This window comes from Limnohabitans sp. DM1 (genome assembly GCF_001269385.1).
GTDB lineage: Bacteria > Pseudomonadota > Gammaproteobacteria > Burkholderiales > Burkholderiaceae_C > Limnohabitans_A.
The window spans coordinates 56,195-103,034 of record NZ_CXOO01000042.1 but is presented as its reverse complement, the minus strand read 5'-3'; the positions used below and the strand labels follow the sequence as shown (position 1 = coordinate 103,034).

The 46,840-nt window shown below is 59.6% G+C and carries 39 protein-coding genes and 3 pseudogenes (1 of these 42 only partly in view); 27 read left to right on the top strand and 15 right to left on the bottom strand.

Going from position 1 to position 46,840, the window contains the following annotated elements; translation table 11 throughout:
* Together AMM33_RS16370 and AMM33_RS16365 are read right to left on the bottom strand one after the other, a co-directional pair.
* The coding region (locus AMM33_RS16370) for a transposase (protein WP_194945509.1) at positions 1-324 on the bottom strand (324 nt) is incomplete at its 3' end.
* 353 nt (positions 325-677) lie between these two features.
* Positions 678-983, bottom strand: a complete 306-nt coding sequence (locus tag AMM33_RS16365; protein WP_090142360.1) for an integrase core domain-containing protein — start codon at positions 981-983, stop codon at positions 678-680.
* 148 nt (positions 984-1,131) lie between these two features.
* Here AMM33_RS16365 and AMM33_RS16360 point away from each other — a divergent pair, with 148 nt between their 5' ends.
* Positions 1,132-1,962, top strand: coding sequence for an Rpn family recombination-promoting nuclease/putative transposase (locus AMM33_RS16360; RefSeq protein WP_090142359.1), 831 nt, complete (start codon positions 1,132-1,134; stop codon positions 1,960-1,962).
* A gap of 3 nt (positions 1,963-1,965) precedes the next feature.
* A complete protein-coding gene (locus tag AMM33_RS22745; RefSeq protein WP_090142370.1) occupies positions 1,966-2,106 on the top strand; it encodes a hemagglutinin repeat-containing protein in 141 nt (46 codons plus the stop codon).
* A gap of 191 nt (positions 2,107-2,297) precedes the next feature.
* Here AMM33_RS22745 and AMM33_RS16350 read toward each other — a convergent pair whose 3' ends face one another.
* The 4 genes from AMM33_RS16350 to AMM33_RS16335 form a co-directional block, all read right to left on the bottom strand.
* Positions 2,298-3,881: an ArnT family glycosyltransferase gene (locus AMM33_RS16350; RefSeq protein ID WP_090142358.1), complete on the bottom strand. Its 1,584-nt coding sequence runs from the start codon at positions 3,879-3,881 to the stop codon at positions 2,298-2,300.
* Entirely contained in the window at positions 3,878-4,708 is an 831-nt protein-coding gene (locus AMM33_RS16345; RefSeq protein WP_090142357.1) for a ChbG/HpnK family deacetylase, read from the bottom strand. The genes AMM33_RS16350 and AMM33_RS16345 overlap by 4 nt, the downstream gene beginning before the upstream one ends.
* Entirely contained in the window at positions 4,708-5,673 is a 966-nt protein-coding gene (locus AMM33_RS16340; protein ID WP_090142356.1) for a LysR family transcriptional regulator, read from the bottom strand. The genes AMM33_RS16345 and AMM33_RS16340 overlap by 1 nt, the downstream gene beginning before the upstream one ends.
* Before the next feature lie 129 nt (positions 5,674-5,802).
* Positions 5,803-6,729, bottom strand: a complete 927-nt coding sequence (locus tag AMM33_RS16335; protein WP_090142355.1) for a hydroxymethylglutaryl-CoA lyase — start codon at positions 6,727-6,729, stop codon at positions 5,803-5,805.
* A gap of 209 nt (positions 6,730-6,938) precedes the next feature.
* Between AMM33_RS16335 and AMM33_RS16330 the strand changes: the two genes are divergently transcribed.
* Positions 6,939-9,170 (top strand): malate synthase G, encoded by a 2,232-nt coding sequence (locus tag AMM33_RS16330; protein WP_090142354.1) that lies wholly within the window; start codon positions 6,939-6,941, stop codon positions 9,168-9,170.
* Between the two features lie 202 nt (positions 9,171-9,372).
* The gene (locus tag AMM33_RS16325; RefSeq protein WP_228768189.1) at positions 9,373-9,636 is read left to right on the top strand and encodes a hypothetical protein; all 264 of its coding nucleotides are present in this window, start codon (positions 9,373-9,375) and stop codon (positions 9,634-9,636) included.
* Between the two features lie 192 nt (positions 9,637-9,828).
* Here AMM33_RS16325 and AMM33_RS16320 read toward each other — a convergent pair whose 3' ends face one another.
* Genes AMM33_RS16320 through AMM33_RS16310 form a run of 3 tightly spaced genes read right to left on the bottom strand, consistent with a single transcriptional unit; the run spans position 9,829 to position 12,822 of the window.
* A complete protein-coding gene (locus AMM33_RS16320; protein WP_090142352.1) occupies positions 9,829-11,214 on the bottom strand; it encodes a DcaP family trimeric outer membrane transporter in 1,386 nt (461 codons plus the stop codon).
* Positions 11,215-11,259: 45 nt separating this feature from the next.
* Positions 11,260-12,039: an amino acid ABC transporter permease gene (locus AMM33_RS16315; RefSeq protein ID WP_090142351.1), complete on the bottom strand. Its 780-nt coding sequence runs from the start codon at positions 12,037-12,039 to the stop codon at positions 11,260-11,262.
* Between the two features lie 18 nt (positions 12,040-12,057).
* Complete coding sequence (locus AMM33_RS16310; protein WP_090142350.1) at positions 12,058-12,822, bottom strand: ABC transporter substrate-binding protein; 765 nt, start codon at positions 12,820-12,822, stop codon at positions 12,058-12,060.
* Positions 12,823-12,941: 119 nt separating this feature from the next.
* Here AMM33_RS16310 and AMM33_RS22740 point away from each other — a divergent pair, with 119 nt between their 5' ends.
* The 3 genes from AMM33_RS22740 to AMM33_RS16295 are packed head-to-tail and all read left to right on the top strand — an operon-like array spanning position 12,942 to position 15,547.
* Positions 12,942-13,235: a cysteine-rich CWC family protein gene (locus tag AMM33_RS22740; protein WP_090142349.1), complete on the top strand. Its 294-nt coding sequence runs from the start codon at positions 12,942-12,944 to the stop codon at positions 13,233-13,235.
* The gene (locus AMM33_RS16300; protein ID WP_090142348.1) at positions 13,232-14,779 is read left to right on the top strand and encodes an MFS transporter; all 1,548 of its coding nucleotides are present in this window, start codon (positions 13,232-13,234) and stop codon (positions 14,777-14,779) included. The genes AMM33_RS22740 and AMM33_RS16300 overlap by 4 nt, the downstream gene beginning before the upstream one ends.
* Positions 14,780-14,782: 3 nt before the next feature.
* Entirely contained in the window at positions 14,783-15,547 is a 765-nt protein-coding gene (locus AMM33_RS16295; RefSeq protein ID WP_090142347.1) for a class II glutamine amidotransferase, read from the top strand.
* A 27-nt stretch (positions 15,548-15,574) separates the two neighbouring features.
* Here AMM33_RS16295 and gshB read toward each other — a convergent pair whose 3' ends face one another.
* A complete protein-coding gene (gene gshB / locus AMM33_RS16290) occupies positions 15,575-16,516 on the bottom strand; it encodes a glutathione synthase (RefSeq protein WP_090142369.1) in 942 nt (313 codons plus the stop codon).
* Between the two features lie 123 nt (positions 16,517-16,639).
* Entirely contained in the window at positions 16,640-18,136 is a 1,497-nt protein-coding gene (locus tag AMM33_RS16285; RefSeq protein WP_090142346.1) for an AMP nucleosidase, read from the bottom strand.
* Positions 18,137-18,350: 214 nt separating this feature from the next.
* Here AMM33_RS16285 and AMM33_RS16280 point away from each other — a divergent pair, with 214 nt between their 5' ends.
* Positions 18,351-19,283 (top strand): 3,5-dioxohexanoate:acetyl-CoA acetone transferase, encoded by a 933-nt coding sequence (locus AMM33_RS16280; RefSeq protein ID WP_090142345.1) that lies wholly within the window; start codon positions 18,351-18,353, stop codon positions 19,281-19,283.
* 3 nt (positions 19,284-19,286) lie between these two features.
* Here AMM33_RS16280 and AMM33_RS16275 read toward each other — a convergent pair.
* Both AMM33_RS16275 and AMM33_RS16270 read right to left on the bottom strand, forming a co-directional pair.
* Positions 19,287-19,607, bottom strand: a pseudogene (locus AMM33_RS16275) (methylmalonyl-CoA mutase family protein); the annotation flags it as partial.
* Positions 19,608-19,628: 21 nt separating this feature from the next.
* The gene (locus AMM33_RS16270) at positions 19,629-20,057 is read right to left on the bottom strand and encodes a MarR family winged helix-turn-helix transcriptional regulator (protein WP_090142344.1); all 429 of its coding nucleotides are present in this window, start codon (positions 20,055-20,057) and stop codon (positions 19,629-19,631) included.
* 93 nt (positions 20,058-20,150) lie between these two features.
* Between AMM33_RS16270 and AMM33_RS16265 the strand changes: the two genes are divergently transcribed.
* The 9 genes and pseudogenes from AMM33_RS16265 to AMM33_RS16230 all read left to right on the top strand — a co-directional run bounded on the left by AMM33_RS16265 (position 20,151) and on the right by AMM33_RS16230 (position 31,145).
* On the top strand, positions 20,151-21,281 hold the full coding sequence (locus tag AMM33_RS16265) for a substrate-binding domain-containing protein (RefSeq protein WP_090142343.1): 1,131 nt from the start codon (positions 20,151-20,153) through the stop codon (positions 21,279-21,281).
* A gap of 131 nt (positions 21,282-21,412) precedes the next feature.
* Positions 21,413-23,023 carry a flotillin family protein gene (locus tag AMM33_RS16260; RefSeq protein ID WP_194945507.1) on the top strand — a complete coding sequence of 537 codons (1,611 nt, stop codon included), beginning with the start codon at positions 21,413-21,415 and terminating at the stop codon, positions 23,021-23,023.
* A 43-nt stretch (positions 23,024-23,066) separates the two neighbouring features.
* Positions 23,067-24,287 (top strand): urea ABC transporter substrate-binding protein, encoded by a 1,221-nt coding sequence (locus tag AMM33_RS16255; RefSeq protein WP_090142341.1) that lies wholly within the window; start codon positions 23,067-23,069, stop codon positions 24,285-24,287.
* Between the two features lie 18 nt (positions 24,288-24,305).
* Complete coding sequence (locus AMM33_RS16250; protein ID WP_090142340.1) at positions 24,306-25,172, top strand: branched-chain amino acid ABC transporter permease; 867 nt, start codon at positions 24,306-24,308, stop codon at positions 25,170-25,172.
* A complete protein-coding gene (locus AMM33_RS16245) occupies positions 25,172-26,245 on the top strand; it encodes a branched-chain amino acid ABC transporter permease (protein WP_090142339.1) in 1,074 nt (357 codons plus the stop codon). The genes AMM33_RS16250 and AMM33_RS16245 overlap by 1 nt, the downstream gene beginning before the upstream one ends.
* Positions 26,238-26,972, top strand: a complete 735-nt coding sequence (locus AMM33_RS16240) for an ABC transporter ATP-binding protein (protein WP_090142338.1) — start codon at positions 26,238-26,240, stop codon at positions 26,970-26,972. The genes AMM33_RS16245 and AMM33_RS16240 overlap by 8 nt, the downstream gene beginning before the upstream one ends.
* Positions 26,969-27,490 (top strand): annotated as a pseudogene (locus AMM33_RS22520) (ABC transporter ATP-binding protein); the annotation flags it as partial. The gene AMM33_RS16240 and the pseudogene AMM33_RS22520, both read left to right, overlap by 4 nt.
* Positions 27,491-27,862: 372 nt before the next feature.
* Positions 27,863-29,377: an amidase gene (locus AMM33_RS22515; RefSeq protein ID WP_228768193.1), complete on the top strand. Its 1,515-nt coding sequence runs from the start codon at positions 27,863-27,865 to the stop codon at positions 29,375-29,377.
* Positions 29,340-31,145: an AMP-binding protein gene (locus AMM33_RS16230; protein ID WP_228768187.1), complete on the top strand. Its 1,806-nt coding sequence runs from the start codon at positions 29,340-29,342 to the stop codon at positions 31,143-31,145. Before AMM33_RS22515 ends, AMM33_RS16230 begins: the two co-directional genes overlap by 38 nt.
* 63 nt (positions 31,146-31,208) lie before the next feature.
* Here AMM33_RS16230 and icmF read toward each other — a convergent pair whose 3' ends face one another.
* Entirely contained in the window at positions 31,209-34,499 is a 3,291-nt protein-coding gene (gene icmF / locus AMM33_RS16225) for a fused isobutyryl-CoA mutase/GTPase IcmF (protein WP_090142335.1), read from the bottom strand.
* Between the two features lie 464 nt (positions 34,500-34,963).
* On the opposite strand from icmF, the gene AMM33_RS16220 reads away from it, so the two are divergent.
* From AMM33_RS16220 to AMM33_RS16210, 4 genes and pseudogenes are all read left to right on the top strand, one after another.
* Positions 34,964-35,209 (top strand): metal-sensing transcriptional repressor, encoded by a 246-nt coding sequence (locus AMM33_RS16220; RefSeq protein WP_053168744.1) that lies wholly within the window; start codon positions 34,964-34,966, stop codon positions 35,207-35,209.
* A 12-nt stretch (positions 35,210-35,221) separates the two neighbouring features.
* A pseudogene (locus AMM33_RS22510) lies at positions 35,222-35,734 on the top strand (MBL fold metallo-hydrolase); the annotation flags it as partial.
* 138 nt (positions 35,735-35,872) lie between these two features.
* On the top strand, positions 35,873-36,346 hold the full coding sequence (locus AMM33_RS22505; RefSeq protein ID WP_369802464.1) for a rhodanese-like domain-containing protein: 474 nt from the start codon (positions 35,873-35,875) through the stop codon (positions 36,344-36,346).
* 256 nt (positions 36,347-36,602) lie between these two features.
* A complete protein-coding gene (locus AMM33_RS16210; RefSeq protein ID WP_090142333.1) occupies positions 36,603-37,925 on the top strand; it encodes an acetylornithine deacetylase/succinyl-diaminopimelate desuccinylase family protein in 1,323 nt (440 codons plus the stop codon).
* Between the two features lie 60 nt (positions 37,926-37,985).
* Here AMM33_RS16210 and AMM33_RS16205 read toward each other — a convergent pair whose 3' ends face one another.
* The gene (locus AMM33_RS16205) at positions 37,986-39,434 is read right to left on the bottom strand and encodes an amidase (protein WP_090142332.1); all 1,449 of its coding nucleotides are present in this window, start codon (positions 39,432-39,434) and stop codon (positions 37,986-37,988) included.
* A gap of 60 nt (positions 39,435-39,494) precedes the next feature.
* Between AMM33_RS16205 and AMM33_RS16200 the strand changes: the two genes are divergently transcribed.
* From AMM33_RS16200 to AMM33_RS16175, 6 genes are all read left to right on the top strand, one after another.
* A complete protein-coding gene (locus tag AMM33_RS16200; RefSeq protein WP_090142331.1) occupies positions 39,495-41,069 on the top strand; it encodes an ABC transporter substrate-binding protein in 1,575 nt (524 codons plus the stop codon).
* A gap of 123 nt (positions 41,070-41,192) precedes the next feature.
* A complete protein-coding gene (locus tag AMM33_RS16195) occupies positions 41,193-42,146 on the top strand; it encodes an ABC transporter permease (RefSeq protein WP_053168734.1) in 954 nt (317 codons plus the stop codon).
* A 5-nt stretch (positions 42,147-42,151) separates the two neighbouring features.
* The gene (locus AMM33_RS16190) at positions 42,152-43,033 is read left to right on the top strand and encodes an ABC transporter permease (RefSeq protein ID WP_090142330.1); all 882 of its coding nucleotides are present in this window, start codon (positions 42,152-42,154) and stop codon (positions 43,031-43,033) included.
* Positions 43,030-44,640 (top strand): dipeptide ABC transporter ATP-binding protein, encoded by a 1,611-nt coding sequence (locus AMM33_RS16185; protein WP_090142329.1) that lies wholly within the window; start codon positions 43,030-43,032, stop codon positions 44,638-44,640. Before AMM33_RS16190 ends, AMM33_RS16185 begins: the two co-directional genes overlap by 4 nt.
* Positions 44,641-44,646: 6 nt before the next feature.
* Positions 44,647-46,146 carry a M81 family metallopeptidase gene (locus AMM33_RS16180; protein WP_090142328.1) on the top strand — a complete coding sequence of 500 codons (1,500 nt, stop codon included), beginning with the start codon at positions 44,647-44,649 and terminating at the stop codon, positions 46,144-46,146.
* Positions 46,147-46,190: 44 nt separating this feature from the next.
* Positions 46,191-46,840: the 5' end (the start) of an amidase gene (locus tag AMM33_RS16175; protein ID WP_090142327.1), read on the top strand. 763 nt of this gene lie beyond the right edge of the window; 650 of the gene's 1,413 nt are visible here — the first part of the coding sequence; its start codon is at positions 46,191-46,193; the stop codon falls past the right edge of the window.

Here is a 46,840-nt window from a genome sequence, read left to right as displayed (position 1 = left end):
GGCGGGCACATCTTGGGGGTCTGCCAGCGCGGTGGTGCAGTTCAAGCGCCACTTGACCAAATCAACCGGATACACACCGTGCTCGCGGCACCAGGCGCTCTTAGCGGCCTCGTTCATCGCAGCTGTAGTGATCACGGCCTCAAGCCGGGCACCCGCAGACCAGGGCCGAGCTCGGGCAGGTCTGGTTTGTGCTTCTTCGCGCCAACGCTCCAGGGTTGCCTCGCTCACGCCCATCTCGCGCGAGACCACCTGCAGCGGTGCGCTCTCCGGTGGCAGCAACTTGGCTACCGCTTTGTCTCTGAATGCTTGTCCATATCGAGCCATTTTGTTCTTTCATCGCCGCCCCCAGGTTCTAGGTTCTATCGAGGCGACAACTAGTCTGACACAAGGGGCGAGCAAAGCGCCATCCGCGCAGGCGACGGCGGCTTCCAAGTCAACGTGCAAGGCAAAACCACCCTCACGGTGTCATGTCCAAGTGTCCGCAACACGTTTGGCGTTGAGTTTCAACCCTTTTTTCAAATATCAGCCTCTCGGGTCTGGTTTTGATGGGGTTGCGGCACTTTTCTATTTTGCGCTGTGCCTGTTTTTTGTGCAAAAGCCGACACGCACGCAGGCATTGCCCCTGGCCGATTCGGACAGTGTTGTTAGAGCTGATTTGAAGTCTTGTTTGGGGCTATCTACTTCCTGATCCAGTAGCCGCGCCTCAAGCCTGCCAAGGCTTGCACTGGCGTCACTTCCTTGATCGGCATTGGCCGGATGTCCTTTGGCCTGAGCCCTGCAAAGTGTTCAATCGGTTTGAGCCTGTGTAGGTTCTGATGGGGCCTGACGTGGTTGTAGAAAACTCTGAATTCATCGAGTGCGTTTTGCAGTGCACCGCCACTTGGAATAACCAGTTGCCTGAGCAGCGGCTTGAGCGTGCCGAACAAGCGCTCGATCCTGCCGTTTTGCCAGGGGGCGTGTTTCTGGATGGTTTGGTGCTGCATGCCAACAGGGCGACCCCATGTTGTCGTCTCCACCACTCAATGACCCATAGATGTTTGCGGTAAAACTTGACCATTACGAACAACACAAAGACGCGCACGCCCTCTCCTTCCCGGATAATCCCGTTTCATCCTTCAAGGAGAAACCCTCATGGCCAGCCGCTACCTAGACCCCAAGATCGATTTGGCCTTCAAGCGCGTGTTTGGCCAGCATGCGGACTTGCTCAAAAGCTTCTTGAACGCCGTGCTGCCCCTGCCCGACGATGGTCTGATTGAAAGCCTGGAGTACCTCACTCCTGAGCAAGTGCCAGAGTTGCCTGGCCTGTTCAAGAACTCCATCGTCGATGTCAAATGCCAAGACACCCGGGGGCGCATTTTCATTGTGGAGATGCAGATGCTCTGGAGCACCAGCTTTGAGCAGCGCATCGTGTTTTCGGCCAGCAACGCCTATGTCAAGCAGCTGCGCAGCGGGCAGGACTACGCCAGCTTGAAGCCCGTTTACGCCCTGGCCCTGACCAACCAGGTGTTTGACTTTGAGACCGACAACTACCACCACCACTACAAAATTGTCAGCCTGCAAGACAGCCTGCGAGTGCTTAAGGGGCTGGAGTTTGTGTTCATCGAGCTGCCCAAATTCAAACCCAGAAGCCAGACCGACCGGCGCATGCAAGTGAAATGGCTGCGTTTTTTGAGTGAAGTGGGCCGCAATGACCAAGCCGTGCAAGACCTGGCCGAAGACCCGGAAATTCGCAGCGCCATGGATTTGGTGGAGGTCGGTGCTTTCACGCCGGAGGAGCTTGAGGCCTACCACATCCACATGGACAAACTGCGCTTAGAGGCCACCGTGATCAAAGACGCCAAGGCGGAGGGCAAGGCGGAGGGCATTCAAGAAGTGGCCCGCAACCTCAAATCACAAGGCCTGCCTTTGGCTGTCATTGCCCAGGCCACGGGCCTGGGGGTGGGCGACATCAAAGATCTTTGACCCATCGGCGGCCAAAATACGCGCTCAGCGCTTGGCTGCAACAGCACCACCTACACCAACAGCCAGGTGGTGGGCAACACGGTCAACATCCAAAGCGGCGGCGACACCAACCTCAAGGGCGCAGTGGTCAAGGGTGAGCACTGAAGTGGACCCCACAGTCAGGACAGACTTGGTGTCAGTCTATTGATTTGGCCCTATGAAGTTTTCAATACTCAAAGATGTTGTAGGTGGCGGTCGAAGACGCCGACATGGGCCTGTGCCGAAACCCATCATGTCGGACTCTGCGAGTACCGACCTACGAAATTCAAACGTTAGCGTGCCGGATCAATAGGCCTTCACTGCTGGCGCTGTTGCTGGCCATGGTGATCGCGGCAGGACAGACCTTTGTGTTCAGCCGCTTGTGGGCCTTCCGCCGCTGAAGGCTTGGCGCTTTGTTGCCAGAGGCTCCAGGCGCGGCCTTGGTAAACCTTTTGCCAGCGGCTCAGATCGCCCAGTTGGCTGGCGTCGTTGGGGGTGACGAGCCAGCGCGCATCGGCGCCTGGCTGCAGCAGGGCTTCTCGGCCTTGCAGCACTTGGGCGGCTTGGGCATCAAAGTCTGCGCCTTCAAACAGTTCACGCTGCCAGTTGTCGCCCGCGTTTTGCCGGGCGGCGGCCCAGTCGTCGACAACCACCAACGGTGTTTTCAGGTTGGCTTCAAACGGCAGGTCGTAGGGGTAGCCGCCCGCCACGGTCACGCGGTCGCGGGTGTCCATGCGGCAGGCCAGCTCGTGCGCCACGTCGCGGCTGCTGTGGCGCAGGCTGTACTGTCCTGCGAAGTGGGTGAACGCAGCCCCCAGCGCCAGGTTGACGGCGCACAGCAGGCCAAACACCTTGGTGGCATGGGTTTTTGGGGCGAAGTATTGTTCCCAGGCCAGCGCGGCCAACAAGCTGAGCGGAGGCATGACGGGCAGGATGTAACCCACCAGCTTGGACTTGGGCAGGCTGAAAAACAGCGTGATGGCGATCAGCCAGACCCACAGCAAGGCGGTCCCGGCCGATGCCGGTTTCAGCACCGCCAGCTTGTGGCGCAGCAGCCCGGATGCGCCTTGCCAGACCACCAAAAAGGCCCAGGGAAAGAGCAGGGCCAGCAAGATCACCGGGTAGAACCACAGGGGCCATTGGTTGTTGAAGGTGCTGCCGGTGTAGCGGCCAAAGTGCTGGCCGATGATCAGGTAATCAAACAGGCCCGGGAATTTTTGCTGGCCCAGCACAAACCACGGCAGGGCGATGAGGGAGAACAACAGCGCACCGCTCAGCCAGGGCATGCGCAGCGCACGCGGCCACTGGCGTGTGAGGGTGACCCAGACCACCATCACCAGACCGGGCAGGGCCAGGCCAATCAGGCCCTTGCTCAGCACGCCCAGGGCGCAAGCTGCAAAGCCCCCCAGTGCCCAGCCCCGGTGAGGGCGTTCGCCCGGGTGTTGCATGGCGGCGGCCAGGCACCAGATGGCGATGCTGATCCAGGCGCCCACCAGCATATCGTGGTTGATGTATTGACCGCCCACCAGAAAAGCCAGACTGGAGCCCAGCATCCACACGCTGCGCCGCGCCGTGCGTTCACCGGCGATGTGGCGCGCGCCCCAGTACAAGCCCAGCAGCATGAGCCCGGCGTGCAGGGCGGGCACCAGGCGGGCGCTCCAGGCATGCACCCCCGCAGCCCACAGGCTGATGGCCTGCAGCCAATGCAGCAAGGGTGGTTTGTGAAAAAACGGGATGCCGTCCAGCCGAGGGGCCAGCCAGTCGCCCGAGACCAGCATCCAGCGGCCCACGTCGCCATAGCGTCCTTCGTCAGGCAAGGCCAGTGGTCGCAGCGTGGCCAGGCCCAGCAAGATCAGCCACAGGCCCAGAAGGCTGAGCCAGGATTTTCGGGTGTCGCTCATGCGGTGGCGAGGGACCAGGCTTGCTGGCCGCGTGCCAGTTGCAGGCCGTGGCGCTGCATCAGCGTGGGCAAGAGGGGGCTTTCAAGTTCTTGCAGCTCTTGCGTGCGGGCGTGGGCAATCGGGTCGTCGGTGTCATCACTGCTCAGACCCGGGTGGCACATCATCACCACGCCCGGGTGGGCGGCGGCGTCTTGCAGCCAATCCGCCAGGCGCAGGCCATAGGCGCTGGCATCGCCATCAAAGCTGTAAATGCCGCTCAGCCACTGCGAATGCGGCAAACCGGCTTGGCGTGCCAGGCGCTGCAAGGCTTGCGCACCCATGGCGCCGATCACCCAGGCCTTGATATCGCTGCGCGGCGTCAGTGGCCGCGAAATCCTGATCCAGGGCCGAGGCCCTGAGAGGTAGCGCCGGGTCAGCACTTCCACCAGCGCCTCGCGGATGACAGGGAACTGCTGCACATGCTGGTGCCCATCCACATGGTCGGGCGGGGCTTGCCAATGCGACTCAAACAGGTCGAGCTGGCGTTCCATCACGTCGCGGGCTTGCTGGCGGTCCAGTTGTCGCAGCTGAGTTTGCAGCATCAGGCGCCCCAGTGGGCGGCCGTGGCCTGCGGCGATGGCAAAGGGGCTGGTCCAGTCCAGGTGCAGGCCCACATCCAGTTGATGGCGCAGAGGGCGCAGCAAGGCGACATCGGTGGGCCAGGCGGGGGCCAGCGTCATGGCGCTGGTGGCGCTCAGGCGTCGTTGCGCGGCCAGTTGCGCGATGCCTTGCGACACCGCTGGGTTCATGCCGAAATCGTCGGCGCAGATCACAAGGTGGGCGCTCATCAGGGGGCTGATTCTAAAGGGGGCGAAGTGGCCGCTGAGGTGGCCGTCGAACTCGGCCAAAAGCTGGGCAAGCCATAGTGGTGCTTGAGAAAGTCGATCCACAGCCGCACCCGCAGGGGCAGGTGTTTGCGCTGCGGAAAGACCACATAAATGCCATTGGGCGGGGCGGCAAACTGCTCCAGCACGGCTACCAGCCGTCCGGCCTGGATTTCGGACTCCACCTCCCAGGTGCTGCGCCAGGCAATGCCATAGCCCGCCAGGCACCAGTCGTGCAGTACCTGACCGTCCGAGCAGTCGAGCGGACCACCCGGGCGCAGGTGGATCACCTCGTGGCCCTGTTCACTGGGTACCTGAAAGGCCCAGCCCCGGGTTTGCGAGGCGTCACTCGACAAGGTCAGGCAGTCGTGGTGCAGCAGATCGGCCGGTTGCTGGGGCGTGCCGCGCTGGGCCAGATAGCCGGGGGTGGCCACGCACAAGCGCCTGTTGTCGGCCATGCGCACGCTGACCAGTGACGAATCGGGTAAATCGCCCACGCGCACGGCGCAGTCAAAGCCTTCGGCGGCCAGGTCCACCACACGGTCGCTCAGGTTGAGCGAAATTGTCACGTCCGGATGCTGCTGGCGAAAGCGCGGCACCAGCGGCGCCACATGGCGGCGTCCAAAGCCAGCCGGGGCGGTGATGCGCAAATGGCCGCTGGCCTTGACGCCCCCCGCCGACACGCTGGCCTCGGCGTTGGCCACGTCCGACAGCAGGCGCTGGCAGTCCTCCAGAAAGGCGCTGCCCTCGTGCGTGAGGGTGATGCGCCGCGTGGTGCGCACAAGCAACTTGACGCCCAGGTGCTCTTCGAGCGCATCGAGCCTGCGCCCAATGATGGCCGGCGCCACCCCTTCACCCCTAGCGGCGGCGGTCAGGCTGCCTTTGGTGGCGACCGAAACAAAGGTGTCAAAGGCTTTGAGCTTGTCCATGCCCGGTGATTATGCGGGTGCCGCAGGGCATGCCTGATTCGTCGGCGGCTTCAGCCCTGACATGGGGCCTGTGCCGAAGCGGGCAATGTCGCAGCTGAAGCTGCCGTCCTACAAAACACGCCCATCCCTTCAGCTTCGCCAGCCTTTGGGCAGCCCCGCCTCGGGCGTCATGCCATACAGCGGCTCTCCGGGCAGCCCGGCTTGGAGCGGCTCTCGGGCGGCCATCAGCCGGGGCAGATCGACCCCTGTGGACACGCCCATGGCTTCGAACATGAACACCAGGTCTTCGGTGACCACATTGCCCGAAGCACCCGGCGCATAAGGGCAGCCACCCAAACCGCCGAGCGAGCTGTCGAAGGTGCGCACGCCTGCCTCGTAAGCGGCCAGGCAGTTGGCCAGGCCCAGGCCCCGGGTGTTGTGCATGTGGGCCGCGCCCGTCAAGGCGCCCACTTCGCTGAACAGCGCCTTGAACAAGCGCGAGACCTGCGCCGGGTTGCCCATGCCGGTGGTGTCCGACAGGCCAATTTCGTCCACGCCCGCCTGCGCCAGTTGCACCGCCAGCCGCAGCACATCGCCCTCTGGCACAGGGCCCTGCAAAGTACAGCCAAAGGCTGTGGACATGCCCACCTCAATCGGCACGCCGGGCGCGATCTCGTCGCGCAGGCGCAAGACGGCCCGCACTTCTTCGACCATGGCCTCGGGCGTCTTGCGCACATTGGCCATGGAGTGCGCGGGGCTGGCCGACACGGGCAAGGTGAGCTTTTGCGCCCCGGCCTGCAGCGCCGCTTGGGCACCGCGCAAGTTGGGCACCAGCGCCATGATCCGCACGCCGCTGTGGCGCAGGGCATGTTGCACCACCTGCGCGGCATCGGCCATTTGCGGCAAGAGTTGGGCGGGGACAAACGAGGCGACTTCAATCTCGCGCAAGCCCGCCGCTGCCAGCGCGTCGATCCAGCGCAGCTTGTCGGCGGTGGGCATGGTGGTCTTGACCGACTGCAGGCCATCGCGCGGGCCAACTTCGCTGATCATGATTTCTGGGCTGGGGAGACGTGTCATGCCTGAATTAAACCGCAGTGGGCAGCGGAGTTGGGCATTGCAGGATGGGCATGCATTTGTGCATAAAAGTCATGGGTCTATGAAGATCTGGCGGGTTTATCAGCGTCTAAATTTAGAATAGAGTGTTTGATCTCATGGCCCACATCGCAACTGGGTTGCTTTGAGCAGAGGCCATCCCCCATTTTTTTGACTTGACCCCAGAGGTTTTCATGACTGCACGCACCGCGATTCACAACCTGCAAGTGGCCAACCCGCTGCTGAATTTCATCAACGACCAGATGCTGCCCGCCACGGGCGTGGACCCAGACAAGTTCTGGAAAGGCTTCAACGACATCGTGGCCGACTTGGCCCCGAAAAACATCGCCTTGCTGGCCGAGCGTGACCGCATCCAGACCGCCATGGACGAGTGGCACACCGCCAACCCCGGTCCTGTGGCCGAAGGCAAGGCCATGAAGGCTTACCGCAAATACCTCGCCCAAATCGGCTACTTGGTGCCCGAGCCCAAAAACGCCCAAGCCACCACCGCCAACGTAGACGCAGAGCTGGCCAAGCTCGCTGGCCCTCAGTTGGTCGTGCCAATCCTGAACGCCCGCTACGCCCTGAACGCGGCCAACGCCCGTTGGGGTTCTTTGTATGACGCGCTGTACGGCACCGATGCGATCAGCGAAGCTGACGGCTGCGAAAAAGGCTCGGGCTACAACCCCAAGCGCGGCGCCAAAGTCATCGACTACTGCCGCAACGTGCTCGACCGCACAGCACCCCTGAAGACCGGCTCGCATGTGGGCAGCAAGGGCTACGCCGTGAAAGCGGGCAAGCTGGTCGTGACCCTGGCCAACGGCAAGAACACGACCTTGGCAGACGCCAAGCAGTTCGTGGGCTACACAGGTGACGCCAAGGCCCCGGCCTCCGTGCTGTTCGTGCACAACGGCATCCACCTCGACCTGCAAATCAACAAGTCCACGCCGATTGGCAAGACCGACCCGGCTGGTGTGTCCGACCTGATCGCTGAAAGCGCTTTGTCCACCATCCTCGACCTCGAAGACTCGGTCGCCGCGGTGGACGCCGACGACAAAGTGCTGGCCTATGCCAACTGGCTGGGCATCTTGCAAGGCACCTTGAGCGAAGAAGTGCAAAAGGGCGGCAAGACCTTCACCCGCACCATGAACGGTGACCGCGAGTACACCAAGCCCACAGGCAAAGGCACCGTCAAACTGCACGGCCGCTCGCTCATGTTTGTGCGCAACGTCGGTCACCTGATGACCAACCCCGCCATCCTCTACAAAGCCGCCGACGGCACCATGAAAGAGATCCCTGAAGGCATCCTGGACGCGATGGTCACCGTGACCTGCGCCTTGGTGGACTTGCAGAAAAAGTCATCGCACCCCCTGCGCAACAGCCGCACCGGCAGCGTTTACATCGTCAAGCCCAAAATGCACGGTCCCGCCGAAGTCGCTTTTGCCGACGAGTTGTTTGGCCGCGTTGAAAAAGTCATCGGCATGAAGCCTTCCACCGTCAAGCTGGGCATCATGGACGAAGAGCGCCGCACCAGCGCCAACCTCAAAGCCTGTATCGCTGCCGCCAAGAGCCGCGTGGCCTTCATCAACACGGGCTTCCTGGACCGCACGGGCGACGAGATGCACACCTGCATGCTGGCTGGCCCCGTGATGCGCAAGGGCGACATCAAGAACAGCGTCTGGCTGGCTGCCTACGAGAAGAACAACGTCAACGTGGGCCTGGCCTGCGGCCTGCGTGGTCGCGCCCAGATCGGCAAAGGCATGTGGGCGATGCCCGACCTGATGGCCGACATGCTCAAGGCCAAGATCGGCCACCCCATGGCTGGTGCCAACACCGCTTGGGTGCCCAGCCCCACCGCTGCCACGCTGCACGCTATGCACTACCACCAGGTGGATGTGCCCGCCCTGCAAAAGCAGATGGAAAAGGCCGTCGCCAAGCAAGACCCTAAGCAACTGCGCGAAGATACGCTCAACGCTTTGTTGCAGTTCCCTGTGGTCGCCAAAGACGCCGCCAACTGGTCTGAAGAAGACAAGCAAAAGGAACTCGATAACAATGCCCAAGGCATTTTGGGTTATGTGGTGCGCTGGGTTGATCAGGGCGTGGGCTGCTCCAAGGTGCCCGACATCAACGGCGTGGGCCTGATGGAAGACCGCGCCACGCTGCGCATCAGCAGCCAGCACATGGCCAACTGGATGCAGCACGGTGTGGTGACCGAAAAGCAAGTCAAGCAAACCATGGAGCGCATGGCCGCCGTGGTGGATGCGCAAAACGCGGGCGACGCGGCGTACCAGCCCATGGCCGGTAACTTTGCCAAGTCGGCGGCTTACAAAGCGGCTTGCGACCTGGTCTTCAAAGGCAAGGCGCAGCCCAGCGGCTATACCGAGCCGTTGCTGCACGCCTGGCGCTTGAAGGTCAAGGCGGCCTGATTTCGGGCAGGTCTGGCACTTGAAAAAACGGCTCCTTCGGAGCCGTTTTTTTGACATGTGTCGCCACCGCGCTATTGCACTTGCCGTTTTGTAGGAGCCCACCCCGTGGGCGATGGCTTGAGTGCGTGTGCCACACCCATCGGCCACGGGGTGGGCTCCCACGAAGATGCAGAATGTATAAATCCGAGAGGCCTCATCGTCCATGCCTGAAAATAAGGGTTTTCAGGAGGGCGCGATGCGCTGGATAGACCGGATTCCGATGTTGTGGCTGGCGGGCATTGCCGTTTATTTGGCGGGGGCCCCGTTTGTGCCCGAGCCGCATTTGGTGGAGAAGTGGCGCATGCTCCTGCAAGGCAGCCTGAGCAAACCCATCGATATCTTTGATCTCCTCTTGCACACCGTCCCCATGGTGGTGCTGGCCATTCGACTGTGGCGTGACGCGCAGCGCCGCCGGGACAAGCGCTGAGTGGCGATTGTGCAAGGCGCATCAGGGCGTGGCAACGCATGCTTTTCATTCGCCGACGGTCAGTGTCGGCACTTTGAATATGAGGGTGTTGCAAGGGTCAAGGGCGCAAAGCCGTTGCAAATGTGTGACCCGCCACCAAGGCACTTCGGGTGCCTTGGTGGAGACTGGCATCAGGGGCTAGTGCCCGAAGGATCAGAAGGCGTACTTGGCTGAACCCATCAGGCGGCTGAGGGTGCCTTTGTCGCCACCAAAGGTTTCACGCTGACCCCAAAGGTACTCGATGCCGAGGTCAAGGTTCTTGTAAGGGGTGTGGATGGCGTTCAGGTGCAGTTGTTGTAGCTTGCGGTTGTACCCGCTGCCCAACAGGCCGGCCAGGTCGCCGTCCTTGTTCTTTTGCAAGGCGTAGCCGATGTTGCTGCGCCATTCGGCACTGAACTTGCGCTGGTAGCCCACCAACAAGCCGTTGCCTTCTTCCAGCACGATGCGGTTGCCATCGCGCACAGCGGCTTCGGTGAAAGAGATGTTGTAGCGGCCCAGGCCCTTGCCGGTGGTGTACTGCAGGGTCAGGAAGTCGTCGCCCACGGTCTTGAGCATGGCACCCACAGCCAGGCCCCAGCCTTGCTTGTTCAGGTTCAGCCCTTCGCCGTCGTTGAGCCGGTATTCGGTGGACAGCACACGCGCATTCCACTGACCCCAGTCATGGGCCTTGTCAAAGCGCACGATCAGGTCGGGGCGCTTGTCGAAATTACTGGCCAGAGGTGCTTGGTCCTGGGTGACAAAGGAGACGGGGTTTTCCAGGGCCACGCTCAAGGTGCCCACATCCTTCATTGGGTGGGCATAGCGCACCATGGGTTGACGCACAAAGGGCGCTGCCGGTAAACCGTTGAAGTCCAGCGTCTCGGGCAGGGTGTCCAGGTCCATGAAGCTCGACCAGGTCTGGCCGAAAGTCCAGGAACCCAGATTGACGTAGGCGTGGCGCAGACGCGGGCGATAGCTGTTGGTCCAGGCTTGGCGGGATGCCTGGTCAGCGGTGGTGTCCAGCGTGGTGCCGGCTTCGGTGGCAAAGTCGAACTCGACCTTGGCACCCAGTGCGCCCAGGTCGGTCGGGGTGCTTACTTCCACGCCCAGGCGCGAAGTGCGTGCGCCCATCTTGAAGTTGCCGGTGCGGCGGCCGTCGGCACTGTTGCCCAGCGGCTGAAAGGCGGTGGCACTGGAGAAGTCGTAGGCCGTTGTGGACTTGCTGTCACGCCAGGCCTGTAGTTCTGCAAAGCCGTAGACCTTGAACGAGGTGTCGCTGCCAGGCAGGCGCATTGAGCCGGGCATGTCGCCCAGAACCACGGCCTCTTTCTGGTTGAGTTCGACTTGCTGCCTCAGGTCCTTGACCTCGCGGGCCAGCTCGGCAGGAGCTGCAGAGTCGGGAGACTTCTGGTTTGTAGCTTTGAGGGTTTGCAGCTCCTGCATCAGTTGCTGAACCTGCTTTTCCAGGTTCTGGATGCGCTGGTCGCTGGTTTGGGCCTGTGCAGTGCCGTTCAGGCAGCCAGCCGCAAGCAGCAAAAGACTGAGTCGGGTCATTTTCATGGGGTTCTCCGGAATGAATGGGTGTAGAAAAAAAGAGGCACATGTTCAGCGAGGCGAGGCGGCCATGCGCTCTTCGAGGGCGGTTGAAAATTGGGTCAAGGCAGTGGTCAGGATCAGGTAGATGACCGCGGTGGTGATGAATACCGGCACAGGCTGAAAGCTGTCGGCCTGCACGCGCTGAGCGATCATGTTGATTTCGACCACGCCGATGGCGTAGGCCAGCGAGGAGTCCTTGAGCAAGGCGACCACATTGTTGGCCAGTGAGGGCAAGCTCACCCGCAAGGCTAGGGGCAGCACCACAAAGCGAAAGGCTTGCGATGGTCGCATGCCCAGTGCTCGGGCTGCCATCAGCTGGCCGCGTGGCACCGACTGCACACCGGCGCGAAACACTTCGGCGTTGTAGGCCCCTACATTGATGGCCAGCGCAGCCACGGCAGTCCAGTATTCGCTCCACTGAAGGCCAGGCAGCAGCGCGGGCATGGCCAGGTAAAAAAACAGCAACTGGGTCAGCAGCGGTGTGCCTCGGATGATCCATATGAAGAACTCGCTGGGTAGACGCAGCCAGGCTGATTCGGCCATCTTGCCCAGACCCAAGGCCAGGCCGATGCCCAAGCCAAGCACGCCCGAGACCAGTGTGAGCGACACGGTGGTGCGCGCCCCGTCGACGAATTGCTGCGCGGCCGGGCCGATGGGGGCGGGCAAAGGGGCCAGCAGCTCACCGAGCAGCCACAAAAAGGCCAGTGCGCCCAACAACGATGCACCCATGCGCACACGGCTGTTGCGCAGCCGCTGTTGCGGTGGTGAGAAGGGGGCGGAGGCGCTCATGCTGTGCTCGGAGGTGGATCAGCGGCAGGTGGCGATGTCTTCGCCAACCCATTTCTTGCCTAGGGCGGCCAGCGTCCCGTCGGCTCGCAATTCGTCTATGGCCTTGCCCAAAGCGTTTTGCAGTTCGGGGTTGCCCTTGCCCAGAATGAAGGACACCTTTTCGGTGAAGACCATCTCGCCACGCTGTAGCCTGTCGCTGTTTTTGCTGACCGCATTTTTGGCCACGAATTTGTCGGTCACCCAGGCGTCGGCGCGGCCAGCCAGCAAGGCCGAGAGGGCGTCGGTGTCCTTGGGCAGTGTCTTGGACTCCTTGAGGCCGGGCAGTCGGGTCACGGCATCGGCATAGCTCGTGGCCAGTTGCACCACCACCACTTTGTCCTTGAGGGCGGCCACGCTGTTCGGGCCTCCGGGTCGCGCCACGATCTGTCCGCCCGAGCAGTAATGCGGCGAGGTGAAGTCCACCGAGCGTGCGCGCTCTTCGCTGTAACCGTGCGAGGCGATGGCGGCGTCAAAGCGGCCTTGACGCACTGCCGAAATCAGGGCGTCAAATGCAAGAGCCTTCCATTCGATGCGCAAGCCCATTTTTTTGGCTACGGCTTCGGCTACATCGATTTCGTATCCGGACAGCTGGGTGCCTTGGAAAAAGTTGAATGGCGCGAAAGCGCCTTCGGTGGCCAGTTGTAAGGTGCCCGATTTCTGGATCGAGGCCAGATCGCGCGCGTGAATGGCCGGCAGGGCCAGGAGCAGGCTCAGGGCCAACAGGCAGGACTTGAGAGGTTTCATGAAGTAGAACTCCAGGGAGGTTCAGGGAAAGGGTGTCCATAATGGACCGGCGGTATCCACTGTAAGGTGGGGCATGAGTACTATTTTCGCGTAAAAATAAGAGATTTTATGATCTAAAAATGCGTTTTTACCCTCGGTTGAAGGCTCAGGCCTGGCCGGTGAGAGCCTGCTGGACCCACTACACTGATGTCATGAATGTGCCTGAGCCTTTAGTCCCGAACTGTACCTGTCCTTTGTGCGGAGGTCCCAATGCCTGTGCCATGGCCATGGGCATGGGTCAGAACAAGGGAGCGCCTTGCTGGTGCACGCGTGAGTACTTCAGTTTGCAGCTGTTGCAGCAGGTGCCAACGCCCCTGAGCGCAAAGGTCTGCGTCTGCCAGGCCTGCGTGAGGGCCTCACAGGAGGTGGCATGAGCCGTGCGGGCGATGACCTGCACAGCCTGCAGGCGCTGCAAGCGCGTTATGGCGAGCGGCACCGCTGGTTGCTGCTGCTGTCGGTGATGCTGGGCTCCATGGCGGCGGTGATGTCGTCCACCATTTTGAACGTGGCGATTCCCGACATGAGCCAGCACTTCACCCTGGGCCAAAGCCGGGTGCAGTGGGTCACCTCGGGCTTCATGGTGGCGATGACGGTGTCCATGCTCACCACGCCCTGGCTGCTCTCGCGCTACGGCTACCGCCGGGTGTACGAGGTGTGCATGTGGTTGCTGCTGGGCGGCGGTGTGGTGGGCGGCTTGGCCAATGATTTTCCGCTGGTCATGGCCGCACGCGTGGCCGAGGGTCTGGCGGCGGGTGTGGTGCAACCCATCCCGGCCATCATCATCTTGCGGGCCTTTGCCTCGCATGAGCAGGGCCGCGCCAGCGGGCTGTTTGGCATGGGTGTGGTGCTGGCCCCCGCCATTGGCCCCAGTATTGGCGGGGTGTTGGTCGATGTGTTCGGCTGGCGTTCGATCTTTTTCATGGTGGTGCCGCTGGCCATGGTGGCGCTGTGGCTGTCGCGCTGCTATGTGCCCACGTCGGCCCCGGGCGGTGTGCAGGCCGATGCGGGCAGCCCGGGCCTGGATTGGATCGGGCTGGCGCTGGCCAGCGCCTCGACCTTGATGCTGCTCAACGGCCTGGTGCAGCTGCGCGGCGATGACCACACGGTGGCCGTGGCCCTATTGGTGCTGGCGGGCGTGGGCATGGCGGTGTTTGTGGCTTGGCAGCGGCATTTGTTGCAGCCGGGGCGGCGCTCGCACCGTTTGCGCCGCGTTTCTTCGGGACGAAAAGCGAAGCCCTTGCAACAGGACCGCCAAGCGAGGCGTGGCCCGCTCATGAACCTGCAGGTGTTTGGCCACCGCCATTTCGCCATGGGGGCGCTGGTGTCGTTCACCTACGGCATTGCGCTGTTTGGCTCCACGTATTTGCTGCCGGTCTACATGCAGATGGGCCTGGGCCTGTCGCCGTCCTACATTGGCGCGGCCTTGTTGCCTGCGGGCATTTTGCTGGCCGTGACCATCGCGGCCGTGGGCCGTTTGTCGCACCGCATGCCGCCCGCCCATTGGGTGAGCTGGGGCTTGGCCTTGCTGGCACTCTCGTTTGCGCTCATGCCCTTGGTCCACCCGGCGGCGGGCTTGGCGCTGCTGTGGATTTTGGTGATCCTTGGGCGCATTGGCCTGGGCTTCATCTTGCCTTCACTCAACCTGGGCGCGATGCGGGGATTGCCCAAAGACCTGATCCCGCAGGCGTCGAGTGTGATTGGTTTTGTGCGCATGCTGGGCGGCGCGGCGGGCGTGAGCATTTGTGCCATCGTGCTGGAGTGGCGTTTGGCGGTGTACGCCTTGGCTTCAAGCAGCCCGGGCAGCGCCGATTTACGTGCCTTGAACGAGACCTTTGTGTTTCTGGCCACCATGACGGCCTTGGCCTTGTTGGCCGCCTGGAAAATGGGTGAGGCGCCAACGCCCACCAAGAAAGACTGAACCATGTGCCAACTGCTCGGCATGAACTGCAACACCCCCACCGATGTGACCTTCAGCTTTAGCGGCTTTGCGCAGCGCGGCGGCATCACAGACCACCACGGCGACGGCTGGGGCATCGCCTTTTTTGAAGGGCAGGGCGTGCGCCACTTTGTGGACCACCAAAGTGCCAGCACCTCGCCCATTGCCGACCTGATCCGGCGTTACCCGATCAAAAGCCAGAACGTCATCGCCCACATCCGCAAAGCCACGCAGGGCGAAGTGAGCCTGGAAAACTGTCACCCCTTTGTGCGCGAGCTGTGGGGCCGCTACTGGGTGTTTGCGCACAACGGCAACTTGGTGGACTACGCGCCGCGCCTGCACGGCAGCTTCAAGCCCGTGGGCCAGACCGACAGCGAGCGGGCGTTTTGCTGGCTCATGCAGGAGCTGGCCAAGTCGCACGCCAGCGTGCCCAGTGTGCAAGAGCTGTCATTGACGCTGCGCGAGCTGGTGCCGCAAATCGCCCGCTTTGGCACCTTCAATTTCTTGCTGTCCAATGGCCAAGCCTTGTGGGCGCACGCCAGCACGAACTTGCACTATGTGCTGCGCAAGCACCCCTTCACGCAAGCGACTTTGAGCGACGAGGACCTGAGCGTGAACTTTGCCGAGCACACCCGCGAGACCGACCGGGTGGCGGTGGTGGTGACCGCGCCCTTGACCACCGACGAGGCCTGGGTGGCGTTTGAGCCGGGGCGGCTCTACACCTTTGAGGGCGGGGATTTGACCCCGTAGCGGTGATTCAAGCTGTGGGTTGTGGCTTTAACGCGCCGCTTCCACCGCGTCCCAAAACAGCGCCGCCACATCACAACCCATCTGGTCGGTGATTTCCTGAAAGCAGGTGGGGCTGGTCACGTTGATCTCGGTGAGGCTCTCGCCAATGATGTCCAGGCCCACCAGCATCAGGCCGCGTGCAAACAAGATGGGGCCCAGCGTTTCGGCGATTTCGCGGTCACGCGCCGAGATGGGCTGGGCCACGCCCTTGCCGCCTGCGGCCAGGTTGCCGCGCACTTCGCCACCTTGCGGGATGCGGGCCAGGCAAAAGGGCACGGGCTTGCCGCCAATCAATAAAACGCGCTTGTCGCCTTGCGCGATGCCGGGCAAAAACTTTTGCACCATCACGGTTTGTGCGCCGCCGCGGTTCAGGGTCTCGATGATCACGCCCAAATTCAGGCCGTCTGCGCCCACCTTGAAGATGCCTGTGCCACCCATGCCGTCCAGGGGTTTCAAGATGATGGTGCCGTGCTCGGCATGGAAGGCGCGGATGTCGGCCTCGCTGCGCGTGACCAAGGTCGGCGCGATGAACTGCGGAAACTCCAGTATGGCCAGCTTTTCGGGGTGGTTGCGCAAGGCGGCCGGGCTGTTGAAGACCTTGGCGCCCTCGCGCTCGGCCTGGCTCAGTAGGTGGGTGGCGTAAAAATATTCGCTGTCGAAAGGCGGGTCGGTGCGCATGATGACCGCGCCAAAGTCCTTGAGGTTGGCGCGGCGCGTGGCGGTCTGGGTGAACCAGGCGTCTGGCTGGCCAGTGAGTGTGATGTCGCGCACCTGGGCCGACACGGCTTCGCCTTGCTGCCAGCGCACATCGGTCATCTGGCAGGCCACGACCTGGTGACCGCGTTTTTGCGCTTCGCGCATCATCGAAAACGTGGTGTCCTTGTAAATCTTGAAGGACTCGAGGGGGTCGGCAATGAAGAGGATGTGCATGCAGCCCATTGTAGAAGGTGATCGTTTTGTAGGTCGGTGGATTTAGCCCCGACATGATGGACCACGAACACTTGTCGGGGCTAAAGCAGCCCTCCTACAGGGGGCCAACATGTTTGACCACAGTTACTGAAACGCGACTTCGGCAAAGCTGCGCAGCTTGCGGCTGTGCAGCTGGGCCGGGCCTGCGGCACGCAGCAATTCGAGTGCGCGGATGCCGATTTGCAAGTGCTGGTTGACCCGCTCGCGGTAAAAGTGGTTGGCCATGCCGGGCAGTTTGATCTCGCCGTGCAGCGGCTTGTCGCTCACGCACAGCAGCGTGCCATAGGGCACCCGAAAACGAAAGCCGTTGGCGGCAATGGTGGCGCTTTCCATGTCCAAGGCTACGGCGCGGCTTTGGCTGAAGCGCCTTTGCGGTTTGTTGTCGGGCAGCAGTTCCCAGTTGCGGTTGTCGGTGCTGGCCACGGTGCCGGTGCGCATGATGCGCTTCAAGTCATGACCTTCGCAGCCCGTGATTTGCGCCACAGCATTTTCCAATGCGACCTGGATCTCGGCCAGGGCCGGAATCGGCACCCACAGCGGCAGCTCTTCGTCCAGCACATGATCCTCGCGCACATAGGCGTGGGCCAGCACGTAGTCGCCCAGTTGCTGCGTGGTGCGCAGGCCCGCGCAGTGGCCCAGCATCAGCCAGGCATGCGGGCGCAGCACGGCGATGTGGTCGGTGATGGTTTTGGCGTTGGCCGGGCCCACGCCGATGTTGACCATGGTGATGCCGCTGTGACCTTTGCGCACCAAGTGGTAGCCGGGCATTTGCGGCAGGCGTGGCGGTGTTTGACCCAGCGCATCCACGTCCTCAGGTGCCAAGCCCACACGGCGCGTGACCATGTTGCCGGGCTCGACAAAGGCGACGTATTCGCTGTCCGGGTTTTGCATCTCGGCGCGGCCCAGCGCGATGAACTCGTCGATGTAGAACTGGTAATTGGTGAACAGCACGTAGTTCTGAAACCAGCGCGGCGAGGTGCCGGTGTAGTGGCGCAGGCGCTGCAGCGAATAGTCGATGCGCGGCGCTGTGAACAGCGACAGCGGCCGCGCCTCAGAGGCTGCGGGCTCGTGTGTGCCGTTGGCAATGCCGTCGTCCATGGCGGCCAGGTCGGGCAGGTCAAACACCTCGCGCATCAGGGCCTGGCGCTCGGGGCTCAGGCTGCCTTCCATGTGCTCGTCTTCGGCCCAAGAAAAGTGAATCGGAATCGGTTGGTTGCTGGTGCCCACCTGCAGGCTCACGCCGTGGTTTTGCAGCAGCAGCGCCAGTTGCTGGCGGATGTAGAAAGCGAACAGGTCGGGCCGGGTGAGGGTGGTTTCAAAGCGACCCGGCTCGGCCACAAAGCCGTAGCTCAAGCGGCTGTCCAGCCCTGCGCTTTTGCGGCTGGCGCTGCTGACCTGCACCCGCACAAAGGGGTAAAACGCCCGTACCCGGGTGTCTGTCATGTCAGCGCCCGCCACAAACTCGCGCATGGCCTGGCGCAGGTGGTTCACGCTGTGCTGGTAGATGTGCTGAATTTGCGCCAAGGCGCTGTCGGCATCGTGGTGCTCAGAAGGGGCAATGAAAGGCGGCAGCTGCTGCATGGAGTGTCCTGAAAGGGTCCGTTGAGTTTAGGGGCTCTGTCTGTGCATTTTGGGGCAGGTGCATGACGGGTGTGTGGCAGGCCCCCAAGTCCCTTCGGAACGGTCCTGGATGGCACCGTGTTGCCTTGGTGACCCCAAGTGGTCAACGGGTCGGGCATGCTGGCGCGCATCCAGGGTCAGCCCCCGCTGCCCAGCCACTTTCAGGAGACGTTTCATGAGCAAAGCCCGCAAAGTCATCATCACCTGCGCGCCCACCGGTGCCATTCACACGCCCAGCATGTCGCCGCATTTGCCGGTGACGGCCGACGAAATTGCCGATGCGGCGATTGCCGCCGCCGAGGCAGGCGCGGCCATCTTGCACCTGCATGCGCGCGATCCGGCAGACGGCCGTCCCACGCAAGACCCGGCCTTCTTTGTGCCGTTTTTGCAAAAGATCAAAGCCCACACCAACGCCGTGATTAACCTCACCACAGGTGGCAGCCCGCATATGACGGTGCACGAGCGCATGCAACCGGCGCTGACCTTCAAGCCCGAGGTGGCGTCGCTGAATATGGGGTCGATGAACTTTGGCCTGTTCCCCATGCTGGACCGCTTCAAGACCTTTGAGCACGAGTGGGAGCGCGAGCATCTGGAAAAAAGCCGCGACCTGGTGTTCAAGAACACCTACAAGGACATCGAAACCATTTTGCGCTTGGGCACCGAAAACGGTACCCGCTTTGAGTTCGAGTGCTACGACATCAGCCACCTGTATAACCTGGCGCATTTCCGTGACCGGGGGCTGGTCACGGGGCCTTTGTTTGTGCAGTCGGTGTTTGGCATTTTGGGGGGCATCGGCCCGCACCCCGAAGACCTGATGCACATGCGCCGCACGGCCGACCGTTTGTTCGGCAACGATTACCAGTGGTCCATTTTGGGCGCAGGCAAAGGCCAGATTGCGCTGGCCAGCATCGGTGCGGCCATGGGCTCGAACGTGCGCGTGGGTCTGGAGGACTCGCTGTGGATCGGTCCTGGAAAATTGGCCGAGTCCAGCGCTCAGCAAGTGCAGCGCATCCGCACCGTGCTCGAAGCCCTGAACCTGGAAATCGCCACCCCTGATGAGGCCCGCAGCATGCTGACGCTCAAGGGTGGGGATCGGGTGAACTTCTGAGGTTCACATGTTGCGTCGGTACTGACCACCCACCTCGAACAGCGCGTTGGTGATCTGGCCGAGTGAGCAGACCCGCACCGCGTCCATCAGCACCTCGAACACGTTGCCGTTGTCAATCACCGCTTGCTGCAGGCGTTTGAGCATCGCGGGCGATTCGGCAGCGTGCAAGGCGTGGAAGTCGTTCAGGCGCTTGAGTTGCGACTGCTTTTCTTCCTCTGTCGAGCGGGCCAGCTCCAGGCTTTCCAGCACTTCGTCGCCCTTGGGGTTGCGGAAGGTGTTGACGCCGATGATGGGCAGCTCGCCCGTGTGCTTGAGCATCTCGTAGTCTGTCGCTATAAGCCAGCGTTAAGAGCTAAAGTCCTTCTGAAGTTTGATAAGTATTTTTTGTAATTGCTTATGGCTTGCAGCCCCAAGTTTGGCTTCAAGTTGCGCTTCAAAATTTTCTACGGGTGAGGACATTCGCTCCAACGTAGTTAGCCCTTTGTCAGTGATGTAGGCCAATACACGTCTACTGTCCTGTCCGTCTGCATTGCGCAGAACCAGACCTTTACTCACCATCTTGTCCATGAGTTTGCTGACCTTTGGCGGGTTCATACCCAAAGATTCCGCAAGATCACCCATGGTGCGTCCTTTTTCGTCACCCAGCACAAAAAGCACGCGCCAAAAATCGGGCTGCATGCCTTCTGCTGCCAATGCTTGGGTCAACATCTGATTGAGATGCCGATGAGCATTTTCAAGCAGTATCGGCAGAAATGAATCTAGATTTTTTTGCATTGCTCGGGTTATTCAGAGTGTGCTGTCGTCCCAAATTGTAGTAATCTTTTCCAAAGAAACCAAATTGTTTTGTCGCTTAAGTGGAGAACCGTCATGGCGTCGAGTGCAAAGTCCGTACCGGCAGCAATCCACTGCGCTGCTGATGGCGAGGGGCGTGGGAAGGAACGCGATTTTCGTGTAGGCCTTTTTAACCCCAATGATGGCGTTGCAGGTGTATGGGGTCCCTCCACAATGGCTTGTGCCATGTTGGCCATCGAGGAGATCAACGAAGCCGGTGGAATTTGCGGTCGAATGATTCGTTCTCATTGCTTCAGTGCAGATGACGAGGCTGACGTGGAATTCAATGCTCATCACGCGTTGTCATCTGTTCGGGTGGACGCCATAGTCGGCATGCATACCAGCTCGGTTCGGAACGTCATCAAAAAAGTTGCATACAGCAAAGTTCCCTACGTCTACACGCCTCTTTATGAGGGGGGTGAAACAACCCCAGGTGTATATGCCATTGGCGAGACGCCAGACAAACAGTTGCGTCCCGCTATACGGCTGCTGACAGAGCGTTATCGTGCAAGGCGATGGATGTTGATCGGGAACGATTACATTTGGCCGCGCAAGTCTCATGCGCTTGCTAAAGCGTATCTGACGGAAAGCGGTGCCGAGGTCATCTCTGAGCAGTACCTGCACATCGGGCAGGGGCCGGGGAGACAAAATTTCGATGAGATTTTCGAACTCATTGAAAAGGCCATGCCTGATGCCATCCTGATCTCATTGGTGGGGCAAGATGCGATTGATTTCAACCGTCAATTCGGACGCTTGAAGCTGAGCACAAAAATCATTCGTTTGTCCTGCGCAATTGAAGAGAACGGATTGTTAGCCATTGGTGCAGACAACACCGATGGACTTTTCGTTTCTTCCGGCTACTTCGCGGCGCTTAAAAGCGAAGCCAATATGTCATTCAAGGAGCGTTATTACACGCGCTATGGCGAACGAGCCCCTACGCTCAATGCCATTGGTCAATCTACCTATGAGGGCATGCATTTTCTTGCTGCATTGGCGAGCAGGGCAGTCTCCTTTGGGCATGAAGAATGGCTCACTTCCACCGTCAAGCCCTTGAGTTTTTGCAGTGTCCGTGGCATTGACTACCGCAGCAATGGGTATTCCTGTGCACCTATCTACTTGGCTGAAGCACACGGCCATGCTTTTCGAGTACTGAACCACTTCATCTGACGGTCCCCTGATAAGGACATACCCTAGTTTTTCAAAAAATTAATTTCCGTGGAAATTATTTCGGGTTATCATTTTCCATGGAAATTAAAAGTGGGTGTGCGCATCTGCTGAACAGAAGCCAGGAGATACAGATGAATTGGTTCGCATGGGTAGTTCTCGCAGTCGTTGTTGTTGGTGTTGTCATCGCATTGATGCAGCGCTTTTACAGAAAGTCGACCAGAGATGCGGCGTTGATTCGAACAGGTGCCGGCGGCCAAACGGTGGCGCTGGATGGCGGCGTGATTGCACTGCCATTTCTTCATCGCATTGATGAAATCAACATGAGGACTCACCGTTTGGAAGTGAAGCGGGCGGGTGAGAAAAGTTTGATCACGGAAGACCGTCTTCGTGTAGATCTGGAGGTCGAATTCCATATCCGAGTGCAGCCAACGGTAGAAGGCGTTGCCACGGCGGCACAGGCTTTCGGTGCAGATGCTTTGCGCGGAGAAACATTGTCAGATTATCTGGAGGCGCCCTTTGTGGATGCGTTGCAGGCGGTTGCTGCAACGATGACCATGGATGCGTTGCACGAGGGGCGTTCAAAGTTTGTCAAGGAAGTTAAACACCGTGTCAGCGAAGAGGTGCAAGCCAAAGGTCTGAGTCTTGAGTCGGTATCGGTCACAAGGTTGGATCAGGCGTCCTTTTCAGCATTGAATGAAAACAACGCATTCAACGCCGTAGGCATGCGCAAATTGGCCGAGATCGTCGCCAGCAACAAGAAAAAAAGAGCAGAGATTGAGTCAGATGCAGAAATCTCTGTAAGGAAGACTCAGCTGGATGCGATGAAAAAACGCCTTGAGATTGAACGCGAACAAGAACACGCCACCATCGCACAGGTTTTGAATTTGGCAGAAGCGCAAGCAGACGCCAAAGCAAAGACGGCTCAAAAACAGGAGGAGGCGCAACGACTATCAGAGCAAGCCCGCATTGAACGGGAAATGGAAATTCAAGTTGCGGAAATTCAAAAAGACAAATCCCTGGAAAAAGAACGTCAATTAGCCCAATTGAGTAAAGAGGTACACCGGGTCGAAATGGCGGTGGCCCTGGCACAAAAACAAAAACAAGAGGCTGAAGTCATCGCAGAAACCGAGCAGGTCAAGGCCAAAGTGGTCATGGTCCAGGAGCGTGTGCAAACGGAGCGCGAAAAAGCCATTGTTGAAAGAGAGCGGGAAATTGCGTTGGCTCGATCTCAGAAAGATGCCGCCATATTGATGGCCAAGACCAAATCGCAAGCCGATGCATGGTTGGTGGAAACAGAGACAAAGGCACAAAACATCGAGCGACAAGCACAGGCAGAAAAGCTGCGCATGGCAGAGGAGGCGCAAGGGCGTTCTGCATTGATTCAGGCAGAAAACCTCACTTCGGAATCTTTGCTTCGTCAGCGTCTTGAGATGCATCGTTTGGACAAACTGCCTGAATTGGCTGCGCAAATGATGAAGCCCGTGGAAAAAATTGATTCGATCCGGATCAACCATATTGGCGGCCTTGAGTCGGGGCGTCGGCAGGCGGCGATAGACGGGACTCATACCGCTGTTGCAAACATCTCACCCATGAACCAGGTTGTCAGCAGTATTTTGGACATGGCTTTGCAAATGCCGGTTATGCAAAGAGTGGGTGATGTGCTCGGCGCAGATGTGCAAAGTGCACTGACATCGACAAAACCACTCGAAAAGAATGACCGCTGTGGCGACAGCGATCAGTAGTTACGACATCGCCAATTCACATTCAATCTGAAGGAGACACAACATGATTCAAAGACGTAAAGCACTTGCAATTGCAGCCGCAACGCTGATGGCAGCGCAGTTCTCACCTACAGCATGGGCAGCGGATGACATCAAGCTCGGCAGTTTGCTGGATACCTCTGGCAACTTTGATGCTTACGGAAAGCCCATGAACATGGGTCTTGATTTGGCGATCGATGAAATCAATGCGGCAGGTGGATTGCTGGGGCGAAAAGTCAAAAAAATCGGCTACGACACGCAGTCCGACATGGCTCAGTACACCAAGTTTGCACAGCAACTGACACGTCAGGACAAAGCAGATTTGGTCATCGGTGGCATCTTGTCTGCATCACGAGAAGCCATTCGTCCTCTTTTGAATCGAGAAAAAACGCTGTACTTCTATACCCCCCTTTATGAAGGTGGTGTCTGTGACCGAAACAGCGTTTTAACTGGTATCACGCCCGCACAACAAGCAGAGGTTTTGGTGCCTTATGCGATGAAGGCTTTCAATGGCAAAAAAGCGTACATCCTGGCGGCAGATTACAACTACGGTCAGTACATGGCCCGTTGGTTTCAAAAGTATTTGAAAGACAACGGAGGCTCTGCTGCAGGGGTTGAGTTTTTCCCCTTGGATGTGGCGGACTTCAATTCAACCATCAAGAAAATTCAGGATGCCAAGCCTGATTTCGTGATCTCAGCGCTGGTGGGTGGCGCACATCTTTCGTTCTACCGTCAGTGGGCTGCTGCAGGTATGAAGGCGAAGATTCCAATGGCATCGACCACGCTCGGTGTTGGCAATGAGCATCAAGTGCTGACCGCTGCAGAAGGCGATGGCATCCTAGTGGCTTACAACTATTCACCGGAATTAAATACCGGTGCAAGCAAAGCCTTTGTCAGTGCTTGGACAAAAAAATACGGTTCGGACAAAGCGATCAGTGAAATGGCTGCTTCGCAGTACCAGACCACAAAACTGTGGGCTGCAGCCGTACAAAAGGCGGGAAGCATCAAACGGGATGACGTGCTCAAAGTGCTTGAAGGCGGTCTTTCAATTGAAGGACCGTCAGGAAAAGTCTTGATCGATCCTCAAACGCATCATGCATCACTAGATGTGCATGTGATGGAAATTCGCGGTCAGAAGTTGCAAGTCAAGCAGTCATTTGCACAGCGCCCACCGAGGGAAACCCAGGCCATGTGCGACTTGGGCAAGAACCCGAACAGCAATACGCAGTTCGAAATCAAGTTGTAAATCAGCAAGGTCAAGCAATTGGAACAGTTTGCCGTCAATTTACTGGACGTCGCCTATGCGATATCAACGCTTTGTTTGCTCTCGGCGGGGCTGGCCTTGGTTTTTGGTCTCATGAGGATCATCAATCTGGCGCACGGAGAGTTCATCGTCATGGGTGGGTATGTCACGCTGGTAGCGACTCATGCAGGCGTTCCAATTTGGTTGGCCATGTTCGTGATATCTCCGCTACTGGTTGGCCTGTTTGGCTTGCTTGTGGAATGGGCCATCATCCGCCATTTGTATGGCCGGATGATGGACACCATGCTGGCAACCTGGGGTTTGTCCATGCTGATCTCAGGCGCGTTGGTGACTGTATTTGGTAACACCACAACAGGTGTTACCAATCCGATTGGCGCGATCACCATAGGCGAATACCAAGTCGGTGGTTACAGCGTTCTCATCATCGGAGTCACTGTTGCACTGATGCTGTTGAGCTACGTGGTGTTGAGATACACGCGTGCCGGTCTGATCGTCAGGGCGGCCATGCAATCTGCGGACGTTGTTTCTGGTCTTGGCTACAACCCGAAAACAGTTTATCGATTTACGTTTGCACTGGGCGCTGCATTGTCGGGTTTGGCGGGTGGACTCATGGCACCGCTGATCGGCTTGACGCCAGCTTCAGGGGGGCAATTCATCGCTAAATCGTTCATTACTGTCATCAGCGGTGGCGCATCGGTGGTCACAGGAACATTGAGTGCAAGCACTCTGTTTGGATTGGTCAGCAAGGGGGTCGAATGGTTGTCTACACCCGTGTGGGGTGAATTGGCATTGTTGCTAGTCGCCATTGTGTTGTTGCGTTTGATGCCCCAGGGCATTACGGGACGTTATTTCAAAGGAAAAGTTTGATGCGCAATGTGCAGTATCAATTTAGCCCTGGCTGGTGGGTTGGGTTCGGGGTATTTGCGCTGGCGCTTGCAGTTGCCCCGATCTTTTGGGGGACATTTCATCTGACCTTGTTGATCGTGCAAGGGATGCTTGCGCTCTCTTTGGGGTTAATGTGGGGACAGGCTGGAATCTTGTGTTTTGGTCAATCGGCGTTTTATGGGCTTGGAGCCTACGCCTATGCGGTCACCGCCATGAATTTGCAAAGTTATGAGTGGGGTTCTGTATATGCCGTTTTGGTGGCATTGGCTGTCACGGGGCTGTTTGCTGCAGCGCTTGGAGCCATGATGTTCTATGGCCGTATCAGTGATGTTTATCTGGGGGTCATCACCTTGGTTGTGACTCTGCTGTTCTTCAAATTTCTGAATGCCGCTGCAGGCAGTGCTTACGAGATTGGTAATGCACGGTTGGGCGGCTTCAATGGCATACCGGGATTCTCCCCTTTGACATTGCCGATGGGGGAAACCTACTTTGTGACCGGCGATGCACTGTATTACCTATGTGCAGTGCTGCTGTTGCTGGTGTGGTTAGGCTGCAAGTGGATATCCCATACCCACTGGGGCCGAACACTGGCAGGTGTACGCGAAAACGAATTGAGGGTTCAGCTGTTGGGCTATGACCCTCGCGCACTCAAAACTGGGATCTTTGCCGTGTCAGGGGTGATCGCAGGCTTGTCTGGCGTGTTGTTCGCGTGCTGGGCTGAAATTGTCACGCCGGGTTTGTTCTCTTTAGGACAGGCCGCTGAAACGATCATATGGGTCATCGCTGGCGGCTTGGGCACCTGGATTGGGCCGGTCATTGGGGCCTTTGCATTGGGGAGTCTGAAATCAGCGCTGGCGACACAGACATTAATTGACAACACCTTGGTGATGGGGGCTGTACTGGTTGTTGTGGTTTTGCTGTTGCCCAGTGGCGTGGTTCCAACTCTGGAGCGCTGGCTTCAAAAAGCAAAAAGCGGGCGCATCAAGAGTTTCAAGTCTTCCAATGAAAAATCATTTCAGCATGTCAGGCCAGGTCGGGTAGAGCACCATGAATAAAAGCAAAAAGAAGGAATGCGTACTTGAAACACGCGGTCTGGGTGTTCGATTTGGCGGCGTTGTTGCGGTAGACAGTGTCAATTTCAAACTCAGAAAAAATGAATTGCGATGCTTGATCGGACCCAACGGTGCAGGCAAAACCTCATTTTTTCGGTGCCTGACAGGTCAATACACCCCTACACAGGGGGATGTCTGGTTGGCGGGGAAAAAAATTACAGGTTGGCCCTCACATGAGGTTGCGCGATTGGGCGTGGGCATCAAAACCCAAATTCCGAATTTGATGAATGGCTTGACAGTTCGAGAGAACCTTTGGCTGGCGGCTAGACGTGAACATTCCGGCAAACGTGCGAGCGAATTCGCCGAAAAGATGCTGGAACGATTGAGCTTAAAAAAAGTGGCCATGCAGTTGGCCGGCCAGCTATCGCATGGTTTGCGTCAGCGTGTCGAACTGGGCATGGTACTAGTCGCGGAGCCTTGGCTATTGTTGCTCGACGAACCCGCAGGCGGATTGACCCACGACGAGGTCGAGCAAATGGCTGAGTTGATTCATGAGGTGGGAAAAACAACCAGCGTGATTGTGGTCGAACACGACATGGCCTTCGTGCGCCAGATCGCCCAGCAGGTGACCGTCTTTCATCAAGGGCGTGTACTCAGAGAGGGGGATGTTGATGAAGTTTTGTCAGATCCCGTGGTACGTGAAGTCTATCTGGGGAAAAAAGCCAAATGAAGCACGATCAAAAAACAGAATTTGCAGATGAAAGTCTGGGCAGCTTTGCATTGAAAGTGGATGGGCTCCATGCAGGTTATGGGGCTATCCCCATTCTTCAAGGATTGAATCTTGAAGTGGAGCACGGACAAATTGTGGGCGTGTTGGGCCACAACGGAATGGGCAAAACCACTTTGATGAAAACCTTGATGGGGTTGGTTTCATCTACATCGGGTCAGATTTTTTTCAACGACCATGACTTTACCCTTGTGGCGGCTCACGCTCGGGCTTCTGCTGGCATTGGTTACGTGCCACAAGGCAGAGGGATCATTGCAACGATCACAGCTGAAGAAAATCTCCGTCTTGCATGGTTCAAGGATTCGGGCTTGTCAGAAGAGGATGCGCTTGATTCGGTGCTGGAGCTATTCCCTCGTCTCAAGCGGCTGCTGGATCGCAAAGGCGGTAGTCTTTCTGGTGGTGAGCAACAGCTCTTGGCGCTGGCAAGAAGCCTGATTCCGAAGCCTTGGATTTTGTTGCTGGATGAACCGACAGAAGGGATTCAACCCAACATCATTGAGGAGATGGCCGAGACACTGGTTCATCTCAAGACAAGAAATGACCTGACTGTCTTGCTGGTTGAGCAAAACATGGATTTCATGCTCAGTTGTGCCCAGCGAGTTCTTGTCCTTGAGAAAGGGTGCTTTGTGGGTGATCTCAACGAGCAGCAACTACAGAGCCATGTGGGTTTGGCTGAGTTGATGGGCATGGGGGCCGGGCGCATCACATCTCAAAAATCAGCGTCAAGAACGACCGCCTTAAAAACTAACCCAACGCGCCTGGATGCGGTTGAACCCACGAAGCAAGCCAGACAAAACCTAACAGCCATTGAACAACATCACGAAGGGAAATACATGACTATCAGAAGACCCACTGCAGAGCAAATGCGCGAAGTTATTTCAAGTTTGCACATGACCATGAGCGAATCGGAAACGCAAGAATACATGGCGCTGATGGAAGGTAGTTTCCAAGCGTATGACCGCATTGATGCATTGCCAGACAACATACCGGAAGTGGCTTACCCGCGCACACCTGGGAGCAGGCCTTCGGCGCAAGACAACCCGATGAATGCGTGGTATGTCAAAACGGATGTGAAAGGCGCGAATTCAGGTCCGTTGCAAGGCAAAAAGATTGTCTTGAAAGACAACGTCAGCTTGGCGGGCGTGCTGATGATGAATGGCGCCTCCACTTTGGAAGGCTATGTGCCCGATACGGATGCCACCGTCGTTCGGCGAATTCTTGATGCGGGTGGAACGATTGTCGGGAAAGCGCATTGTGAATATTTTTGCCTATCCGGTGGCAGTCATACCAATGCGACAGGGCCGGTGCATAACCCATGGCGCATGGGCTATATCGCGGGCGGATCGTCATCCGGTTGCGGTGCCTTGGTCGGTGCGGGTGAGATTGAGATGGCTATTGGCGGTGATCAAGGCGGGTCTATTCGGATACCCGCTGCCTTTTGTGGCGCGTATGGCATGAAGCCCACTCATGGACTGGTTCCTTACACAGGGATCATGCCGATTGAAGCCACCATTGATCATGCGGGGCCGATCACCACAACGGTTGCAGACAATGCCTTGCTGCTGGAGGTCATTGCAGGTGCTGATGGTCTGGACCCTCGGCAATACAGTCCAAGGGTAGATAAATACACATCTGCATTGGGCCGTGGCATCAACGGTCTGCGCATTGGCGTGGTTTGTGAAGGTTTTGAGTTGCCCAATATGGAGTCGGATGTTGCGAACAAAGTCCGTCAGGCAGTGGATCGTTTGGTGAAGTTAGGTGCCATCGCAGAAGAGATCAGTATTCCGATGCATCTGGATGGTGCGGCCATCTGGACACCCATTGCGCTGGAGGGCTTGCAAGCACAGATGATGCATGGCAACGGCATGGGATTTAATTGGGAAGGTCTGTATTCCACCAGTTTGATGGACCGGCATGCTAGTTGGCGAAATCGTGCCAATGAACTGTCTCCGACGTTGAAGATTTCGATGTTTGTTGGCGAATATGCATTGCGCCAATACGGTGGGCGCTTTTATGCCAAAGCGCAAAATTTGTCCCGACTTCTGCGCTCGAAATACGACGAAGCACTGAATCAATACGACTTGTTGCTGATGCCTACCCTGCCCATCAAGGCCAAACCCATTCCGGCACCGGGGGCACCCTTGTCGGAGGTCATTGAACGTGCTTTCGAGATGATTGGCAACACGGCGCCGTTTGATGCTTCAGGTCATCCCGCTATGAGTGTTCCGGTTGGACTGTGTGATGGTTTGCCTGTGGGCATGATGCTGGTCGGCAAGCATTGGGGCGAGTCCACCATTTATCGCGCAGCGCATGCATTTGAGCAAAGCGGCGACTGGAAAAACTTCTGATCTGGAGAATTTCATGGTGCACAACCCATTCAGCAGTTTCAATCCGCGCACAGAAGAGCGGCTGGATAACCGTCAGCCTCCGCAAGCTGGTCAGTCGTATGTCAAGGGAGACACTTCAAGGCCGTTGGTTTGGCAGACTGTTTCTCAGTTGCTGGAAAGTACGGTCGAAAAATACGGAGGACGTCCGGCTTTCATATTCAGTGAGCAGCGCATACGATGGTCCTGGAGTGAATTTCAAAAGCAAGTCGATGAAATGGCTTGCGGGCTTTTAGCCTTGGGCCTCAAGGCTGGTGATCGTGTGGGTATTTGGTCACCCAATCGCAGTGAATGGGTGGTGACGCAGTTCGCCACGGCGCAGATTGGCGTCATTTTAGTGAATGTGAATCCCGCCTACCGCCTCACGGAATTGGAATACGCATTGAACAAAGTGCAGGTCAAGGCCCTTATCCTGGCTGAGAAATTCAAAACCAGCGATTACATTGGCATGGTCCAAACTTTGGCCCCTGAACTGGAAAAATCTGAACCTGGGCGCATCCATTCCCAAAGATTGCCACATTTGCGCTGGGTGATTCGCATGGGGCGCCACAAGACGCCTGGGATGTTCAATTATGAAGACCTGATGTCATGGGGTGGGCCTGCGCAGCAATCACGGTTGCCGCAATTGGCCGCAGCCTTGAACCCGGATGATGCGATCAACATCCAGTTCACCAGTGGGACGACTGGTAATCCCAAGGGCGCAACGCTCAGCCACCATAATATTCTGAACAATGCCTGGTGCGTGGCACAGGCCATGAAATTGACGGAGCATGATCGGCTTTGTGTCCCTGTGCCGCTGTATCACTGCTTTGGTATGGTGTTGTCGGTTCTGGCATGCGTTAGCGTGGGTGCCAGCATGGTGTTTCCGGGCGAGGCATTCGATCCTGCAGCCACGCTTAAGGCTGCGAGCGATGAGCGATGTACGGCATTGCATGGCGTTCCTACCATGTTTATCGCTGAGTTGGCTTTGCCTGATTTTTCCGAATATGACTTGTCCTCATTGAGGACAGGAATCATGGCCGGAGCACCTTGTCCGATCGAAACAATGAAACGGGTGATTCAGGACATGCACATGCGTGAGGTGACGATTGCATATGGGATGACGGAAACAAGTCCTGTGTCATTTCAAAGTTCTACGAATGATCCGATCGAAAAACGTGTGGCGACAGTGGGACGTGTCATGCCGCATCTGGAAGTCAAAATTGTGGATGAGCAAGGACAGATTGTTCCCGTCGGCGCGAAAGGTGAACTCTGTACCCGTGGATATTCCGTGATGAAAGGTTATTGGGGGGATGCCGAGCGGACTGCGGATGCGATCAAAGATGGTTGGATGCACACGGGAGATTTGGCAACGCTCGATGCAGAGGGCTATTGCAATATCGTTGGACGTGTCAAAGACATGTTGATTCGTGGAGGGGAAAACATCTATCCGCGAGAAATTGAAGAGTTTCTTTTCAGACATCCAAAGGTGGGAGAGGTCCAAGTTTTTGGTGTACCTGATTCGAAGTACGGTGAAGAAATTTGTGCATGGATTGTCACCAAGTCAGGACAGTTGATGACGGAGGATGACGTCAGAAACTTCTGTAAAGGACAGATTGCTCACTACAAAATTCCTCGGTATGTGAAATTTGTAGATGCTTTGCCGATGACAGTCACGGGTAAACCTCAAAAATTCATCATGAGTGAGTTGATGAGCAAAGAACTAGGCTTGAATAAAGCCGTGACAGCATGATGACTCAGTCTGTCAACTGAGTCATGGTGTGGGGTCTCCTCATCGGGGAGCCCCACACATGGCTTACATATTTCGACGGTACTGACCACCCACCTCGAACAGCGCGTTGGTGATCTGGCCGAGCGAGCAGACCCGCACCGCGTCCATTAGCACCTCGAACACGTTGCCGTTGTCGATCACGGCTTGTTGCAGGCGCTTGAGCATGGCGGGTGACTCTTGGGCGTGCAGCGCGTGGAAGTCGTTCAGGCGCTTGAGCTGCGACTGCTTTTCTTCCTCTGTCGAGCGGGCCAGCTCCAGGCTTTCCAGCACTTCGTCGCCCTTGGGGTTGCGGAAGGTGTTGACGCCGATGATGGGCAGCTCGCCGGTGTGCTTGAGCATCTCGTAGTGCATGGACTCGTCTTGAATCTTGCCGCGCTGGTAGCCGGTTTCCATCGCGCCCAGCACACCGCCGCGTTCAGCGATCTTTTCAAACTCGGCCAGCACCATCTCTTCGACCAGTTCGGTGAGTTCGTCGATGATGAATGCGCCCTGGTTCGGGTTTTCGTTCTTGGCCAGGCCCCACTCGCGGTTGATGATCATCTGGATCGCCATGGCGCGGCGCACAGAGTCTTCGGTAGGCGTGGTGATGGCTTCGTCAAACGCGTTGGTGTGCAGGCTGTTGCAGTTGTCGTAGATCGCGATCAGCGCCTGCAGTGTGGTGCGGATGTCGTTGAACTGGATCTCTTGCGCGTGCAGCGAGCGGCCTGAGGTCTGGATGTGGTATTTGAGCTTTTGGCTGCGCTCGTTCGCACCATATTTCTCTTTCATCGCCACGGCCCAGATGCGGCGTGCCACGCGGCCCAGCACGGTGTACTCTGGGTCCATGCCGTTGCTGAAGAAGAAGCTCAGGTTGGGCGCGAAGTCGTCGATGTGCATGCCACGCGCCAGGTACGCTTCCACAAAGGTGAAACCGTTGGAGAGCGTGAAGGCCAGCTGGCTGATCGGGTTGGCGCCGGCTTCTGCGATGTGGTAGCCGCTGATGGACACCGAGTAGAAATTGCGCACGTCGTGATGCACAAAATACTGCGCAATGTCGCCCATGACCTTGAGCGAAAACTCGGTCGAGAAGATGCAGGTGTTCTGGCCCTGGTCTTCTTTCAGGATGTCGGCCTGCACCGTGCCACGCACATTGGCCAGCACCCATTCGCGGATTTTGGCGGCTTCGGTGTCGGTCGGCTCGCGGCCGTTCTCGGCTTTGAACTTGTCGATGTTCTGGTCGATGGCCGTGTTCATGAACATGGCCAAGATCGACGGCGCAGGGCCATTGATGGTCATCGACACCGAGGTGGTGGGGTTGCACAGGTCAAAGCCCGAGTACAGCACCTTCATGTCGTCCAGCGTGGCCACGTTCACGCCCGAGTTGCCGATTTTGCCGTAGATGTCGGGGCGCAGGTCGGGGTCGTTGCCGTACAGCGTGACCGAGTCAAAGGCGGTGGACAAGCGCTTGGCAGGCAGGCCTTCGCTCACCAATTTGAAGCGGCGGTTGGTGCGGAAGGGGTCGCCTTCGCCCGCGAACATGCGGGTCGGATCTTCACCTTCGCGCTTGAAGGCAAAGGTGCCAGCCGTATAGGGGTAGCTGCCGGGCACGTTGTCCAGCATCAACCACTTGAGCACTTCGCCGTCGTCTTCGTACTTGGGCAGTGCGACCTTACGGATGGTGGTGCCTGAGAGGCTCTTGGTGGTGAGCGCGGTGCGGATTTCCTTGTCGCGGATTTTGACCACGTATTCGTCGCCCGCGTAGGCTTTTTGCATGTCAGGCCACTGGGCCAGCAACTTGCGGGCGGTGGGGTCTTGCGTTTGTTCGCGGCTCACGGCCAGGTCAATCGCGGCTTCGGCGGCTTTGGCGCGACCGGACTTACCCACTTCGAGCATGCGGGCGGCAGCACGCAGTTGCTGGATTTCTCGGGCCAGGCGCGACTGGTCGATGGCGCGTTTTTTGTAGCCGCGCACGGTGTCGCTGATCTCGGCCAAGTAGCGGGTGCGCGAGGAGGGCACCACCGGGTTTTGGTGGGTGCTGTAGCGCACCTTGACCACGGGCAAACGGCCTTCGGTGGTCTGCATGCCCAGCTCGGCCAGGCGGGTTTTGAGCGCTTGGTACAGGGCCGTGACGCCGTCGTCGTTGAAGCGGGCGGCCATGGTGCCAAACACCGGCATCTGCTCGGTGGGCACGGTCCAGGCTTCCTTGTTGCGCTGCACCTGCTTGGCCACGTCGCGCAGGGCGTCAGACGCGCCCTTGCGGTCGAATTTGTTGATGGCGACAAACTCGGCAAAGTCCAGCATGTCGATTTTTTCGAGCTGGCTGGCCGCGCCGAACTCGGGCGTCATCACGTACATGGGCACGTCCACATGCGGCACGATGGCCGCGTCGCCCTGGCCAATGCCCGAGGTCTCAACCACGATCACGTCAAAGCCCGCCACCTTGCAGGCCGCGACTACGTCGGGCAGGGCGGCTGAAATTTCACTGCCAAAGTCACGCGTGGCCAGCGAGCGCATGAACACGCGGGGGCCTTGTGACCAAGGTGAGATGGCGTTCATGCGGATACGGTCGCCCAGCAATGCGCCACCGCTTTTGCGGCGGGATGGGTCGATGGAGATCACGGCCACACGCAGCGCGTCGCCCTGGTCCAGGCGCAGTCGGCGGATCAACTCATCCGTCAGCGATGACTTGCCCGCACCGCCGGTGCCGGTGATGCCCAACACGGGCACTTTCTTTTGTGCGGCTTGCTCGCGCACGGCCTTGACCACGCTGGCATCGGCCTTGTCGTTCTCCAAAGCGGTGATCAGTTGTGCCAGTGCACGCCAGTTCATCTCGCCGTGGCCCTGAATCGCGTCCACGGTTTTGGGGGCCAGGGGGCTCACGTCCTGGTCGCAGCGCATGACCATCTCGCCGATCATCCCGGCCAGGCCCATTTTTTGGCCGTCTTCGGGGCTGAAAATGCGCACGCCCTTGTCGGCTAGGTCGCGAATCTCGGCCGGCACGATCACGCCGCCGCCGCCGCCAAACACCTTGATGTGCTCGCCGCCCCGGGCTTTGAGCAGGTCCACCATGTAGCTGAAGTATTCGTTGTGCCCGCCCTGGTAAGAGCTGATGGCGATGCCTTGGGCGTCTTCTTGCAGGGCTGCGGTGACCACCTCGTCGACCGAGCGGTTGTGGCCCAGGTGGATGACTTCGGCGCCCATGCTTTGCAGAATGCGGCGCATGATGTTGATGGCGGCGTCGTGGCCGTCAAACAGAGAAGCGGCGGTGACAAAACGCACCTTGTTCGTGGGGCGGTATTCGGCCAGGGCTTTGAATTCGGCGGACAGGTCGGTCATGGGGTCTCCGTTGGCGGGTAGGTTGACGTTTACGTTTACGTTTACGTTAACGTCAATCAAAACGCGCATCTTATCCGCTGATGGCTTGTCTGTCACTGACGGTCTGGGTTTGTTCGGGGCTATTGATTCGGCCCGATGAAGTTTGAGCCGTGTGTTGCCAGTTGGGAGGATTTTGTGGGATCTTCCAGCCAAGCGAAAAGCCTGTGGTCCACCAGCGTCTGATCGCCAGCAGGGCTAGCTCCCACGAAGTGCAAGTTTGAAGTCACCCTGCAGACTTCACAGGGCCGGATCAATAAGTCAGGGGACGATGCGGCTTTTTGTGGGCACTTGCCCTGCAGGTGATCATCCCAAAACCATAAGCCCCGAATGGCCAGCAGGGCAATGTGTCATGTGCACAAAAAGTTATCATTGCCCCGACACTTTCATACTGCCACCCGTAATGCCTGTAAGCGCCGGAGATTTCCATGAGTCGAATCGTTGATCCTGAAAAGAAAAAAGCCCTGTGCGCCCGTTTGGCACGCATTGAAGGGCAGTTGCGCGGCTTGCAGCGCCTGATTGAGTCGGATGCCGACTGCGAAAAAGTGGCCCAGCAAATGGCCGCCTCGCGCAAGGCGCTGGACAAGTCCTTTTTTGCCATGGTGGGCTGCATGATTGAGCAAGGCGACCAATCGCCCCATCAGGTGGCCGAGATGTTGACCAAATTTGCCTGAGGAGGCTATGCCATGAATCCGATCCAATTGTTTGATCCGGCATCCAGCACTTATACCTACATCCTGTTCGATGACGTGAGCCGCGATGCACTGATCATTGACCCGGTGGATGAGCAGCTGCAGCGCGATCTGGCCGTGCTGAAAGAACACGGCCTGACGCTGCGCTGGTCGGTTGAAACCCATGCGCACGCCGACCATGTGACCAGCGCTGGTCGACTGGCCGAACTGACCGGAGCCCAGACGGCAGCGCCTGCCGGCTGCCATATTGGCACGGCCACCGTGCAACTCGAAGACGGCCAGGTGCTCACGTTTGGTGCGCACAGAGTCAAGGCTCTTCTCACCCCCGGGCACACGGCGGGCAGCATGTGTTTTTATGGGGTTTTTGGCCCGTCTCACCACGTCTTCACGGGCGACACCTTGTTGATCAATGGCTGCGGTCGCACCGATTTCCAGTCGGGCAGTCCCGAGGCGATGTACAACAGTTTGACGAATGTGCTGTTCAAACTGCCTGCACAGACCACCGTCTGGCCCGGCCACGACTACCAGGGCCGCACGCACTCCAGCATTGGGCATGAGATGCTGCACAACGCCCGTGTGGCGGGCAAGACACTGGCGCAATTTGTCGAGACCATGAACAACTTGAATCTGCCCAGACCCCAGCGAATGGATGAAGCCGTGCCCGCCAACTTGACGTCGGGCCTGCGCCACGATGCGGGCGGCGATGCCTTGCTGGCAGTGCGGCCGGTGTCCGGTTATGCGGGCGATGTGAGTCCTCAGCTGGCTTGGGCCTGGGTGCGATCGGGACAAGCGGCGCTGGTCGATGTGCGCACCGATGCCGAACGCGCCTGGGTCGGCTTTGTGCCCGAAGCCCATGCCCTGGCCTGGAAGCAGTGGCCCGGCATGGCGATGAACCCCGAGTTCGATGCGGGTATTCAGGCCCTGGGGGCGGGCGGCAAAAAGCTGGTGCTGCTGTGCCGCAGCGGCGTGCGTTCGATTGCAGCGGCGCAACGTGCCACTGAACTGGGCTTGCAGGCCTACAACATCCTGGAAGGCTTTGAGGGCGATCCAGACAGCCACGCCCACCGTGGCACAAGCGGCGGCTGGCGCTTTCACGGCCTGCCCTGGCGGCAGGCCTGAGCCTATTGATGCGGCGCGCTGAATTCTGAAACGGTTGCGCCAAGTCACCCGTAGGTCGGTGGCTTCAGCCCCGATACGGACCTGCGTCGGAGCCTGCAATGCCGGACCTGAAGGTACGACCTGTCAAAACCTTTGAGCCTTGAATACTTCACAGGGCCTGATCAACAGGGGTCATGCCGGGTAGACCTCGTCAAGGGGACAAAAACTGAGCCCTGTGTGACTGATGCACGCTGGGGGCGGGCGATACACTGCCCCCATGCACTCAGCTGTTGAACACCTCCTTGCCCGTATCGACGCCAAGCGCGACGAAGTCACAGCGCTCACCCAAGATTTGGTGCGCATCCCGACCGTCAACCCGCCGGGTGATGCCTACGAGGCCTGCGCCCATTTCATTGGTGAGCGGCTGGCCAAAAAAGGCTTTGCGGTCGAGTACGTGCGTGCCATCGGTGCCCCCGGCGACAGCGACAGCCACCCGCGCACCAATGTGGTGGCCCGCTGGCAAGGTGGCTCGACGGGTGAATGTGTGCACTTCAACAGCCACATCGACGTGGTCGAGGCGGGTTCGGGCTGGACTTATGAGCCCTTTGGCGGTCATGTGGCCAACGGCCGCGTGTATGGCCGTGGCACCTGCGACATGAAGGGTGGCCTGGCGTCCAGCATCATCGCCTGCGAAGCCCTGATCGAGTCGGGTTTGCCGATACCGGGCGCTTTGGAAATCAGCGGCACGGTGGACGAAGAATCCGGCGGCTTTGCGGGCGTGGGCTATCTGGCCGAGCGTGGTTACTTCAGCAAACCCCGCGTGCACCATGTGATCATCCCAGAGCCGCTGGGGGTGGACCGCATTTGCCTGGGACACCGTGGCGTGTGGTGGGGTGAGGTGGAAACCCGGGGGCGCATCGCGCACGGCTCCATGCCTTTTTTGGGCGACAGTGCCATCAACCACATGAGCGCCTTCATCCATTTGCTGGAGACGCAGTTGCAGCCGCGCCTGCAAGGCCGCAAAACGGCCGAGCCGGTGGAGCCGCCGGGCGCACGCGTGAGCACGCTCAACATCAACAGCATCCACGGCGGGCAGGTGGAGCAACACTATGCCAACGACGAACGCGGCTGGCCCACGGCGCAAACGCCCGCGCCGGTGGTGGCGCACAGCTGCCGCACGGTGCTCGACCGCCGCTTCATTGCCGAAGAAAACCTCGAGGCCGTCAAGCAGGAAATCATTGACATGCTGGACGAGCTCAAGCGCACCCGGCCGGGCTTTGACTACGGCATCCGCGACATCATGAGTTTTGTGCCCACCGCCACGCCCAAAGACGCGCCAGTGGTTGACGCCACAGCCCGCGCCATTGCCCGCGTGCTGGGGCGTGAACCGAGCTACATCGCCAGCCCCGGCACCTACGACCAAAAGCACATCGTGCGCACGGGCAAGCTGCAAGACTGCATCGCCTACGGTCCGGGCATCCTGGACTTGGCGCACCAGCCCGATGAGTATGTGGGCATTCAGGAGCTGGTGGACTCGGCCAAGATCATGGCCTTGGCCTCGCTGGACTTGACCGGCTGGTCACGCAGCTTGGGGGCTTGAGGGCCTGCGTCTTTCTGTTGGCTTCGGCGCAGGCGCCATGTCGGGGCTCAAGCCGCCGACCTACGAAACACCGGGCGGCTTTTGGGCGATCATGGGCTGGTTGGCCATTTCATAGGCGTGGGCCAGTTTGAGCAAGTCCAGGTCGCCCTGAGGTTTGCCAATCAGTGACAGGCCCATGGGCAGGCCATCGGGGCCAAAGCCTGCGGGCACGCTGATGGCGGGCAGGCCCGCAAAGGTGGCGTAAATCACCACTTCCATCCAGCGGTGGTAGGTGTCCATGGAGCGCCCAGCCACGCTTTGCGGCCAGCGCAGCGTCACATCAAACGGCCAGGTTTGCGCCACCGGAATGGCCAGCACATCAAAGCGTTCAAACAACTGCAGCATGCTCTGGAAAAACCGTGTGCGTGTGGCGCTGGCCGACATCAGCTGCGCGCCGGTCAAGGTAAGCGATTGGTCGTGTTCCCACAGCGCTTCGGGTTTGATTTTTTCGCGGTTGGCCGCATTCACCAAAAAAGGCGCCACACGCGGCCCGACCAGGGCCTGGCGCCAGACCAGCCAGGCTTGCCAGACCTGCTCGGGTGGCATGCCCAGCACGGCCTCGTCCACTTGACAGCCCATGTCAGACAGGCTGCCCAGGGCCGACTGGCAAATGTCCAGAATGCCGCTTTCCATGGGCAAATAGCCTTGCAGGTCGCCTAGCCAGCCGATGCGCTTGCCCTTGGGGTCGCTGTCCAGGCTGCCCGCAAACACGGCGGGGTCCTGGCTCAGGCTCAAGGGGCTGGGCGCATGCGTGCCCGCCTGCACCGACAGCAACATGGCCAGGTCGCGCACATGCCGGGCCATGGGGCCTTCGGTGCCCAGTTGCGCAATGAACACGTCTTGCGCGGGCCACATGGGCACACGGCCTTGCGAGGGGCGCAGGCCAAACACATGGTTCCAGCCCGCCGGGTTGCGCAAGCTGCCCATGAAGTCTGAGCCATCGGCCACGCACAGCATGCGTTGGGCCAGCGCCACGGCTGCGCCGCCACTGCTGCCGCCTGCGGATTTGCCGGGGTTCCAGGCGTTGCGTGTGGCCCCAAACACCTCGTTGAAGGTGTGCGAGCCCAGGCCGAATTCGGGTGTGTTGGTTTTGCCGATGACGATGGCGCCTGCGGCTTTCATGCGCTGAGCCATCAAGCCGTCTTCAGCGGCCACAAAGTCCTTCATCAAGGGGCAGCCCAGGCTGGTGCGCAAGCCCTGCACATTGGCCAGGTCCTTGATGGCTTGGGGCAGGCCATGCATCCATCCCAGGGATTGGCCCCTGGCCAGTTGAGCGTCGCGCTCGGCGGCTTGTGACAGCAACAAGTCCTGCTCGACACGGCTGACGATGGCGTTGCTCAGTGGGTTGAGTCGGTCAACTTGCGCCAGTGTCGCCTGCATGACTTCGCGGCATGAGACTTGCTGGGTGTGTATCGCACGCGACAAATCGAGTGCGCTGGATTGGGTAATGTCCTGATAAGTGATTGGCATGTTTGCATTTATAGTGTTTTGGTCAAGTTTGACTTGTCCCCCTATTGACTGGAGTGATTCATGAAGCGTCGTTCTCTTTTTGCTGTTGCGGCTTTGGCTGCAGCGATGTGTGCACCTATGGCCGCTCAGGCCCAAGGCAAAACCCTCAAGGTGGTGCCCCATGCCAACATCACCATCCTCGATCCTGTCTGGACCACGGCCTTCGTGACCCGTAACCACGGCTACATGATTTATGACACTTTGTTCGGCACCGATCTGGCCGGCAAGGTCAAGCCCCAGATGGTGGACAAGTGGAACGTGAGCAAAGACAACCTGACCTGGACGTTCACGCTGCGTGACGGGCTGGAGTTTCACGATGGCAAAGCTGTCAACAGCGAAGACGTGGTGGCGTCCATCAAGCGCTGGACCAGCCGCGACAGCTTTGGCGGCGTGCTGGCCAAGAGTGTTGAGAGCTACGCCACGCCCGATGCCAAGACCTTTGTGATCAAGTTGAACAAGCCTTTTGGCGTGATGCTCGAGGCGCTGGGCAAGCCTTCGTCCAACGTGTTGTTCATCATGCCCGCACGCATCGCGGCCACACCCGGCACCGAGCAGATCAAGGAACACGTGGGTTCCGGTCCTTACAAGTTCGTGCCCGCCGAGTACAAGCCAGGTGAGCGACTGGTTTACACCAAGAACGACAAATACAAGCCACGCGCGGAAGCACCAGATGGCACCACCGGCGGCAAGCAGGTGAATGTGGACCGCGTGGAGTGGGTCATCATCCGCGACCCGCAAACCCAGTTCAATGCGCTGGTGGCCGGTGAGGTCGACATCGTCGAGCAGCCCACCTTTGAGCAATACGCATCGCTCAAGGCGCAAAAAGACATCCATTTGGTGGACGCGCAACCTGCTGGATTGCAGTTCATCTTGCGATTCAACCATCTGCATGCACCGTTCAACAACGTCAAGATCCGCCAGGCCGCCATGGTGGCGCTGGGCCAGGAAGCTCACCTGAAGACCCAGGTGGGTGCCCCCGGCATGTTCACGTTCTGCAAGAGCATGTACCCCTGCGGTACACCCTTGGCCAGCGACAAGACCGGTATCTACACCGGCATGGCTGACCCCAAGAAAGCGGCAGAAATGCTCAAAGAGGCTGGCTATGACGGCACGCCTGTTTTGTTGATGCGTCCGACCGATCTGGCCTCGATTGCCAAGCTGCCCTTGGTGGCCAAGCAGCAGCTCGAAGCCGCTGGCTTCAAAGTGGACATGCAGCAAATGGACTGGGCCACGCTGGTGGCACGCCGCGCCAAGAAAGATGCGCCTGCACAAGGCGGCTGGAATGCCTTCATGACCGCTTGGACGGCTGGTGACATCCTGAACCCGCTGACCATGGCCATGATGAATGCTGCGGGTGACAAAGGCTGGTTTGGCTGGCAAGACGACAAGCAGATCGAAGACCTGAAAGTCAAGTTTGCTCAGGCCACCAACGATGCGCAGAAGAAGCAGATTGCCGAGCAGATTCAGCTGCGCGCCATGGAGACCGCTTCGCATGTGCCATTGGGCCAGTACTTTAACCCTGCGGCTTTGCGCAAGAACGTCACGGGCCTGGTGCCTGGTGGTGCGCAGGTGTACTGGAACATCAAGAAGAACTGATCGGGCAAGCTGGTCGGCCCTGCGGGGTCCGGCCGGTCTTGACTGCATCGACAGCTTTCGGGGCAGGGCCTTGGGTCTGGGCCTCGGCTGGCTGCTCATTCATCGTCATCCTCGGAATCTTTCATGCTGCGTTTTTTGATGCAGCGCCTGCTGGCGCTGATTCCTGTTTTGTTCACGGTGGCCATCATCGTGTTCCTGATCCTGCGGCTCACGCCGGGGGACCCCGCCGCCGTGATTGCGGGCAACAATGCCACCAACGAAGACATTGACCGCATCCGTGAACAGTTGGGGCTGACCAAGCCTTTGTTCACGCAGTTCGGCATCTGGCTTTCGGGTGTTTTGCAGGGCGACCTGGGGTATTCTTTTTACCTCAACAAACCGGTCACCGAGCTGATTGCCCAACGCATTGAGCCCACGTTGTCGCTGGCCGCAGGCACCATGCTGATTGCGGTGTGTCTGGCCGTGCCCCTGGGCACGCTGGCGGCCTGGCGCATGGGAGGCTGGCTGGACCGCATCTTGTCGGGTTTTGCGGTGGCCGGTTTTTCGGTGCCGGTGTTTGTGATCGGCTATGTGCTGATCTATGTTTTTGCCATCGAGTTGCAGTGGCTGCCGGTGCAAGGCTATCGCCGTTTGTTCGGGCCGTCTTCGCAAGGAGTCGGTGCATGGGCCTATCAGCTGGTGTTGCCCTGGATCAGTCTGGCCACGATTTATGTGGCACTGATCGCCCGGGTGACACGCGCCAGTGTGTCCGAAGCCCTGACCGAAGACTACATCCGCACGGCCCGAGCCAAGGGCGTGACCGAGCAGGTGGTCTTGCTGCGCCATGCGCTGGCCAATGCGGCGGTGCCCATCGTCACGGTGATTGGCATCGGCATTGCGCTTTTGATTGGTGGCGTGGTGGTGACTGAGACGGTCTACGCCATTCCCGGGCTGGGCTCGCTCACGGTGGACGCGGTGCTCAACCGTGACTTTCCTGTCATTCAAGGGGTGGTGCTGTTTTTCAGCGTGCTCTATGTGTTGATCAATCTGCTGGTCGATTTGAGCTACCTCTGGCTCGATCCCCGCATCCGTTACTGAACCGCATGAACAAACTTTTTCGCAAACTGATGGCGAACACCTCGATCCGTCTGGGGTCTGGCGTGTTGGTGCTGTTGATTTTGGTCGCCGCCATCGCCCCCTGGCTGGGCACGGTGGACCCGGCCGCCATGGACTCGGGCAACATCAACACCCTCTCGGGCACGGTGGGGCAGTTCGCCTTGCTCGACGGCTCCAGCGTGGCCCACACCTTCTGGATGGGCGCGGATAACTTCGGCCGCGACATTTACAGCCGCGTGCTCTACGGCACACGCGTGTCCTTGCTGGTGGGCTTGTTCACCGCCACGGTGGCCTTGGCCGTTGGGGGCGTGCTGGGCATGCTGGCGGGCTACTTTCGACTCGCTGACGCGGTGCTCATGCGCTTCATGGACGGCCTGATGGCGATTCCCGCCATCTTGCTGGCGATTGCGTTGGTCGCTGCACTGGGCGCGCAGCTGTGGACCGTGGTGGTGGCCATTGCCATTCCTGAAATTCCCCGCGTCACGCGCCTGGTGCGCTCGCTGGTGCTGACCTTGCGCGAAGAGCCCTTTGTGGAGGCGGCCCGCGCTTTGGCCACGCCCACGCCGGTCATTCTGGTGCGCCACATCTTGCCCAATGCGATGGCTCCGCTGATCGTGCAGGGCACCTTCATTGCGGCGAGCGCAGTGTTGACTGAAGCGATCCTCAGCTTCCTCGGCTTGGGTTTGCCCGCCGACATCCCGACCTGGGGCAACATCATGGCCGAGGGCCGGGTGCAGTTCACCCAGTACCCGGGCAATGTGCTGTTTCCCGCGCTGTTTCTGGTGCCTACGGTGCTGGCCATTAACTTGCTGGGTGACGGCCTGCGCGATGTGCTGGACCCCAAATTCGCGAAACGGAGCGGCGCATGAGTACACCCGTTCTGTCCATTCGCGGCCTCTCGGTCGCCTTGCCTGCGGGCGGTGACCGGGCCCATGCCATCACCGGGGTGTCGCTCGACATCCTGCCTGGCCAGACCCTGTGCGTGGTGGGCGAGTCCGGCTCGGGCAAATCGGTCATGGCCACCACGGTGATGGGGCTGCTGCCCAAAGAGCTGGACCCTGTGGCGGGCGACATCGTCCTGCAGGGCGAATCCTTGCTGCAGGCGTCCAAACTGCGGTTGCGTCAGTTGCGCGGCAAGGCCATGGGTATGGTGTTCCAGGAGCCCATGACGGCCCTGAACCCGGTCATGAGCTGCGGCGACCAGGTCGATGAATTGCTGTCCACCCACACCGACTGGCCTGCCGAGCAGCGCCGTGCCGAAATCCTGCGTGTGTTCGAGCGCGTCAAGCTGCCCGACCCGGCACGCATGCTGCGCAGCTTCCCTCACCAACTCAGCGGTGGGCAACGGCAGCGCATCGTGATCGCGATGGCCGTGATCTTGAAGCCCGCGCTCTTGATATGCGACGAGCCGACCACCGCGCTTGACGTGACCACACAAAAAGAAATTTTGCGCTTGATCGCCGACCTGCAGCGCGAGCAGGGCAGCGCGGTGCTTTTCATCACCCACGACATGGGCGTGGTGGCCGAGATCGCCGACCAGGTGCTGGTCATGAACCAGGGTCTGGCGGTCGAAAGCGGCGACTGCGGTCAGGTGCTGCGCCGCCCCCGCGCCGATTACACGCGCCAGTTGCTGGTCGCTGTGCCGGGCATGACGCCACCGCCTGCCAAACCCGAGCCCGAGGGGCCTGCCCTGCTGTCGGGTCAGGGCGTGGGCAAGACCTACACCAGCCACGACTGGCTGGGCCGCAGCCGCCCCACGGCGGCTCTGATGGATGCGGCGGTGGCCGTGCGTGCCGGTGAGACGGTGGGCATCGTGGGCGAGTCGGGGTCGGGCAAGTCGACCTTTGCGCGTTGCCTGATCCGCCTGATCGACCCGACAGAAGGGCAGATTTGGTGGGACGCCGACGACGTGGCCCGCATGCCTGAGGGCCAGTTGCGACCCCTGCGCCACCGCGTGCAGGTGGTCTTTCAGGACCCGAACCGCTCGCTCAATCCCCGCCGTACCGTGGGTCAATCGATGGTCGAAGGCGCGATGAACTTTGGCCAGTCGCGCGAGCAAGCCGAAGCACTCGCGGTTGAATTGATGACGCAAGTGCGCTTGCCAGTCGATGCTTTGAAACGCTATCCCAGCCAGTTCAGCGGTGGCCAGCGTCAACGCCTGGCCATTGCCCGTGCGCTAGCGTGCCGCCCGCAGGTGCTGGTGGCCGATGAGGCCGTGAGTGCGCTGGACGTGAGTGTGCAGGCCCAGATCCTGAACTTGCTGCGCGAAGCGCAGTCGCGTTTGGGCCTGGGGCTGCTCTTCATCACGCACGACCTGCGCGTGGCCGCACAGCTGTGTGACCGCGTCATCGTGATGCACCAAGGCCGCATCGTGGAGCAAGGCCGCACGGTTGATCTCTACGCCAACCCGCAGCAAGACTACACCCGGCGCTTGTTCGATGCCGCGCCAGCGGCACTGCCTCCTCTGGAAAACTGACACCGCATGACCCGCATCCTGATCGCTGGCTACCAGCACGAGACCAACACCTTTGCCCCCAGCCTGGCCGATTGGGCCGCCTTCCAAAGCGGCGAGGCCTTTCCGGCCTATGTGCGCGGGCAGGCCCTGATCGATCAGATGACGGGCGTGAACATCCCGGCGGGCGGCTTCATCGACGCGGCGCGGCGCGAAGGCTGGCAACTGGTGCCCTCTGCCTGGGCCGGGGCCACGCCCTCGTCGTACGTGACCCAAGACGCGTTTGAGCGCATCTGCGCGGCCATTGTCGAAGACGTTCGTGCGGCCCTGGTGCAGGGCCTGGACGGGGTGTACCTCGATCTGCACGGCGCAGCCGTGGCCGAAAACGCCGACGACAGCGAAGGCGAGCTGATCGCCCGCATCCGTGCGGTGGTCGGCCCCAAGCTGCCCATCGTCGCCAGCCTGGACCTGCACGCCAACGTGACCGAGCGCATGCTGCAGCTGTCCGACGGTCTGGTGGCCTACCGCACCTACCCGCACATCGACATGGCCGAGACCGGCGAGCGGGCCGCCCTGCTGCTGCGCGAACATTTGCGCGCAGGCGGCAAGCGCCCGATGCAGGCGCGACGCCTGCCGTTTTTGATTCCCCTCAACGCCCAAAGCACCTGGATGGCCCCGGCCAAAGACCTCTACGACGAGATGATCGCGCTGGAGTCGCAAACGGGTTGCATGCTCAGTTTTTGCATGGGCTTTCCGGCGTCTGATTTTGCCGAGTGCGGCCCTGTGGTCTGGGGCCATGGCCCACAGGCTGATGTGGCGGTGCAGCGCTTGTTTGAGCGCGTGGCCGAACCCGGCCAGTGGCGTCCCGATGTGCTGCCTGCCCGCGAGGCCGTGACGCAAGCCCTGGCCACGGCCGAAGTGTCAGCCGCCCCCGTGGTCATGGCCGATACGCAAGACAACCCGGGCGCAGGCGGTGACAGCAACACCACGGGCATGCTGCACGCATTGCTGCAACAAGGCGCGGGTCAGCGCTGGCCTGGCCAAGTGGCACTGGGCTTGTTGTACGACCCTGAAGCCGCCCACATGGCCCATGCCGCCGGGGTGGGGGCGAGCCTGCAACTGGCTTTGGGCAAAGCGGTGCCCACCTTCACGGGCGAGGCAAGCGACCCGCCCTTGCAGGGGCGCTTCACAGTGCGGGCTTTGGGGCCGGAGTACTGCGAACTCAAAGGCCCGATGATGACCGGCATGAAGGCCCACATCGGCCCTTGTGCGTGCCTTGAAATCGACGGCGTGCTGATCGCCGTGGCCAGCGGCAAGATGCAGATGCTTGACCGCGAACTGTTCCGCGCCGTGGGCATCCACCCCGAGCAAATGAAGCTGCTGGTGGTCAAAAGCTCCAACCATTTTCGGGCCGACTTCACGCCCATCGCCAGCCGCGTGCTGGTGGCCAAAGCGGCCGGTCCCATGGCCGCCGACCCGGGCGACTTGCCCTGGAAAAAACTCAGCCCCCAAACGCGCACAAGGCCTTGACGCGCTTGGCTTGACCTCATTCCCCCCCACGATTGGAGACCCACATGAGCACCACCGACCTGACCCAATGCGCTGCGCACGAATTGATGCAGCTGTACCGCACCGGGCAGGCCAGCCCGGTGGAGGCCACGCAGGCGGTGCTCTCGCGCATTGACCGCGTCAACCCCAAGATCAATGCCTTTTGCCTGGTCGATGCCAAAAGCGCATTGGCCAGCGCCCGAGCCAGTGAAGTGCGTTGGCAGGCGCACCGCAGCACCGGCGCACCCGTGGGCGAGCTCGACGGTGTGCCCACCAGCATCAAGGACCTGATCCTCACCCAAGGCTGGCCCACGCTGCGTGGCAGCCGCACAGTCGACCCGAACCAGCCTTGGGATGTGGACGCCCCGGCCACAGCGCGACTGCGTGAAGCGGGCGCGGTGCTGCTGGGCAAGACCACCACGCCTGAGTTTGGTTGCAAGGGCGAAACCAACTCGCCCGCCACCGGCATCACCCGCAACCCCTGGAATTTGAACCACACACCCGGCGGCTCATCGGGCGGCGCAGCCGCAGCCGTGGCTGCAGGCTTGGGGCCGCTGGCCGTGGGCACCGACGGTGCGGGCAGCGTGCGCATTCCGGCCGCGTTTTGCGGCAACGTGGGCCACAAACCCAGCTTTGGCCGCGTGCCTGCCTACCCCTTGTCGCCCTTCGGCTCGGT

What these genes read in the sequence shown, in the direction of transcription:
- AMM33_RS16195 (WP_053168734.1), top strand. Translation starts at nt 41,193, where the DNA reads ATGCTGCGTTTTTTGATGCAGCGCCTGCTGGCGCTGATTCCTGTTTTG.
- AMM33_RS16315 (WP_090142351.1), bottom strand. Translation starts at nt 12,039, where the DNA reads ATGAGCGCCTCCGCCCCCTTCTCACCACCGCAACAGCGGCTGCGCAAC.
- AMM33_RS16310 (WP_090142350.1), bottom strand. Translation starts at nt 12,822, where the DNA reads ATGAAACCTCTCAAGTCCTGCCTGTTGGCCCTGAGCCTGCTCCTGGCC.
- AMM33_RS22515 (WP_228768193.1), top strand. Translation starts at nt 27,863, where the DNA reads ATGACTATCAGAAGACCCACTGCAGAGCAAATGCGCGAAGTTATTTCA.
- AMM33_RS16340 (WP_090142356.1), bottom strand. Translation starts at nt 5,673, where the DNA reads ATGGACAAGCTCAAAGCCTTTGACACCTTTGTTTCGGTCGCCACCAAA.
- AMM33_RS16285 (WP_090142346.1), bottom strand. Translation starts at nt 18,136, where the DNA reads ATGCAGCAGCTGCCGCCTTTCATTGCCCCTTCTGAGCACCACGATGCC.
- AMM33_RS16350 (WP_090142358.1), bottom strand. Translation starts at nt 3,881, where the DNA reads ATGAGCGACACCCGAAAATCCTGGCTCAGCCTTCTGGGCCTGTGGCTG.
- AMM33_RS16335 (WP_090142355.1), bottom strand. Translation starts at nt 6,729, where the DNA reads ATGACACGTCTCCCCAGCCCAGAAATCATGATCAGCGAAGTTGGCCCG.
- AMM33_RS16210 (WP_090142333.1), top strand. Translation starts at nt 36,603, where the DNA reads ATGCACTCAGCTGTTGAACACCTCCTTGCCCGTATCGACGCCAAGCGC.
- AMM33_RS16320 (WP_090142352.1), bottom strand. Translation starts at nt 11,214, where the DNA reads ATGAAAATGACCCGACTCAGTCTTTTGCTGCTTGCGGCTGGCTGCCTG.
- AMM33_RS16365 (WP_090142360.1), bottom strand. Translation starts at nt 983, where the DNA reads ATGCAGCACCAAACCATCCAGAAACACGCCCCCTGGCAAAACGGCAGG.
- AMM33_RS16280 (WP_090142345.1), top strand. Translation starts at nt 18,351, where the DNA reads ATGAGCAAAGCCCGCAAAGTCATCATCACCTGCGCGCCCACCGGTGCC.
- AMM33_RS16265 (WP_090142343.1), top strand. Translation starts at nt 20,151, where the DNA reads ATGGCGTCGAGTGCAAAGTCCGTACCGGCAGCAATCCACTGCGCTGCT.
- AMM33_RS16180 (WP_090142328.1), top strand. Translation starts at nt 44,647, where the DNA reads ATGACCCGCATCCTGATCGCTGGCTACCAGCACGAGACCAACACCTTT.
- AMM33_RS16205 (WP_090142332.1), bottom strand. Translation starts at nt 39,434, where the DNA reads ATGCCAATCACTTATCAGGACATTACCCAATCCAGCGCACTCGATTTG.
- AMM33_RS22740 (WP_090142349.1), top strand. Translation starts at nt 12,942, where the DNA reads ATGCGTTTTTACCCTCGGTTGAAGGCTCAGGCCTGGCCGGTGAGAGCC.
- AMM33_RS16260 (WP_194945507.1), top strand. Translation starts at nt 21,413, where the DNA reads ATGAATTGGTTCGCATGGGTAGTTCTCGCAGTCGTTGTTGTTGGTGTT.
- AMM33_RS16220 (WP_053168744.1), top strand. Translation starts at nt 34,964, where the DNA reads ATGAGTCGAATCGTTGATCCTGAAAAGAAAAAAGCCCTGTGCGCCCGT.
- AMM33_RS22505 (WP_369802464.1), top strand. Translation starts at nt 35,873, where the DNA reads ATGGATGAAGCCGTGCCCGCCAACTTGACGTCGGGCCTGCGCCACGAT.
- AMM33_RS16240 (WP_090142338.1), top strand. Translation starts at nt 26,238, where the DNA reads ATGAATAAAAGCAAAAAGAAGGAATGCGTACTTGAAACACGCGGTCTG.
- AMM33_RS16200 (WP_090142331.1), top strand. Translation starts at nt 39,495, where the DNA reads ATGAAGCGTCGTTCTCTTTTTGCTGTTGCGGCTTTGGCTGCAGCGATG.
- AMM33_RS16360 (WP_090142359.1), top strand. Translation starts at nt 1,132, where the DNA reads ATGGCCAGCCGCTACCTAGACCCCAAGATCGATTTGGCCTTCAAGCGC.
- AMM33_RS16270 (WP_090142344.1), bottom strand. Translation starts at nt 20,057, where the DNA reads ATGCAAAAAAATCTAGATTCATTTCTGCCGATACTGCTTGAAAATGCT.
- AMM33_RS16230 (WP_228768187.1), top strand. Translation starts at nt 29,340, where the DNA reads ATGCATTTGAGCAAAGCGGCGACTGGAAAAACTTCTGATCTGGAGAAT.
- AMM33_RS16245 (WP_090142339.1), top strand. Translation starts at nt 25,172, where the DNA reads ATGCGCAATGTGCAGTATCAATTTAGCCCTGGCTGGTGGGTTGGGTTC.
- AMM33_RS16295 (WP_090142347.1), top strand. Translation starts at nt 14,783, where the DNA reads ATGTGCCAACTGCTCGGCATGAACTGCAACACCCCCACCGATGTGACC.
- AMM33_RS16345 (WP_090142357.1), bottom strand. Translation starts at nt 4,708, where the DNA reads ATGAGCGCCCACCTTGTGATCTGCGCCGACGATTTCGGCATGAACCCA.
- AMM33_RS16300 (WP_090142348.1), top strand. Translation starts at nt 13,232, where the DNA reads ATGAGCCGTGCGGGCGATGACCTGCACAGCCTGCAGGCGCTGCAAGCG.
- AMM33_RS16330 (WP_090142354.1), top strand. Translation starts at nt 6,939, where the DNA reads ATGACTGCACGCACCGCGATTCACAACCTGCAAGTGGCCAACCCGCTG.
- AMM33_RS16190 (WP_090142330.1), top strand. Translation starts at nt 42,152, where the DNA reads ATGAACAAACTTTTTCGCAAACTGATGGCGAACACCTCGATCCGTCTG.
- icmF (WP_090142335.1), bottom strand. Translation starts at nt 34,499, where the DNA reads ATGACCGACCTGTCCGCCGAATTCAAAGCCCTGGCCGAATACCGCCCC.
- AMM33_RS16255 (WP_090142341.1), top strand. Translation starts at nt 23,067, where the DNA reads ATGATTCAAAGACGTAAAGCACTTGCAATTGCAGCCGCAACGCTGATG.
- AMM33_RS16325 (WP_228768189.1), top strand. Translation starts at nt 9,373, where the DNA reads ATGCCTGAAAATAAGGGTTTTCAGGAGGGCGCGATGCGCTGGATAGAC.
- gshB (WP_090142369.1), bottom strand. Translation starts at nt 16,516, where the DNA reads ATGCACATCCTCTTCATTGCCGACCCCCTCGAGTCCTTCAAGATTTAC.
- AMM33_RS16185 (WP_090142329.1), top strand. Translation starts at nt 43,030, where the DNA reads ATGAGTACACCCGTTCTGTCCATTCGCGGCCTCTCGGTCGCCTTGCCT.